Source organism: Streptomyces sp. NPDC088810 (assembly GCF_044750305.1).
In the GTDB taxonomy this organism is placed as follows: Bacteria; Actinomycetota; Actinomycetes; order Streptomycetales; family Streptomycetaceae; genus Streptomyces.
Genome location: NZ_JBIVJQ010000015.1, coordinates 1 through 57671 on the forward strand (window position 1 = coordinate 1; position 57671 = coordinate 57671).

General features: G+C 72.0%; 46 protein-coding genes, 1 tRNA gene, 1 rRNA gene and 2 pseudogenes. 29 read left to right on the top strand and 21 right to left on the bottom strand.

The window, feature by feature from the left end; translation table 11 throughout:
* The 3 genes from rrf to ACIP4Y_RS34320 all read left to right on the top strand — a co-directional run.
* Window positions 1–86 (top strand): 5S ribosomal RNA (gene rrf, locus ACIP4Y_RS34310); the annotation flags it as partial.
* 114 nt (window positions 87–200) lie between these two features.
* Complete coding sequence (locus tag ACIP4Y_RS34315; RefSeq protein ID WP_401400188.1) at window positions 201–863, top strand: DegT/DnrJ/EryC1/StrS family aminotransferase; 663 nt, start codon at window positions 201–203, stop codon at window positions 861–863.
* 84 nt (window positions 864–947) lie between these two features.
* Window positions 948–1020: transfer RNA gene (locus ACIP4Y_RS34320), tRNA-Thr, on the top strand.
* A gap of 47 nt (window positions 1021–1067) precedes the next feature.
* On the opposite strand, the gene ACIP4Y_RS34325 is transcribed toward ACIP4Y_RS34320, so the two are convergent.
* A complete protein-coding gene (locus tag ACIP4Y_RS34325; protein ID WP_401399889.1) occupies window positions 1068–3827 on the bottom strand; it encodes a SpoIIE family protein phosphatase in 2760 nt (919 codons plus the stop codon).
* 410 nt (window positions 3828–4237) lie between these two features.
* Here ACIP4Y_RS34325 and ACIP4Y_RS34330 point away from each other — a divergent pair, with 410 nt between their 5' ends.
* The 9 genes from ACIP4Y_RS34330 to ACIP4Y_RS34370 all read left to right on the top strand — a co-directional run bounded on the left by ACIP4Y_RS34330 (window position 4238) and on the right by ACIP4Y_RS34370 (window position 18666).
* Window positions 4238–9700: a HAMP domain-containing protein gene (locus ACIP4Y_RS34330; RefSeq protein ID WP_401399891.1), complete on the top strand. Its 5463-nt coding sequence runs from the start codon at window positions 4238–4240 to the stop codon at window positions 9698–9700.
* Between the two features lie 282 nt (window positions 9701–9982).
* Window positions 9983–10663, top strand: a complete 681-nt coding sequence (locus ACIP4Y_RS34335; RefSeq protein ID WP_358642598.1) for a response regulator — start codon at window positions 9983–9985, stop codon at window positions 10661–10663.
* 123 nt (window positions 10664–10786) lie between these two features.
* Window positions 10787–13531, top strand: a complete 2745-nt coding sequence (locus ACIP4Y_RS34340) for a DNA translocase FtsK (RefSeq protein ID WP_401399894.1) — start codon at window positions 10787–10789, stop codon at window positions 13529–13531.
* Between the two features lie 282 nt (window positions 13532–13813).
* Window positions 13814–14656 (top strand): helix-turn-helix domain-containing protein, encoded by an 843-nt coding sequence (locus ACIP4Y_RS34345; protein WP_401399897.1) that lies wholly within the window; start codon window positions 13814–13816, stop codon window positions 14654–14656.
* A gap of 91 nt (window positions 14657–14747) precedes the next feature.
* Window positions 14748–16220, top strand: coding sequence for a 30S ribosomal protein S12 methylthiotransferase RimO (gene rimO / locus ACIP4Y_RS34350; RefSeq protein WP_401399899.1), 1473 nt, complete (start codon window positions 14748–14750; stop codon window positions 16218–16220).
* Complete coding sequence (pgsA, locus tag ACIP4Y_RS34355; protein ID WP_401399902.1) at window positions 16217–16987, top strand: CDP-diacylglycerol--glycerol-3-phosphate 3-phosphatidyltransferase; 771 nt, start codon at window positions 16217–16219, stop codon at window positions 16985–16987. Before rimO ends, pgsA begins: the two co-directional genes overlap by 4 nt.
* Window positions 16984–17529 carry a CinA family protein gene (locus ACIP4Y_RS34360; protein WP_401399904.1) on the top strand — a complete coding sequence of 182 codons (546 nt, stop codon included), beginning with the start codon at window positions 16984–16986 and terminating at the stop codon, window positions 17527–17529. Before pgsA ends, ACIP4Y_RS34360 begins: the two co-directional genes overlap by 4 nt.
* Before the next feature lie 109 nt (window positions 17530–17638).
* Window positions 17639–18013, top strand: coding sequence for a helix-turn-helix domain-containing protein (locus ACIP4Y_RS34365; RefSeq protein WP_014675397.1), 375 nt, complete (start codon window positions 17639–17641; stop codon window positions 18011–18013).
* Window positions 18014–18195: 182 nt separating this feature from the next.
* Window positions 18196–18666: a DNA starvation/stationary phase protection protein gene (locus ACIP4Y_RS34370; protein ID WP_358642615.1), complete on the top strand. Its 471-nt coding sequence runs from the start codon at window positions 18196–18198 to the stop codon at window positions 18664–18666.
* Window positions 18667–19019: 353 nt separating this feature from the next.
* Here ACIP4Y_RS34370 and ACIP4Y_RS34375 read toward each other — a convergent pair whose 3' ends face one another.
* The 3 genes from ACIP4Y_RS34375 to ACIP4Y_RS34385 form a co-directional block, all read right to left on the bottom strand.
* Window positions 19020–19784 carry an SDR family NAD(P)-dependent oxidoreductase gene (locus tag ACIP4Y_RS34375; RefSeq protein WP_401399907.1) on the bottom strand — a complete coding sequence of 255 codons (765 nt, stop codon included), beginning with the start codon at window positions 19782–19784 and terminating at the stop codon, window positions 19020–19022.
* 65 nt (window positions 19785–19849) lie between these two features.
* A complete protein-coding gene (locus ACIP4Y_RS34380) occupies window positions 19850–20695 on the bottom strand; it encodes an Fpg/Nei family DNA glycosylase (protein WP_401399910.1) in 846 nt (281 codons plus the stop codon).
* A 411-nt stretch (window positions 20696–21106) separates the two neighbouring features.
* Window positions 21107–26092 (bottom strand): ATP-dependent helicase, encoded by a 4986-nt coding sequence (locus ACIP4Y_RS34385; protein ID WP_401399912.1) that lies wholly within the window; start codon window positions 26090–26092, stop codon window positions 21107–21109.
* 169 nt (window positions 26093–26261) lie between these two features.
* Here ACIP4Y_RS34385 and ACIP4Y_RS34390 point away from each other — a divergent pair.
* The 3 genes and pseudogenes from ACIP4Y_RS34390 (at window position 26262) to ACIP4Y_RS34400 (ending at window position 28203) form a co-directional block, all read left to right on the top strand.
* Window positions 26262–27269: pseudogene (locus ACIP4Y_RS34390) on the top strand (AraC family ligand binding domain-containing protein).
* A complete protein-coding gene (locus tag ACIP4Y_RS34395) occupies window positions 27164–27898 on the top strand; it encodes an AzlC family ABC transporter permease (RefSeq protein ID WP_358642582.1) in 735 nt (244 codons plus the stop codon). Before ACIP4Y_RS34390 ends, ACIP4Y_RS34395 begins: the two are co-directional and overlap by 106 nt.
* Window positions 27895–28203 (top strand): AzlD domain-containing protein, encoded by a 309-nt coding sequence (locus tag ACIP4Y_RS34400; RefSeq protein WP_030342831.1) that lies wholly within the window; start codon window positions 27895–27897, stop codon window positions 28201–28203. Before ACIP4Y_RS34395 ends, ACIP4Y_RS34400 begins: the two co-directional genes overlap by 4 nt.
* Before the next feature lie 42 nt (window positions 28204–28245).
* On the opposite strand, the gene ACIP4Y_RS34405 is transcribed toward ACIP4Y_RS34400, so the two are convergent.
* Window positions 28246–29190, bottom strand: coding sequence for a hypothetical protein (locus tag ACIP4Y_RS34405; protein ID WP_401399915.1), 945 nt, complete (start codon window positions 29188–29190; stop codon window positions 28246–28248).
* Between the two features lie 80 nt (window positions 29191–29270).
* Between ACIP4Y_RS34405 and ACIP4Y_RS34410 the strand changes: the two genes are divergently transcribed.
* From ACIP4Y_RS34410 to ACIP4Y_RS34430, 5 genes are all read left to right on the top strand, one after another.
* On the top strand, window positions 29271–29465 hold the full coding sequence (locus ACIP4Y_RS34410) for a DUF3046 domain-containing protein (protein WP_358642578.1): 195 nt from the start codon (window positions 29271–29273) through the stop codon (window positions 29463–29465).
* A 138-nt stretch (window positions 29466–29603) separates the two neighbouring features.
* Window positions 29604–30854 (top strand): AI-2E family transporter, encoded by a 1251-nt coding sequence (locus tag ACIP4Y_RS34415; protein WP_401400191.1) that lies wholly within the window; start codon window positions 29604–29606, stop codon window positions 30852–30854.
* Between the two features lie 228 nt (window positions 30855–31082).
* A complete protein-coding gene (gene recA, locus ACIP4Y_RS34420; RefSeq protein WP_358642576.1) occupies window positions 31083–32207 on the top strand; it encodes a recombinase RecA in 1125 nt (374 codons plus the stop codon).
* 3 nt (window positions 32208–32210) lie between these two features.
* Window positions 32211–33065, top strand: coding sequence for a recombination regulator RecX (recX, locus tag ACIP4Y_RS34425; RefSeq protein ID WP_401399918.1), 855 nt, complete (start codon window positions 32211–32213; stop codon window positions 33063–33065).
* A 218-nt stretch (window positions 33066–33283) separates the two neighbouring features.
* Window positions 33284–35812 carry an ABC transporter permease gene (locus tag ACIP4Y_RS34430; protein ID WP_401399920.1) on the top strand — a complete coding sequence of 843 codons (2529 nt, stop codon included), beginning with the start codon at window positions 33284–33286 and terminating at the stop codon, window positions 35810–35812.
* Window positions 35813–35900: 88 nt separating this feature from the next.
* Here ACIP4Y_RS34430 and ACIP4Y_RS34435 read toward each other — a convergent pair whose 3' ends face one another.
* The 8 genes from ACIP4Y_RS34435 to ACIP4Y_RS34470 all read right to left on the bottom strand — a co-directional run bounded on the left by ACIP4Y_RS34435 (window position 35901) and on the right by ACIP4Y_RS34470 (window position 42524).
* Window positions 35901–36344 carry a rhodanese-like domain-containing protein gene (locus ACIP4Y_RS34435; protein WP_401400194.1) on the bottom strand — a complete coding sequence of 148 codons (444 nt, stop codon included), beginning with the start codon at window positions 36342–36344 and terminating at the stop codon, window positions 35901–35903.
* 23 nt (window positions 36345–36367) lie between these two features.
* Window positions 36368–36919 carry a cysteine dioxygenase gene (locus ACIP4Y_RS34440; protein ID WP_401399923.1) on the bottom strand — a complete coding sequence of 184 codons (552 nt, stop codon included), beginning with the start codon at window positions 36917–36919 and terminating at the stop codon, window positions 36368–36370.
* A gap of 64 nt (window positions 36920–36983) precedes the next feature.
* Window positions 36984–37031 carry a hypothetical protein gene (locus ACIP4Y_RS34445; RefSeq protein WP_309506048.1) on the bottom strand — a complete coding sequence of 16 codons (48 nt, stop codon included), beginning with the start codon at window positions 37029–37031 and terminating at the stop codon, window positions 36984–36986.
* Between the two features lie 281 nt (window positions 37032–37312).
* Window positions 37313–38959 (bottom strand): FAD-dependent monooxygenase, encoded by a 1647-nt coding sequence (locus tag ACIP4Y_RS34450; RefSeq protein ID WP_401399926.1) that lies wholly within the window; start codon window positions 38957–38959, stop codon window positions 37313–37315.
* Window positions 38960–39135: 176 nt separating this feature from the next.
* Window positions 39136–40086, bottom strand: coding sequence for an amino acid ABC transporter permease (locus ACIP4Y_RS34455; RefSeq protein WP_401399929.1), 951 nt, complete (start codon window positions 40084–40086; stop codon window positions 39136–39138).
* Entirely contained in the window at window positions 40083–40748 is a 666-nt protein-coding gene (locus ACIP4Y_RS34460; protein WP_401399932.1) for an amino acid ABC transporter permease, read from the bottom strand. The genes ACIP4Y_RS34455 and ACIP4Y_RS34460 overlap by 4 nt, the downstream gene beginning before the upstream one ends.
* A gap of 74 nt (window positions 40749–40822) precedes the next feature.
* Entirely contained in the window at window positions 40823–41662 is an 840-nt protein-coding gene (locus ACIP4Y_RS34465) for a glutamate ABC transporter substrate-binding protein (protein WP_401399935.1), read from the bottom strand.
* Window positions 41663–41747: 85 nt separating this feature from the next.
* Window positions 41748–42524, bottom strand: coding sequence for an amino acid ABC transporter ATP-binding protein (locus tag ACIP4Y_RS34470; protein ID WP_358642559.1), 777 nt, complete (start codon window positions 42522–42524; stop codon window positions 41748–41750).
* A 296-nt stretch (window positions 42525–42820) separates the two neighbouring features.
* Here ACIP4Y_RS34470 and ACIP4Y_RS34475 point away from each other — a divergent pair, with 296 nt between their 5' ends.
* Both ACIP4Y_RS34475 and ACIP4Y_RS34480 read left to right on the top strand, forming a co-directional pair.
* A complete protein-coding gene (locus ACIP4Y_RS34475; protein ID WP_358642557.1) occupies window positions 42821–43507 on the top strand; it encodes a response regulator transcription factor in 687 nt (228 codons plus the stop codon).
* Window positions 43508–43516: 9 nt separating this feature from the next.
* The gene (locus ACIP4Y_RS34480) at window positions 43517–44947 is read left to right on the top strand and encodes a sensor histidine kinase (RefSeq protein ID WP_401399938.1); all 1431 of its coding nucleotides are present in this window, start codon (window positions 43517–43519) and stop codon (window positions 44945–44947) included.
* A gap of 28 nt (window positions 44948–44975) precedes the next feature.
* Here the strand turns inward: ACIP4Y_RS34480 and ACIP4Y_RS34485 are convergent, their stop codons facing one another.
* Entirely contained in the window at window positions 44976–45974 is a 999-nt protein-coding gene (locus ACIP4Y_RS34485; RefSeq protein ID WP_401399939.1) for a TAXI family TRAP transporter solute-binding subunit, read from the bottom strand.
* Between the two features lie 129 nt (window positions 45975–46103).
* On the opposite strand from ACIP4Y_RS34485, the gene ACIP4Y_RS34490 reads away from it, so the two are divergent.
* Window positions 46104–46511, top strand: coding sequence for a MazG nucleotide pyrophosphohydrolase domain-containing protein (locus ACIP4Y_RS34490; protein WP_401399942.1), 408 nt, complete (start codon window positions 46104–46106; stop codon window positions 46509–46511).
* 15 nt (window positions 46512–46526) lie between these two features.
* On the opposite strand, the gene ACIP4Y_RS34495 is transcribed toward ACIP4Y_RS34490, so the two are convergent.
* From ACIP4Y_RS34495 to ACIP4Y_RS34505, 3 genes are all read right to left on the bottom strand, one after another.
* Complete coding sequence (locus ACIP4Y_RS34495; RefSeq protein WP_401399944.1) at window positions 46527–47942, bottom strand: hypothetical protein; 1416 nt, start codon at window positions 47940–47942, stop codon at window positions 46527–46529.
* Window positions 47943–48149: 207 nt separating this feature from the next.
* Window positions 48150–48593, bottom strand: a complete 444-nt coding sequence (locus tag ACIP4Y_RS34500) for a MarR family winged helix-turn-helix transcriptional regulator (protein WP_401399947.1) — start codon at window positions 48591–48593, stop codon at window positions 48150–48152.
* 72 nt (window positions 48594–48665) lie between these two features.
* The gene (locus tag ACIP4Y_RS34505) at window positions 48666–49025 is read right to left on the bottom strand and encodes a DUF6204 family protein (protein ID WP_401399949.1); all 360 of its coding nucleotides are present in this window, start codon (window positions 49023–49025) and stop codon (window positions 48666–48668) included.
* A gap of 800 nt (window positions 49026–49825) precedes the next feature.
* Here ACIP4Y_RS34505 and ACIP4Y_RS34510 point away from each other — a divergent pair.
* The 4 genes from ACIP4Y_RS34510 (at window position 49826) to ACIP4Y_RS34525 (ending at window position 52462) form a co-directional block, all read left to right on the top strand.
* Window positions 49826–50368 (top strand): hypothetical protein, encoded by a 543-nt coding sequence (locus ACIP4Y_RS34510; protein WP_401399952.1) that lies wholly within the window; start codon window positions 49826–49828, stop codon window positions 50366–50368.
* Window positions 50369–50500: 132 nt separating this feature from the next.
* Complete coding sequence (locus ACIP4Y_RS34515) at window positions 50501–51184, top strand: hypothetical protein (RefSeq protein WP_401399955.1); 684 nt, start codon at window positions 50501–50503, stop codon at window positions 51182–51184.
* Window positions 51184–51855, top strand: coding sequence for an RES family NAD+ phosphorylase (locus tag ACIP4Y_RS34520; RefSeq protein WP_401399957.1), 672 nt, complete (start codon window positions 51184–51186; stop codon window positions 51853–51855). The genes ACIP4Y_RS34515 and ACIP4Y_RS34520 overlap by 1 nt, the downstream gene beginning before the upstream one ends.
* A gap of 25 nt (window positions 51856–51880) precedes the next feature.
* On the top strand, window positions 51881–52462 hold the full coding sequence (locus ACIP4Y_RS34525; protein WP_401399960.1) for a DUF1697 domain-containing protein: 582 nt from the start codon (window positions 51881–51883) through the stop codon (window positions 52460–52462).
* 17 nt (window positions 52463–52479) lie between these two features.
* Here the strand turns inward: ACIP4Y_RS34525 and ACIP4Y_RS34530 are convergent, their stop codons facing one another.
* Complete coding sequence (locus tag ACIP4Y_RS34530) at window positions 52480–53745, bottom strand: cation:proton antiporter (RefSeq protein WP_401399963.1); 1266 nt, start codon at window positions 53743–53745, stop codon at window positions 52480–52482.
* A 457-nt stretch (window positions 53746–54202) separates the two neighbouring features.
* Here ACIP4Y_RS34530 and ACIP4Y_RS34535 point away from each other — a divergent pair, with 457 nt between their 5' ends.
* Window positions 54203–55039 (top strand): SDR family NAD(P)-dependent oxidoreductase, encoded by an 837-nt coding sequence (locus tag ACIP4Y_RS34535; protein ID WP_401399966.1) that lies wholly within the window; start codon window positions 54203–54205, stop codon window positions 55037–55039.
* 7 nt (window positions 55040–55046) lie between these two features.
* On the opposite strand, the gene ACIP4Y_RS34540 is transcribed toward ACIP4Y_RS34535, so the two are convergent.
* From ACIP4Y_RS34540 to ACIP4Y_RS34550, 3 genes are all read right to left on the bottom strand, one after another.
* Window positions 55047–56204 (bottom strand): MAB_1171c family putative transporter, encoded by a 1158-nt coding sequence (locus tag ACIP4Y_RS34540; protein WP_401399968.1) that lies wholly within the window; start codon window positions 56202–56204, stop codon window positions 55047–55049.
* Window positions 56197–56718: a regulator component gene (locus ACIP4Y_RS34545; protein ID WP_401399971.1), complete on the bottom strand. Its 522-nt coding sequence runs from the start codon at window positions 56716–56718 to the stop codon at window positions 56197–56199. The genes ACIP4Y_RS34540 and ACIP4Y_RS34545 overlap by 8 nt, the downstream gene beginning before the upstream one ends.
* Before the next feature lie 177 nt (window positions 56719–56895).
* Window positions 56896–57231, bottom strand: coding sequence for a hypothetical protein (locus tag ACIP4Y_RS34550; protein ID WP_401399973.1), 336 nt, complete (start codon window positions 57229–57231; stop codon window positions 56896–56898).
* Between the two features lie 19 nt (window positions 57232–57250).
* On the opposite strand from ACIP4Y_RS34550, the pseudogene ACIP4Y_RS34555 reads away from it, so the two are divergent.
* Window positions 57251–57481, top strand: a pseudogene (locus tag ACIP4Y_RS34555) (diguanylate cyclase domain-containing protein); the annotation flags it as partial.
* Window positions 57482–57671 lie beyond the last annotated feature (190 nt).

The following is a 57671-nucleotide window of genomic DNA, read 5'->3' on the forward strand; positions in this document are numbered from 1 at the left end:
GTTACATTCCGAACCCGGAAGCTAAGCCTCACAGCGCCGATGGTACTGCAGGGGGGACCCTGTGGGAGAGTAGGACGCCGCCGAACAATTTTTGAAAAGGTCGGATCCTGAACTTCGGTTCGGGGTCCGGCCTTTTTCCGTTGTGCGTAACGTGTCGTTCACGTTGCGAGCCCAGCATCCCAGGCATGGGAACTGCAGCAATGCTCAGGGCCGCCGGCGTCGGAGCCGGTGACGAGGTCGTCGTACCAGCCTTCGGGAACGTCGAGGTCGCCGAGGCCGTGACCCTGGCCGGCGCGCTCCCGGTGTTCGCCGACATAGACCCGGTGACCTACTGCCTGGACCCGGACGCGGTCGAGGCGGCCGTAACTTCCCGTGCTGCCGCGGTCGTTGCCGTACACCGCTTCGGACGGCGGGCCGACATCGGGCGGTTGCACGCGCTCGGGCGGCGGCACGGACTGCTGGTGCTGGAGCAGGGCGAGGCCGAGGCGCCGTACGACGAGACAGCGCAGCGCAGGCAGCGGGCCGCCTATCTCGACGCCAAGTTGAAGGGTGTACGGACGCCGGACGGTGGGTCCGGGCACACCTATCAGCAGTACGTCGTGCGGGTTCCGGGGAACGGCCGGCCGGATCGGGACGCCTTCGCGCGGGCCCTGCGGGCCAGGGGAGTCGAGTGCCGGGTGCCGGTGAAGACGCCCGTGCACCGGCTGCCGGAGTTCCGCCGGTACGTGTCGTTGCCGGAGACCGAGGCGGCCGCCGACGAGACGCTCGCGCTGCCCGTCGACGCCGCGCTCACCAAGCGGGAGATGCACCGCGTCGTGTCCGCCTGCAACGCCCTGGGCGGCCTGCTTCAGCCCGCCTTCTGACCGGGCACCGAACGAATTTGGGAACTGAGGCCTGCTCGGGGTACAGTTTCTTCGTCGCCGCGAGGGAAACCTCGAAAACGACAGGCCCCTATAGCTCAGTCGGCAGAGCGTCTCCATGGTAAGGAGAAGGTCAACGGTTCGATTCCGTTTGGGGGCTCCGACAAAAGGCCCCACCCTTTCGGGTGGGGCCTTTTTCGTGCTTCCTCACACCTCCATGTGGATTCCCGGAACCCGCATCGCCAGAATCGCCATGTCGTCGGAGGGGGCGTCCGAGGCGAAGCGCTCGACCGCGCGCATGATGCGGGCCGCGACGGCGCCCGCCGTCAGGCCCGTGCACGTCGTGAGCACGTCGGCGAGGCCGTCGTCGCCCAGCATGCGCGTGCCCTCCCGGCGTTCGGTGACGCCGTCCGTGACGCAGAGCAGGACGTCACCCGGGTCGAGGGTGACCGTCTCCTCGTACAGCTCCAGGTCCTCGATGACGCCCAGCAGCGGCTGCGGTTCGGCCGCGGCCGTCACCGTGCCGTCCTGGCGCAGGCGCAGCGGGAGCGGATGGCCGGCGCAGACCACCTTCAGCTCGGCGCTGCCGTCCTCCTGGGGGCGCAGCTCGCCGTAGAGCAGGGTCAGGAAGCGGCTGCGGTCGCCCTCGTCGAGGATCGCGGAGTTCAGGCGCTCCAGCACCGCCGGGCCGGACAGGCCCTCGCGGGCCAGCAGGCGCAGGGCGTGCCGGGCCAGGCCGGTGACGGCCGCCGCGTTGGGGCCCGTACCGCAGACGTCGCCGATGGCGAAGCCGTACGCACCGTTGCCGATGGGGAAGAGGTCGTAGAAGTCGCCGCCGACCTCGTTGCCCTCGCCGGCCGCGCGGTAGATGACCTCGACCTCGACGCCGTCGATCTGCGGCAGGCCCGGCGGGAGCAGGCTGCGCTGGAGGGACTGGCTGATGGCCGTGCGCTCCGAGTACAGCCGGGCGTTGTCCAGGGCGAGGGCGGCCCGGCGGCTCAGGTCCTCGGCGAGTTCCAGGATCTCCTGGCGGAAGTGCTCGTCGGTGGGCTTGCCGAGGGTCAGCATGCCGATGACGCGGTTGCGGGCGACGAGCGGCAGCACGACCGTCTCGCCGCCGACCGCGGAGGCCGTGGCGAGCGTCGGGCCGATGCCGGAGGAGACCCGGTGCGTGGGGCCGCCGGCCAGGCCCAGGCTGCGCATCGAGGTGCGCAGGGCCGCCTGGTGGGCGACCTCGCCGGGGGTGGTCCAGACACGGGCGCCGGGCGTCGGTACCGGATCCGGCGGGGGGACCTTCGACAACAACGACTTGATGCCGTCGATGAGTTCCTCGTCCTCGTGCAGGACGTACGACAGGTACGGCTCGGAGGCCTGGTCGGCGATGGTGTACACCGCGCACCAGGTGGCCAGCGTGGGGACCGTCATCTGGGCCATCAGGGCCAGCGTCTGGTCCCGGTCCAGGGTGCCGGCCAGCAGGTCGGAGGCCTCGACCAGGAAGCTCAGGGAGCCGCGGCGCAGCCGTTCCAGTTCGCCGAGGCGGGCCGATTCGACGGCCAGGGCGATGCGGTCGGCGGCGAACTGCAGCCGCAGCGCCTCCTCGTTGGTGTACCGGCCGGGCGCCTCGGCGGCGACGCCGAGGGAGCCGGTGAGGCGGCCCTCGACCTTCAGCGGGACGGTGACGACCGAGCGCATGCCGGTGCCGGAGAGCAGGGGGACGGCCCCGGGGACGGCGGCGAGGTCGTCGTGGACGGCGGGCATGCGGGCGGAGCCGTAGCGGCCGGGGCCCGCCTCGACGGGCACGCGCGCGAAGCGCTGGCGGGCGGAGGGCAGGCCGGTGGAGGCGCGGACCTCCAGTTCCGTCTCGTCGTCGGTGGCGAGCAGCAGGAACGCGGAGTCGCCGTCGAGCATGTCGCGGGCGCGTTCCACCGTGCGCTGGAGCAGGCCGTCGAGGTCGTCCGGGGCGGGAGAGCCGATGAACACCTCGAAGGGGTCGGTGCTCTGCCCGTCGGCGGACTGGTTCTGGTCGGTGGCCGGGACCCGGGGCGGGGACTGCAGGACGGCGCGTTCGTGGTCGCGGACCAGGAGGCAGACGGTGGAGGGTTCGCCGCCGGTGTCGCGGACCCTGAGGTGGGAGGCGTACACCTGGGCCACGCGGCCGTCGGCGCCGCGGATGCCGTAGGTGCCCTCCCAGCGGGAGAGCTGGAAGGCCTCGGCGATGCCGGTGCCGGTGCCCGGGGTGTGCGGCCAGGCGGCCAGCTCGGTGAGGGGTTTGCCGACGACGTCCGCAGCCGGGTAGCCGAACAGCTCCTCCGCGTCCTCGTTCCAGGCGCTGATGCTGCCCTTCCGGTCGACCTGGAGGACGGCGACACGGACCCGGCCGTCGGCCAGCGGGAGGAGGTCGGCGGGCAGGGCGGGGCCGGCGGTGCGGGTGCCGACCGGGCGTTCGGGCAGGTTGAGCTGGAACCAGACGTTCTTGTGGGTGGGGGTGTAGTCCACGCCCCAGCGGGTGGCCAGGGCCGCGCAGAGCTGGAGGCCGCGGCCGCCCTCGCGGTCGGGGCTGCCCATGGTGACGGCGGAGTTCTGGAGCGGTACCTCGCGCTCCGGGTAGCGGTCGGAGACCTCGATGCGCACGCCGTCCTCGGTGCGCAGGCACAGCATCTCCGCGTGGGTGCCCGCGTGGACGACGGCGTTGGTCACCAGTTCGCTGGTGAGGACGACCGCGTCGTCGACGATGTCGGCGAAGCCCCAGCCCTGGAGGGTGTCGCGGACGAAGGACCGGGCCGTCGCGACCGATCGTCCGACGGGCTCGAAACTGGCAGCCGCGCGCGCGGTGATCACAGAACTCCTCGGCCGGTCGTCTACGTGCAGGGCTGCGGGGCCGGCCGGCTCGCGCCGCTGCTGCGGCATCAGCTCGCCCGTCGGCTGTGGTTCCGGGGGCTGTCCCCCGGGGATCAGTCCGGTGGTCATGGTGTCCGGCCGCCCCTCCGATGCCCGCTCGTACTCGTGCCACCGCCCAGGCCGGTCGGACCGGTGCGGCTGGACAGCCGCATGCAAGGTTACTTACCTTCGCCGTCCGGGCGGATGCCGGTCGCAGGTGTTTACGCCCCCAGGGTGTGCGGACGATGTGCGAAGCTGCCGAACTGTTATGGCCTGGTTCGGCCGGGGTGAAACACTGGGCAGGCTTCTGACGAAGGTCGGGTCGGGCTGCGTGTGTTCCGTGTACGGCGGGCAGCAGCCCCTGGTGTGGCCGGATCTCGTCTGGCAGATAACGCAGCAGTAACCGGTACGCGGAAGCAACCGGTATGCCGATGACCGGCACGCCGGGGCCGAAGCGGCCGAGCACAGCAGTAACGGTCTACCCCTCCGGGAGGGACACAGTGGAGTCTGGCGCGGCGACGCGAGGCACGAAGACGCGCGCGAAAGGCGGACCGTCCCTGGGCAGGAGCGGCGGTACCACCGCGGTGGACACGGCTGCCCTGAACCGGCTGCTGGCGGCTCTCGTGTCGATGCGGGACGGGAACTTCCGCAAGCGGCTCACGGTGTCCGGCGACGGTGTGATGTCGGAGATCGCGGCCGTCTTCAACGAGGTGGCCGACCGGAATCTGCACCTGACCGGTGAGCTGGCGCGGGTGCGGCGCATGGTGGGGCGTGAGGGAAAGCTCACGGAACGGCTGGAGACGGGGGCCTGCGAGGGCTCCTGGGCGGCGGCCATCGACCACTCCAACGCGCTGGTGGACGATCTGGTCTGGCCGGTCTCCGAGGTCAGCCGGGTGCTCACGGCGGTCGCCGAGGGCGATCTGTCGCCCCGGATGGAGCTGCGGACGCAGGCGGCGGACGACGGTACGGGCCATCCGCTGCGCGGTGAGTTCCTGAAGGTCGGCCGCACGGTCAACAACCTGGTCGACCAGTTGTCGACGTTCACGGACGAGGTCACGCGTGTGGCCAGCGAGGTCGGCACCGAGGGCAAGCTCGGCGGTCAGGCCCGGGTGCGCGGTATGTCCGGTTCGTGGAAGGACCTGACCGAGTCCGTCAACACGATGGCGGACCGGCTGACCGCCCAGGTGCGGGACATCGCGCTGGTGACCACGGCGGTCGCCAAGGGAGATCTGTCCCGCAAGGTGACCGTCCATGTCGCCGGCGAGATGCTGGAGCTGAAGAACACCGTCAACACGATGGTGGACCAGCTGTCGGCCTTCTCCTCCGAGGTCACGCGGGTGGCCCGGGAGGTGGGCACCGAGGGCATCCTGGGTGGCCGCGCGCAGGTGCCCGAGGTGGCCGGCGTGTGGAAGGAGCTGACCGACTCCGTCAACACGATGGCGGGCAACCTGACCGCGCAGGTGCGCGGGATCTCGCAGGTCACGACGGCGGTGGCCAACGGTGATCTGTCGCAGAAGGTGACCGTCCCCGCGCGCGGGGAGGTTGCGCAGCTCGCCGAGACCATCAACCAGATGACCGAGACGCTGCGGATCTTCGCGGACGAGGTCACGCGGGTGGCGAACGAGGTCGGTGCGGAGGGCAGGCTCGGCGGGCAGGCGAACGTGCCGGGCGCGGCGGGTACGTGGAAGGACCTGACGGACTCCGTCAACACGGTGTTCCGGAACCTGACCACACAGGTGCGGGACATCGCGGCCGTGACGACCGCGGTGGCCAGCGGTGACCTGTCGCAGAAGGTCACCGTCGACGTGGCCGGCGAGATGCTGGAGCTGAAGAACACCGTCAACGGGATGGTGGATCAGCTGTCGGCGTTCGGTGCCGAGGTGACGCGGGTCGCGCGGGAGATCGGTGTCGAGGGTGAGCTGGGCGGCCAGGCGCAGGTGCCGGGGGCGGCCGGTACCTGGAAGGACTTGACGGACTCCGTCAACACTGCATTCCGCAACCTCACCGGGCAGGTGCGCAACATCGCCCAGGTGACCACGGCGGTGGCCAACGGTGACCTGTCGCAGAAGGTCACCGTGGACGTGTCCGGTGAGATGCTCCAGCTGAAGAACACCGTGAACACGATGGTGGACCAGCTGTCGAGCTTCGCCGACCAGGTCACGCGGATGGCCCGGGACGTGGGTACGGAGGGCCGGCTGGGCGGTCAGGCCCGGGTGGACGGCGTCTCCGGTACGTGGAAGGAGTTGACGGACTCCGTCAACTTCATGGCCGGCAACCTGACCTCCCAGGTGCGGCAGATCGCCCAGGTGACGACGGCGGTGGCGCGCGGTGACCTGTCGCAGAAGATCGATGTCGACGCGCGCGGCGAGATTCTCGAGCTGAAGAACACGATCAACACCATGGTCGACCAGCTGTCCGCCTTCGCCGACCAGGTGACCCGGGTCGCGCGGGACGTGGGTACGGAGGGCCGCCTCGGCGGGCAGGCGCAGGTGCCCGGTGTCGCGGGTGTCTGGCGGGACCTGACGGACTCCGTGAACGGCATGGCCGGCAACCTGACGGCCCAGGTGCGCAACATCGCGCAGGTCGCCACGGCGGTGGCGCGCGGTGACCTCTCCCAGAAGATCACCGTGGACGCGCGCGGGGAGATCCTGGAGCTGAAGAACACCCTGAACACGATGGTGGACCAGCTGTCGTCGTTCGCCCAGGAGGTCACGAGGGTGGCCCGTGAGGTGGGTACGGAGGGCATCCTCGGCGGTCAGGCCGAGGTGCAGGGTGTCTCCGGCACCTGGAAGGACCTCACGCAGTCCGTGAACTTCATGGCGAACAACCTGACCATCCAGGTGCGCAACATCGCCGAGGTGACCACGGCGGTCGCCAAGGGCGACCTGTCGAAGAAGATCACTGTTGACGCGAAGGGCGAGATCCTCGAGCTCGTCACGACGGTCAACACGATGGTTGATCAGCTGTCGAGCTTCGCCGAGCAGGTGACCCGGGTGGCCCGTGAGGTGGGCACCGAGGGCATCCTGGGCGGCCAGGCGCACGTACCGGGCGTGACGGGCATCTGGAAGGACCTCAGCAACAACGTCAACCTGATGGCCAACAACCTGACCATGCAGGTGCGCAACATCTCCCAGGTCGCCGCGGCGGTCGCCAACGGTGACCTCACGCGGCAGGTGACGATCGAGGCGCGCGGCGAGGTCGCGCAGCTCGCCGACACCATCAACACCATGGTGAAGACGCTGAGTTCGTTCGCCGACCAGGTCACCAAGGTGGCCCGCGAGGTGGGCACGGACGGCATCCTGGGCGGTCAGGCGCATGTGCCCGGTGTGGCCGGAACCTGGAAGGACCTCACCGAGTCGGTGAACCAGATGGCGTCCAACCTGACCGGTCAGGTGCGGAACATCGCCATGGTCACCACGGCCATCGCCAAGGGTGACTTGACCAAGAAGATCGACATTGACGCCCGCGGTGAGATCCTCGAGCTGAAGACGACGATCAACACGATGGTCGATCAGCTGTCGAGCTTCGCCGAAGAGGTCACGCGAGTGGCCCGCGAGGTGGGTACGGAAGGCCAGCTGGGCGGTCAGGCCCGCGTGCGGGACGTCGACGGCACCTGGCGCGACCTGACCGAGTCCGTGAACGAGATGGCCGGGAACCTGACCCGGCAGGTGCGTGCCATCGCGCGCGTGGCGACCGCGGTGACCCGCGGCGACCTGAACCTGAAGATCGACGTGGACGCGTCCGGCGAGATCCAGGAACTGCAGGACTACATCAACAAGATGATCGCCAACCTGCGCGACACCACGATCGCCAACAAGGAGCAGGACTGGCTCAAGGGCAACCTGGCCCGTATCTCCGCCCTCATGCAGGGCCGCCGGGACCTGGAGGACGTGGCCTCGCTGATCATGAGCGAGCTGACGCCGGTGGTGTCCGCGCAGCACGGCGCGTTCTTCCTGGCGATGCCGCTGATGGAAGGCAAGGGCGTCGGCAACGGCGAGGACGACTACGAGCTGCGGATGCTGGGCTCGTACGGCTACTCGATGGGCTCCATGCCGACGTCGTTCCGGCCCGGTGAGGCGCTGATCGGCACGGCCGCCCAGGAGAAGCGCACGATCCTGGTGGACCGGGCGCCCAGCGGCTACCTGAAGATCTCCTCCGGGCTCGGCGAGGCGCCGCCCGCGCAGGTGATCGTGCTGCCGGTGCTGTTCGAGGGCAAGGTGCTCGGCGTGATCGAGCTGGCGTCCTTCACGCCGTTCACGCACATCCAGAAGGACTTCCTCAACCAGATCGCCGAGATGATCGCGACCAGCGTCAACACCATCTCGGTCAACACCAAGACCGAACAGCTGCTCAAGCAGTCGCAGGAGCTGACCGAGCAGCTCCGGGAGCGGTCGGCCGAGCTGGAGAACCGGCAGAAGGCGCTGCAGGCCTCCAACGCGGAACTGGAGGAGAAGGCGGAGCTGCTGGCCCGGCAGAACCGGGACATCGAGGTGAAGAACACCGAGATCGAGGAGGCCCGGCAGGTCCTGGAGGAGCGCGCCGAGCAGCTCGCGGTCTCCATGCGCTACAAGAGCGAGTTCCTCGCCAACATGTCGCACGAGCTGCGCACCCCGCTCAACTCGCTGCTCATCCTGGCGAAGCTGCTCGCGGACAACGCCGAGGGCAACCTCTCGCCGAAGCAGGTGGAGTTCGCCGAGACCATCCACGGCGCCGGCTCCGACCTGCTCCAGCTGATCAACGACATCCTGGACCTGTCGAAGGTCGAGGCGGGCAAGATGGACGTCTCGCCGACGCGCATCGCGCTCGTCCAGCTCGTGGACTACGTCGAGGCCACCTTCCGGCCGCTGACCGCGGAGAAGGGCCTGGACCTGTCCGTACGGGTCTCCCCGGAGCTGCCGGCCACCCTGCACACCGACGAGCAGCGGCTGTTGCAGGTGCTGCGCAACCTGCTGTCCAACGCGGTGAAGTTCACCGACTCCGGGTCGGTGGAGCTGGTGATCCGGCCGGCCGGCGCGGATGTGCCGGCGGGCATCCGCGAGCAGCTGCTGGAGGCCGGTTCGCTGACGGATCCGGACGGGCTGCTGATCGCGTTCTCGGTGACGGACACCGGCATCGGCATCGCGGCCAGCAAGATGCGGGTGATCTTCGAGGCGTTCAAGCAGGCGGACGGCACCACGAGCCGCAAGTACGGCGGCACCGGCCTCGGCCTGTCGATCTCGCGGGAGATCGCGCAGCTGCTCGGCGGCGAGATCCACGCGCAGAGCGAACCGGGCCGCGGCTCGACGTTCACGCTGTACCTGCCGCTGCACCCGAGCGAGCTGCCGCCGCAGGGCTACCAGCAGTCCGTGCCCGCGCTGGAGGCCGGCGATCTGGTCGCGGCCTCCGAGGCGCGCCTGTCCTCGGAGCTGTCCGCGGCGGAGATCGAGACGCCGGCCGAGGTGAAGTCGTACCAGGAGACGCAGAACGGTCCCGCCGCGCTCTTCCGGCGCCGGCGGCGGAGCCTGCCGCAGGAGGTGCAGAGGCCCGAGCAGTGGACGGCCGTCCCGGAGCAGGAGCGCGCGCCGCAGCAGGGCGGCGCGGTGCGGTTCGGCGGCGAGAAGGTGCTCATCGTCGACGACGACATCCGCAACGTGTTCGCGCTCACCAGCGTCCTGGAACAGCACGGCCTGTCGGTGCTGTACGCCGAGAACGGCCGCGAGGGCATCGAGGTGCTGGAGCAGCACGACGACGTGGCGGTCGTCCTGATGGACATCATGATGCCCGAGATGGACGGGTACGCGACGACCACCGCGATCCGCAGGATGCCGCAGTTCGCGGGGCTGCCGATCATCGCGCTCACGGCGAAGGCGATGAAGGGCGACCGGGAGAAGGCGATCGAGTCGGGGGCCTCCGACTACGTCACCAAGCCGGTCGACCCCGACCACCTGCTGTCGGTGATGCGCCAGTGGATGAGGGCGGAGTGAGCGCGGCGGGCGGTGGGGCCGGGCCCGGGGCACATGCCGGGGGAACCTTCGGCGGGTGCCGGGAGTTGCTGCATGATGAAGACCGGGCATGCACGGAAGCCCGGATTCCGGGAACTATCCGGGGACCGGCCGCGTTTCCGGTACGTGCACAGTGACATCACGGTGACAGGGTGTGGCGACGGGCGGGGTGCGGCTACGATGACCGGCACAAGGACGGGCGGCGAAAGGGAGTCGTCCCCTGGGGCGGCGCCCGGTGTACCGCCGGGGCGAGGAGGGCGGGCCATGGTGCAGAAGGCCAAGATCCTCCTGGTCGATGACCGGCCGGAGAATCTGCTGGCGCTGGAGGCCATCCTCTCTGCGCTCGATCAGACGCTGGTGCGGGCATCGAGCGGGGAGGAAGCGCTCAAAGCACTGCTCACGGACGATTTCGCGGTCATTCTGCTGGATGTCCAGATGCCGGGCATGGACGGGTTCGAGACCGCCGCGCACATCAAGCGGCGCGAGCGGACCCGGGACATCCCCATCATCTTCCTCACGGCGATCAACCATGGCCCGCACCACACCTTCCGGGGCTATGCGGCGGGCGCGGTGGACTACATCTCCAAGCCGTTCGACCCGTGGGTGCTGCGCGCGAAGGTCTCGGTCTTCGTCGAGCTGTACATGAAGAACTGCCAGCTCCGTGAGCAGGCGGCGCTGCTGCGGCTGCAGTTGGAGGGCGGTGGCAAGGGCGGGGCCGCCGGCAAGGAGTCGGCCGGGCTGCTGGCCGAGCTGTCCGCGCGGCTCGCGGCCGTCGAGGAGCAGGCCGAGGCGCTGTCCAAGCAGCTGGACGACGACTCCGCGGACGCGGCGGCGGTGGCCACGGCGGCCCATCTGGAGCGCAAGCTCACCGGATTGCGCCGGGCCCTCGACGCACTGGAGCCGGGCTCGGGCGGCGCGGGCGCCTCGGTTCCCTCGCAGAACTGACCCGCGCCTCGGCCGCAGTTGCGGATGAGCGTGCGTCAGTTCCGGGCCCCGGCAAGCACGACACGAACGGGTGAAGCTGTGGACACACGTGTCCGCCGTCGTCTCCCCCGGTAACCTCACACCATGGCCTCACGTCCCTCCGCAGCCAAGAAGCAGCCCGCCAAGAAGGCGGCCGCTCCCGCGAAGGCTCCGGCGAGGAAGGCCGCCGCGAAGAGGGTTCCGGTCAAGAAGGCGCCCGCCAAGAAGGCCGCGGTGAAGAAGGTCGCGCCCGCGAAGCCGGCACCCAGCCCCACCGGGGGCGTGTACCGGCTGGTGCGCGCCCTCTGGCTCGGCCTCGCGCACGCCGTCGGCGCCGTCTTCCGCGGCATAGGGCAGGGCGCGAAGAACCTCGACCCGGCCCACCGCAAGGACGGCATCGCGCTGCTGCTGTTCGGCATCGCGCTGATCGTCGCCGCAGGCACCTGGGCGGACCTGCGCGGACCCGTCGGCGACCTGGTCGAGATCCTGGTCACCGGCGCCTTCGGCCGGCTCGACCTGCTGGTGCCGATACTGCTCGCGGTGATCGCCGTACGGTTCGTGCGGCACCCGGAGAAGCCGGAGGCCAACGGACGGATCGTGATCGGCCTGTCGGCGCTCGTCGTCGGCGTGCTCGGCCAGGTCCACATCGCCTGCGGCTCGCCCGCGCGCAGCGCCGGCATGCAGGGCATAAGGGATGCCGGCGGCCTCATCGGCTGGGCGGCGGCCACCCCGCTGACGTACACCATGAGCGAGGTGCTCGCCGTACCCCTGCTGGTGCTGCTGACGGTCTTCGGGCTGCTCGTGGTGACCGCCACCCCGGTCAACGCCATCCCGCAGCGGCTGCGGACGCTCGGTGTCCACCTCGGCGTGCTGCACGATCCCGAGGCGGACCGGTTCGCCGTGGACGACGAGGGCTACGACGAGCAGTGGCGCGAGGCGACGCCCGTCCGCCCGCGCAGGCGTGCAGGCGCCCCTCAGGCGTACGACCCGGAGCGCGCCGAGGACGAGGCCATCACGCAGCGCCGCGGGCGCCCCAGGCGCTCCGCGGTGCCCCAGCCGGATCTGCAGCGGCAGCTGGACGCCGTGGACGTCGCGGCGGCTGCGGCCGCCGCGCTCGACGGCGCCGTGCAGCACGGCATGCCGCCGTCCCCGCTCGTCGCCGACCTCACTCAGGGGGTGAGCGCGGGCGAGCGTGAGGACACCACCCCGGTGCCCACGCCCACGCCGACGGCCGCGCCCGCAGCGGCGCCGGTGCCGGCCGCCCGTCCCCAGCAGGAGAAGCTCAAGACCGCGACCGTCCCCGACCTGACCAAGAAGGCCCCGGAGGCGCCCCGCGACCTGCCCGCGCGCGCGGAGCAGCTCCAGCTGTCCGGCGACATCACCTACGCGCTGCCCTCGCTGGACCTGCTGACCCGCGGCGGCCCCGGCAAGGCGCGCAGCGCCGCCAACGACGCGGTCGTCGCCTCGCTCACCCAGGTCTTCACCGAGTTCAAGGTCGACGCGGCCGTCACCGGCTTCACCCGCGGCCCGACGGTCACCCGCTACGAGGTCGAGCTCGGCCCCGCCGTGAAGGTCGAGCGGATCACGGCGCTGACCAAGAACATCGCCTACGCCGTCGCCAGCCCGGACGTGCGGATCATCAGCCCCATCCCCGGCAAGTCCGCGGTGGGCATCGAGATCCCGAACACCGACCGGGAGATGGTCAACCTCGGCGACGTGCTGCGCCTCGCGGAGTCCGCCGAGGACGACGACCCGATGCTGGTCGCCTTCGGCAAGGACGTCGAGGGCGGGTACGTCATGCACTCGCTGGCGAAGATGCCGCACATGCTGGTCGCCGGCGCCACCGGCTCCGGCAAGTCGTCCTGCATCAACTGCCTGATCACCTCGGTCATGATGCGGGCGACCCCGGAGGACGTCCGGATGATCCTGGTCGACCCCAAGCGGGTCGAGCTGACCGCCTACGAGGGCATCCCGCACCTGATCACGCCGATCATCACCAACCCCAAGCGGGCCGCCGAGGCGCTGCAGTGGGTGGTCCGCGAGATGGACCTCAGGTATGACGACCTGGCCGCCTACGGGTACCGGCACATCGACGACTTCAACCGCGCGGTGCGCGAGGGCAAGGTCAAGCCGCCCGAGGGCAGCGAGCGGGAGCTGCAGCCGTACCCGTACCTGCTGGTGATCGTGGACGAGCTGGCGGACCTGATGATGGTGGCCCCGCGTGACGTCGAGGACGCGATCGTGCGCATCACGCAGCTCGCGCGCGCGGCCGGCATCCACCTGGTCCTCGCCACCCAGCGTCCGTCGGTCGACGTGGTCACCGGTCTGATCAAGGCCAACGTGCCCTCCCGTCTGGCCTTCGCCACCTCCTCGCTCGCCGACTCCAGGGTCATCCTCGACCAGCCCGGCGCCGAGAAGCTGATCGGCAAGGGCGACGGCCTGTTCCTGCCCATGGGCGCGAACAAGCCGACCCGTATGCAGGGCGCCTTCGTGACCGAGGAGGAGGTCGCGGCCGTCGTCCGGCACTGCAAGGAGCAGATGGCGCCCGTCTTCCGGGACGACGTCACCGTGGGCACCAAGCAGAAGAAGGAGATCGACGAGGACATCGGCGACGACCTGGACCTGCTGTGCCAGGCGGCCGAGCTGGTCGTCTCCACCCAGTTCGGGTCGACCTCGATGCTGCAGCGCAAGCTGCGCGTCGGCTTCGCCAAGGCCGGGCGGCTCATGGACCTCATGGAGTCCCGCAACATCGTGGGGCCGAGCGAGGGCTCCAAGGCACGTGACGTTCTCGTGAAACCCGACGAGCTGGACGGTGTGCTCGCCGTGATTCGCGGGGAGTCCGAGGGGTGAGGAGCGAAGGGCCGTTCGGCGGACGCGGGTTACGCCGGCTGGCGGGGATCGCCGTGATGCACCTGTTAGATGTCGGCGAGCAACCGTTTCCCTTTGTCGTACGTCCAGTTGAGCGAGAAGACAGGTAGGGCCCGCATCTTGGGGTACCTGCCTGTCGCGTCCTCGGGATGTCGGGCCATTCCGATGGCGTACAAAGTCCCACCGCCCGGTTGCCCCACCCTTTCGTACCCCCCCTAGACTGAGCTTCCAGCACAGGTGGCTACACGCTCGAAAGGCGCCCCCGTGTCCATCGGCAACTCCCCTGAAGACGAGCGTCCGTTCCGAGACGAGTCCCAGGAAGCCCGACCCTCCGTGGGCCGCGCACTGCACCAGGCGCGGATCGCGGCCGGGCTCACCGTGGACGACGTCAGCAGTGCCACTCGTGTCCGTATCGCCATCGTGCGCGCCATCGAGGCGGACGATTTCGCCCCCTGCGGCGGCGCCGTGTACGCCCGTGGGCACATCCGCACGCTGGCCAGGGCCGTCCACCTCGACCCCGAGCCGCTGATCGCCCAGTACGACGCCGAGCACGGCGGCCGGCCCGCGCCCACCCCCGCCGCACCCCTGTTCGAGGCGGAGCGGATCCGGCCCGAGCGGCGCGGCCCGAACTGGACCGCGGCGATGGTCGCCGCGATCGTCGTCGTGATCGGGTTCGTCGGGTTCACCGCGTTCAAGGGCGGCGACAGCTCCGGCGACTCGAAGTCGCAGGTCGCCGGGGGCACCACGCCCACCACGGTGAAGTCCGCCTCGCCCGCGCCGAAGAAGCACAAGCCCGCCGAGCCGACCGGCGAGCCCTCCGACAGCGCCATCGCCGCCGCACCCCAGGACAAGGTGACCGTCCAGGTCAGCGCCCCCAACGGACGCAGCTGGATCTCCGCCAAGGACCACAACGGCCGGATGCTCTTCGACGGACTGCTGAAGAAGGGCCAGTCCAAGACCTTCCAGGACAGCTCCAAGATCAACCTGATCCTCGGCGACGCCGGCGCGATCGAGCTGTACGTCAACGGCAAGAAGATCGAGGACACCTTCCGGCCCGGCGCGGTGCAGCGGCTCACCTACACCAAGGGCGACCCGGTGGCGGGCTGACGGGCCGGGCGCGGCGAATGTGACGGAGTCGGCCACCATCGGCCAACCCCGTCGACGTGGGCTGTCAGTGAGACAAAGTAGTCTTGAGCCCATGCCTGAACGCCGTACCGTCGCACTCGTCACTCTCGGCTGCGCTCGTAACGAGGTGGATTCCGAGGAGCTCGCAGGCCGTTTGGAGGCGGACGGCTGGCAGCTCGTCGAGGACGCCGCGGACGCCGACGTCGCCGTGGTCAACACCTGTGGCTTCGTGGAGGCCGCGAAGAAGGACTCCGTCGACGCCCTCCTGGAGGCCAACGACCTCAAGAACCATGGGAGAACCCAGGCCGTCGTGGCGGTGGGCTGCATGGCCGAGCGGTACGGCAAGGAGCTGGCCGAGGCGCTGCCCGAGGCCGACGGCGTGCTCGGCTTCGACGACTACACGGACATCTCCGACCGCCTGCAGACCATCCTGTCCGGCGGCATCCACGCCTCCCACACCCCGCGCGACCGGCGCAAGCTGCTGCCGATCAGCCCGGCCGAGCGCCAGGAGTCGGCCGCCGCGGTGGCCCTGCCCGGGCACGGCCCCGCCGACCTCCCGGAGGGCGTCGCGCCCGCCTCCGGCCCCCGCGCGCCACTGCGCCGCCGCCTGGACGGCTCTCCGGTCGCCTCGGTCAAGCTGGCCTCCGGCTGCGACCGGCGCTGCTCCTTCTGCGCCATCCCGTCCTTCCGCGGCTCCTTCATCTCCCGCCGCCCCAGCGACGTCCTGAACGAGACCCGCTGGCTCGCCGAGCAGGGCGTCAAGGAGATCATGCTGGTCTCCGAGAACAACACCTCCTACGGCAAGGACCTCGGCGACATCCGCCTGCTGGAGTCCCTGCTGCCGGAGCTGGCCGAGGTCGACGGCATCGAGCGGATGCGGGTGAGCTACCTCCAGCCGGCCGAGATGCGCCCGGGCCTCATCGACGTGCTGACCTCCACCCCCAAGGTCGCCCCGTACTTCGACCTGTCCTTCCAGCACTCCGCGCCCGACGTGCTGCGCGCCATGCGCCGCTTCGGCGACACCGACCGCTTCCTGGAACTGCTCGACACCATCCGGAGCAAGGCCCCCGAGGCCGGCGTGCGCTCCAACTTCATCGTCGGCTTCCCCGGCGAGACCGAGTCCGACCTGGCCGAACTGGAGCGCTTCCTGAACGGCGCCCGGCTCGACGCCATCGGCGTCTTCGGCTACTCCGACGAGGAGGGCACGGAAGCGGCGACCTACGACAACAAGCTGGACGCGGACGTCGTCGCCGAGCGCCTGGCCCACATCTCCCGGCTCGCCGAGGAACTCGTCTCACAGCGCGCCGAGGAGCGCGTCGGCGAGACCCTGCGGGTCCTGGTGGAGTCCGTGGACGAGGAGGAGGGCGTCTACGGGCGTGCCGCGCACCAGGCCCCGGAGACCGACGGCCAGGTCCTGCTCACGAGCGGCGCGGGCCTGAGCGTCGGACGTATGGTCGAGGCAAAGGTGGTCGGCACGGAAGGTGTCGACCTGGTGGCCGAGCCGCTGACCGGCTCGCTCGCGTGTAGTGAGGAGGCGGGCAGATGACCGGAGTCCCGGCATCCGCCGCGGGCGGCTCCCCCGGCGCGCAGGGCGCCCGGGGCGCCGCCGCCGCTGCCGACGGCGCCCGGTCCGAGGTCTCCGGTCCTGCTGCGGGTCCGGCCACGGCTCCCGACGGCGGCGGCAGGCCCCCGCGCGGCGGGAAGATCGCGGCCGCGGCCGTCAACCAGGCGAGCGTCTGGAACGTCGCCAATCTGCTGACCATGCTGCGCCTGCTGCTGGTGCCGGGCTTCGTGGCGCTGATGCTGACCGGCGGCGGCTACGACCCGGCCTGGCGCTCCGTGGCCTGGGCCGCCTTCGCCATCGCCATGATCACCGACCTGTTCGACGGTCACCTGGCGCGTACCTACAACCTCGTCACCGACTTCGGGAAGATCGCCGACCCCATCGCCGACAAGGCGATCATGGGTGCGGCGCTCGTCTGTCTGTCCGCCCTCGGCGATCTGCCGTGGTGGGTGACGGCCGTGATCCTCGGCCGGGAACTCGGCATCACGCTGCTGCGTTTTCTGGTCATTCGCTACGGCGTGATCCCCGCCAGCCGGGGCGGCAAGCTGAAGACGCTCACCCAGGGCGTGGCCGTCGGGATGTACGTCCTGGCACTGACGGGATGGCTGGCCACCCTGAGGTTCTGGGTGATGGCCGTGGCGGTCGTCCTCACGGTCGCGACCGGCCTCGACTACGTAAGACAAGCCATTGTGCTGCGCCGGCGGGGAATCGCCGAGCGCGCCGCGGCGTTGGAGGAGAAGGAAGCGTGAGTTCCGCGGCCACCGAACTGGTGCGACTACTGACCGTGAGGGGCGAGACCCTTGCCGTCGCCGAGTCGCTGACCGGTGGCCTGGTAGCGGCGGAGATCACCGGGGTACCCGGGGCCTCCCGGGTGTTCCGGGGGTCGATCACCGCCTACGCCACCGAGCTGAAGCACGAGCTGCTGGGCGTCGACGCCACCCTGCTGGGCCAGCGCGGAGCGGTGGATCCCCAGGTCGCGGGCCAGATGGCGGCCGGTGTCCGCAAGGCGCTGCGGGCCGACTGGGGCATCGCGACCACCGGGGTCGCCGGCCCTGATCCGCAGGACGGACAGCCCGTCGGGACGGTCTTCGTGGCCGTCGACGGACCCCTCACCGACCGAGCCGGTTCTGCCGGTGGCGGAAAAGTCCAGGCTCTGCGGTTGAACGGCGGCCGTGCGGAAATTCGTATGGAGAGTGTACGGAGCGTACTCGCAGTGCTCCTGGAGCAGCTTGCGGGCGAACAGACTGGGAATGAGCGGGCACAGGATACGGAACGGAACGGGGGGTTTTGATGTTTGCAGCCCTGAGTGAACACGACATCGCTCCCCGCACGGCCGCGGCGCAAGGCGGTACGGTGGGGCGAGAAGGATGCGGCTACGCGGTCCGAGGAGGGAGCCACCGATGATTCTGCTCCGTCGCCTGCTGGGTGACGTGCTGCGTCGGCAGCGCCAACGCCAGGGCCGTACTCTGCGCGAAGTCTCCTCGTCCGCCCGAGTCTCACTCGGCTATCTCTCCGAGGTGGAGCGGGGGCAGAAGGAGGCTTCCTCCGAGCTGCTCGCCGCCATCTGCGACGCGCTGGACGTACGGATGTCGGAACTCATGCGGGAAGTGAGCGACGAGCTGGCGCTCGCCGAACTGGCCCAGTCCGCCCGGGCCACCGAGCCCGTGCCCACGCCGGTGCGTCCGATGCTGGGTTCGGTGTCGGTGACCGGTGTGCCACCGGAACGGGTGACCATCAAGGCGCCCGCGGAGGCGGTGGACGTGGTCGCCGCGTGAGCTTCGTGCGCGCGGTCTAGCGATCCGAGACATGTGAAGCCCCGGCCGGCTGCTCCAGGGAGACCTGGGGAGCCGGCCGGGGCTTTTCGTCGCTCTTCACCCGTTGGGCGTCCGTTTGCCGGGGTTGGGCGGTGCGGTCATGGTGGAGGGACGTGACGGCGCCCGAGCACCGGAGGAAGCGGATGTACGTCGTGAAGAGCCCCTTGGCCGACGCGGATCTGAAGACCGTGTCCGAGGCGCTGCAGGGCGCCCTGGTCGACCTGGTGGACCTCGCCCTGGTCGCCAAGCAGATCCACTGGAACGTCGTCGGCCCCCGCTTCCGCTCCGTCCACCTCCAGCTGGACGAGGTGGTCGACTCCGCCCGCACCCACATGGACACGGTGGCCGAGCGGGCCTCGGCGCTGGGCATCCCGCCCGACGGGCGCGCGGCCACGGTGGCCTCCGGCAGCGGCATCAAGACCACTCCCGCGGGCTGGATCAAGGACACGGACGCGGTCGGGGCGATGGTGGACGCGCTGGGCGCGGTGATCACCGGGATGCGGGAGCGGGTGGAGGCGACGGGGGCGCCGGACCCGGTGACCCAGGACATCTTCATCGGGATCACCGCAGACCTGGAGAAGCACCACTGGATGTTCCAGGCGGAGAACGCGTAAGCGGCCGGCCTCGCCCTCCCGCGCCGGACGGGCTGTTCTCCTCCCGGGGCTGCATCAGTGAGCCCTCGGTGCGCCTCCCGGGCGGTCGGGGTGGCGGTCTAGCGTCCGGCTGGAGGTGGTGGCGGGCATGGTGGGGCGGATAGTGCGCTGGGTGGTGGCGCCCGGGCTCGGGGCGGTGTGGTGGTGGGCCGTGCTGCGGCTCGCCGCGGGCGGTGGCTCGGGTGTGCTGGAAGGGGCCGTCGTGGCCGGCGGGTGGGGGCTGAGCCTGCTGCCCGTGCACTGTGCGCCCAAGGGGCGCGCGACCGGGGCCGTGCCGACCGGGCGCTGGGTGACCGCCTGGCGGGCCGGGGACGTCACCAGGGCATCGCCACACCCCCGTTCGGGCGAAGTATCTGACCCGTCGTGAAGGCCGACGCGTCCGACGCCAGGTACAGCACCGCGTGCGCGACGTCGTCCGGCTCGCCGACCCGGCCGAGCGGGGTCAGCCGGGTCATCACGGCCTCCGTGTGCGCCTGTGCCTCCCGGTCGTGGCGGTCGGTCATGGGGGTACGGATCCAGCCCGGCGCGATCGCGTTGACCCGGATGCCGTGCGGGCCGACCTCGGTGGCCAGCGTCCTGGTCAGCTGCACCACGGCCGCCTTGGCCGCGCCGTAGCAGAGCAGGCCGGCGCCGCCGGTGTCGACCGCGCCCGAGGCCATGGTCACGATGCTGCCGCGGGTCCCGTGCGCGAGCATCAGACGGGCCGCCTCCTGGCAGGCGTACAGCACGCCCTTGAAGTTGACGGCCAGTACCCGGTCGAGGTCCTCGTCCCGGGTCTCCAGCACCGGGCTGCTGTGCATGATCCCGGCGACCGCCGCCAGCACGTCCAGCCGCTCGCAGGACCGGACCGCCTCGGCGAGCCGGGCCCGGTCGGTGACGTCGAGGACGTGGACGTGTGCCGTGCCGCCGCACTTCTTGATCAGCGCGGCCGTGCCTTCCAGTCCGTCCGGGTCCCGGTCCGCACAGTGCACCGTCGCGCCCGCCTCGGCGAGCAGTACGGCGGAGGCCCGCCCGATCCCGCCGGCGGCTCCGGTGACGAAGGCGGTGCGTCCGCTGAGGTCGTACGCGCTGAGGGCCATGCAGGCGACGGTACGAGCATTTCTGACGGGTCGTCAATTAGTGGGCGGTGCGGGGCGCAGGGCGGTCAGCCGGTGCGGCGGGGGTACTTGTCCCGCCAGCGCTGTGGTGAGCCCGGCGCCGGAGCGGGGCCCGCCTGGCAGGTGGGGCACCAGTAGGTCGGGCGTTCCTGGGAGCCGTCGCCCTGGTCGGCGACCCGGACGGGGGTGTGGCAGCGCAGGCACGGGCGGGGTGCGCGGCCGTAGACGAACAGGTCGTACCGGTGCAGGCCGGTGGTCTGCCGGACCGGACGGTCACGGTTCGCCTCCAGGAGCCGCTTGGCCAGAACGGGCAGCTTCTCGGCGCGGTCCGCGGGGAGCGCGCCGGCCGGCAGCCACGGGGTCACGCCGAGCAGGAAGCACAGTTCGCTCTTGTAGACGTTGCCGATGCCCGCCAGATTGCGCTGGTCCAGCAGGGCCTCGCCGAGCTGGCGGACGGGGTCGGCGAGGATGTTGGCCAGGGCACGCTCGGGGTCCCAGTCCGGGCCGAGCAGGTCGGGGCCCAGGTGGCCGACGACCCGTTCCTCATCGGTCGTGCGCAGCAGTTCCAGGACCTGCAGGCGGTAGCCGACGGCCGTCCGGTCGGCCGTGCCGAGGACCGCCCGGATCTGGTGCGCCGGCCCGCCCCGCCAGCGTTCGCCGGCGTCGTACACCTTCCACGTGCCCTCCATGCGCAGATGGGTGTGGAGGCTCAGGCCGCCGTCGAACCGGGTGAGCAGGTGCTTGCCGCGCGGGATCGTGTTCAGCACCCTGCGGCCGGTGAGGTCGACCGTCGCGTACTTCGGCACGCGGAAGTCGCTGCGGGTCAGCGGCTTGCCCGCGAGAGCCTCGTGCAGCCGCCGCGCGGCCTGCCAGACGGTGTCACCTTCGGGCATGCGTCAAGGGTGCCACGAAGGGGTGAGAGGGGTGGGTTGGGTGGTTGGGGTGCCGGTGGGGTGGTGGGGGGGAGGGGCGGTGGTCTCGGTGGCTGGGCCGGGGTGGGGGTGCGGTCCGTCATGCCGGTCATGGTGGTGGGTGGGGTGGCCTTGTGGGCGGGGACGGTGGCCGCGATGCCGGTCATGGTGCCGGGCAGGGTGGGTCGGTGGCTCACGCGGTAGGCACAGGGCTGGGTGGCAGGGTCGGTGGAGAAGGGTGGTCGCCGTGCCGGGCGGGGTCGGGGACTGGGTGGGCGGGGCCGGTGGTGGTCCCGGCGGTCGTGCCGGGCGGGAGAGGGGGTGGCCGCGATGCCGGTCGCGCTTGCCGGCGGAGAGAAGCCGGTGGCCCGCACGGCGCGTTGCGGTGTCGGGTCAGGCTCTCAGTCGCAGGCCGCGTGGTGTTGCCACGAATCCCGCTGCCTCCAGGAGGGTGCCAATGGGGGAGGTCAGGGCTTGGGCGCCGTTGATGCGCTCGACCGTGACCGTGCCGAGTGAGCCCGCGCGGGCCGACGCGGCCAGCGCCTCGGCTGCCGTACGCAGGCGTGGGTCGTCCGGTGCGGCGGTGTCCGGGGCGGTGGGCCAGGCCAGCAGGGTCTTGCCGCCGCGTTCCATGTACAGCATCAGCTCGCCCTCCACCAGGACGACCAGGGAACCGGCCTTGCGGCCCGGCTTGTGCCCGGCTCCGGTCGGCGGCTCCGGCCAGGGCAGCGCGGAGCCGTAGGCGTTCGCGGGGTCGGCCGCGGCGAGGACCACGGCGCGGGCGTCGGATGCCGGGGCGCCCGTGCGGCCGTTGCCGTAGCCGCGATGCGGGGCCGTGCCGTAGGCGGCCGGGCCGTAGGGCGCGGTGCCGCCGCCGCGGGGGCCGCCGTAGCCGGGGGAGGCGAAGGGGTCGGCGAGGTCCCGGGGGGAGGCGTGGTCGCCGTCGGCGGCCGGGTGGTCCTCAGGCGGCCAGGTGAAGTCGCCGTCCAGGCCGGGGTGGGTGAAGCCGGCGTCGGCCGCGTCGAAGGCGCCGGGGGAGGCGTGGCCGTGCGGGGTGCCGTCAGTGGTGTCGAACGGGTTCGGGAAGGCCGGCTCGGCGAAACCGCTACGGCCGGTCGGGGCGGGCAGGCCCTCGGTCCGCTCGCGGGCGTTCGCCACCGCGCGGAGGCGGTCCACCGCGCCGTCCATCGCGAACTGGGCCGCGCCCAGCCCCTCGACCACGTAACCCCGCCGGGCCTGACCGCTCTCCTCGAACGCCGACAGCACCCGGTACACCGCAGAGAAGCCGCCCTCGACGCCCTCCGCGGCGACCGCGCCCCGGGTGACCACGCCGTGCCGGTCCAGGAGCGTGCGGGCCAGGGCGTGCGCGCGCACGGTGGCGTCCGGCTCGGCCGTCGGCAGCAGGGACCAGCGGCCGGCCACGGTCGGCGGGCCGGTGCGGGAGGCGGTGCGTGCCGCGGCCGTCAGGGAGCCGTAGCGCCCGCGCGGGACGGCACGCTTGGCGCGGTGCGCGGTCGAGCCCGCCGTACGACCCGAGCCCAGTAGGGCGCGCATCGGCGCCAGCGTGTCGTTGGTGAGCCGGCCCGACCAGGCCAGGTCCCACAGTGCGTCGGCCAGTTGGGGATCGGTGACCTCGGGGTGCGTGGTCGCGCGGACCTGGTCGGCGATCTGCCGGAAGAACAGGCCGTAGCCGCCGGAAAGGGCGTCGAGCACGGACTGGTGGAGCGCGGTCAGCTCCAGCGGGTGCGGTGCCGGGAGCAGCAGCGGGGCCGCGTCCGCCAGATAGAGGGAGACCCAGCCGTCCTTGCCGGGCAGGGCGCCCGCGCCGGCCCACACCACCTCGCCGGCGGCGGTCAGTTCGTCGAGCATCGAGGGCGTGTAGCCGGCCACGCGGGAGGGCAGGACCAGCTTCTCCAGCGCGGAGGCCGGCACGGACGCGCCCTGCAACTGCTCGACCGCGCGCACCAGCCCGTCGACGCCCCGCAGCCCATGCCCCCTGCCGATGTGCTGCCACTGCGGCAGGAACTGGGCGAGCGCGGCGGGCGGCACCGGCTCCAGCTCGTGCCGCAGGGCCGCCAGGGAACGGCGGCGCAGCCGACGCAGCACGGCCGCGTCGCACCACTCCTGGCCGATGCCCGCCGGGTGGAACTCGCCCTGTACGACCCGCCCGGCCGCGGCCAGCCGCTGCAGGGCGCCCTCGGTGACCGCCACGCCGAGGCCGAACCGGGCCGCCGCGGTGGCCGAGGTGAACGGACCATGCGTACGGGAGTACCGCGCGAGGAGGTCGCCCAGCGGATCCTTGACGGGCTCGGTGAACGCCTCGGGAACACCGACGGGCAGCGCTGTGCCGAGCGCGTCGCGCAGCCGGCCCGCGTCCTCGACGGCCGCCCAGTGATCGGTCCCCGCGATCCGCACCCTGATCGCCCGGCGGGCCCCGGCCAGCTCCCGCGGCCACTGCGGGTCCGCGCCCCGCGCCACCAGCTCCGCGTCGGTCAGCGGGCCGAGCAGCCTGAGCACGTCGGCGACGCCCTCCACGTCCTTGACCCGGCGGTCCTCGGTGAGCCACTGCAGCTCGCGCTCCAGCTCGGTCAGCACCTCCGCGTCGAGCAGTTCGCGCAGCTCCGCCTGGCCCAGCAGCTCGGCCAGCAGCCGCGAGTCCAGCGACAGCGCGGCGGCGCGCCGCTCGGCCAGCGGGGAGTCGCCCTCGTACAGGAACTGGGCGACGTACCCGAACAGCAGGGAGCGGGCGAACGGGGACGGCTCCGGGGTGGTGACCTCGACCAGGCGCACCTTGCGGGACTCGATGTCACCCATCAGCTCCACGAGCCCGGGGACGTCGAAGACGTCCTGGAGGCATTCGCGGACCGCCTCCAGGACGATCGGGAACGAGCCGAACTCGCTCGCCACCTGGAGCAGCTGGGCCGCCCGCTGGCGCTGCTGCCACAACGGGGTGCGCTTGCCGGGGTTGCGGCGCGGCAGCAGCAGCGCGCGGGCGGCACACTCGCGGAACCGGGAGGCGAACAGCGCCGAGCCGCCGACCTGGTCGGTGACGATCTGGTCGACCTCGCCCTTGTCGAAGGCGACGTCGGCCGCGCCGACCGGGGCCTGGTCGCTGTCGTACTCGGTGCCGGCCTTCATCGGCTCCTGGTCGAGCAGGTCCAGACCCATCAGGTCGGCGTCGGGCAGGCGCAGCACGATGCCGTCGTCGGCGTGCATGACCTGCGCGTCCATGCCGTACCGCTCGGACAGGCGGGCGCCGAGGGCGAGGGCCCAGGGGGCGTGGACCTGCGCGCCGAAGGGGGAGTGGACGACGACCCGCCAGTCGCCCAGCTCGTCACGGAACCGCTCCACGACGATCGTACGGTCGTCCGGGACATGGCCGCAGGCCTCGCGCTGCTCGTCCAGGTACGACAGCACGTTGTCCGCCGCCCACGCGTCCAGGCCCGCCGCCAGCAGCCGCAGTCGCGCGTCCTCCCGGGACAGCGAGCCGACCTCGCGCAGGAACGCGCCCACCGCGCGGCCCAGTTCCAGCGGGCGGCCCAGCTGGTCGCCCTTCCAGAAGGGCAGCCGGCCCGGCACGCCCGGCGCGGGCGAGACCAGGACGCGGTCGCGCGTGATGTCCTCGATCCGCCAGGAACTCGTGCCCAGCGTGAAGACGTCGCCCACGCGGGACTCGTAGACCATCTCCTCGTCCAGCTCGCCGACCCGGCCGCCGCCCTTCTTGGGGTCGGAACCGGCGAGGAAGACGCCGAACAGGCCGCGGTCCGGGATGGTGCCGCCGGAGGTGACGGCGAGGCGCTGGGCGCCCGGGCGGCCGGTGATCTCGCCGGTCACGCGGTCCCACACCACGCGCGGGCGCAGCTCCGCGAACGCGTCGGACGGGTAGCGGCCCGCGAGCATGTCCAGGACCGCCGTGAACGCCGACTCGGGCAGCGAGGCGAACGGGGCCGCGCGGCGGACCACGGCGAGCAGATCGTCGAACTGCCAGGTGTCCAGCGCCGTCATGGCGACCACCTGCTGCGCGAGGACGTCCAGCGGGTTCGCGGGCACCTTCAGGGACTCGATCGAACCCGAGCGCATCCGCTCGGTGACCACGGCCGCCTGGACGAGATCACCGCGGTACTTGGGGAAGACGACACCGGTGGAGACGGCGCCGACCTGGTGCCCCGCGCGGCCCACCCGCTGGAGGCCCGAGGCCACCGAGGGCGGGGACTCGACCTGGACGACGAGGTCCACGGCGCCCATGTCGATGCCGAGTTCGAGGCTGGAGGTGGCGACCACCGCGGGCAGCCGGCCCGCCTTCAGGTCCTCCTCCACCAGGGCGCGCTGCTCCTTGGAGACCGAGCCGTGGTGCGCGCGGGCGATCACCGGCGGCGCGCCCTGGGCGGCGCCCGAGCCGCCCATCAGCTCGGCGGGGGAGTGGTGCTCGTCCAGGGTCTCCCCGGTCGCCCGCTCGTATGCGATCTCGTTGAGCCGGTTGCACAGCCGCTCCGCCAGGCGGCGGGAGTTGGCGAAGACGATCGTGGACCGGTGGGCCTGGACCAGGTCGGCGATCCGCTCCTCCACGTGCGGCCAGATCGACGGCCGCTCCCCGCCCTCGGCGGCGTCGGCCGCCGGGGCACCGCCCAGCTCGCCCATGTCCTCGACGGGGACGACGACGGAGAGGTCGAACTCCTTGCCGGACTCCGGCTGGACGATCTCCGCCTTGCGGCGCGGGGACAGGTACCGGGCCACCTCGTCCACCGGGCGCACGGTCGCCGACAGGCCGATCCGGCGGGCAGGCTTCGGCAGCAGCTCGTCCAGCCGCTCCAGGGAGAGCGCGAGATGCGCGCCGCGCTTGGTGCCCGCGACCGCGTGGACCTCGTCCAGGATCACCGTCTCCACGCCCGTGAGCGCGTCACGCGTGGCCGACGTCAGCATCAGGAACAGCGACTCGGGGGTGGTGATCAGGATGTCCGGCGGGCGCGTGGACAGGGCACGGCGCTCGGCGGCCGGGGTGTCGCCGGACCGGATCCCGACCCTGACCTCGGGCTCGGGCAGGCCCAGCCGCACGGACTCCTGGCGGATACCGGTCAGCGGACTGCGCAGGTTGCGCTCGACGTCGACCGCGAGAGCCTTCAGCGGGGACACGTACAGCACCCGGCAGCGCTTCTTCGGGTCGGCCGGGGGCGGGGCCGAGGCCAGCTGGTCCAGGGCGGCGAGGAACGCGGCCAGCGTCTTGCCGGAGCCCGTCGGGGCGACCACCAGCACGTCCGAGCCCGCCCGGATGGCATTCCACGCGCCCGCCTGGGCCGCGGTGGGCGCGGAGAACGCCCCCGTGAACCAGCCGCGGGTCGCGGGGGAGAAGCCGTCGAGGGCTCGGTGTGCGGAGCTGACCATGCGTCCATCCTGCACCCGCCCACTGACAATCGCCGTGACCTGCGCAGATGCGGAGCCGGGGGGGGAATGCCGGGCCGGCGAGCGCCGGGCCGGGACGTGCGGGGCCTACGCGGTGCCGGGCGCGGAAATGCGGTGTCGGTGTGGTTCGGGCAGGGCGGACAATGGGCGTATGGCGGGTTCAGGGGAGCGGGCGCGGCACTGGCAGTACGCGGAGTTGCCCGGTGTCGACCTGCTGCGGGCCCGGTACATCCGCAAGACGTTCGTCCGGCACACCCACGAGAACTTCGTGATCGCGGCCATCGCCGACGGCGTCGAGGTCTTCCACCACCGCGGCTCCGACGTCTCCGCCGGCGCGGGAGCGCTGGCCCTCGTCAACCCGGACACCCCGCACACCGGCCGGGCCGGGGTCCCCGAGGGCTGGCGGTACGGAGCCCTGTACCCGTCGCCCGACGTGGTCGCCGCGATCGCCGCCGAGACCACCACCCTCCGGGGCACGCCGGGCTTCGTCAGCCCCGTCCTCGACGACCCCTACACCGTCCGCCTGGTGCACCAGGTGCTGCGCGCCGCCGACGAGGGCAACGCGCTGGCCGCCGACACGCTCCTGCGGGTCGCCGTGACCAGGCTGCTGCGGCTGAACGGCGGCCCGCTGCCCCAGCGGCGGACCCGGACGGCCGGCGCGAGCATCGCCGCACGCGCGCGTGCGGTGCTGGAGGAACGGATGGCCGAGCCGCCGACCCTGCAACGGCTGGCCTCGGACCTCGGCTCCAGCCCGTTCGCCCTGCTGCGGGCGTTCCGCGACGCCTACGGCATGCCGCCGCACACCTGGCTGACGGACGCCCGCGTGCGCCGCGCCCGGCTGCTGCTCGACGCGGGGACGGCCCCGGCCGAGGCGGCCGTCGCCGTCGGCTTCACCGACCAGCCCCACCTCAACCGGCACTTCGCCCGGATCGTCGGCGTGCCCCCGGGCGCGTACCAGCGCGAGCGCACCGGCCCGGACGAGCGCAAGAACGTACAAGACGCGGGCTGAGAACCGCCCGTACCGTCCTGGGCGTGGCACAGCACATAGCTCTCATGGACCAGACCGCCGAAGGAGCGGACAAGCCGGACTCGGCCGTCGTACGGGACGCCCTGGGCGTCGGCGTCGCCGTGGGCCTGTCCGGATTCGCCTTCGGGGTGACCTCGGCCGGCAGCGGACTCGGGCTGCTCCAGACCTGCGCGCTCAGCCTCCTGGTGTTCACCGGCGCCTCCCAGTTCGCACTGGTCGGGGCGCTCGCCGCCGGGGGCAACCCGTTCACGGCCGCCGCCGGCGCGTTCTTCCTGGGCGTGCGCAACGCCTTCTACGGGCTGCGGCTGTCGCAGCTGCTCGCCCTCCCCCGCGCGCTACGGCCGTTCGCCGCCCAATGGGTGATCGACGAGACCACCGCGGTGACCCTGGCGCAGCCGACCCGGCGGGCCGCGCGGCTCGGCTTCACCGTCACCGGCCTCAGCCTGTACCTGTTGTGGAACCTCACCACGCTGCTCGGCGCGCTGGGCGCCCGGGCGATCGGCGACACGCGCGCGTGGGGCCTGGACGCGGCGGGACCCGCCGTGTTCCTGGCGCTGCTCGCGCCGATGCTGAAGACGCCCACCGAGCGCGCGGTGGCGGCCCTCGCCGTCCTGCTGGGCCTCGGTCTGCTGCCCGTCCTGCCGGCCGGTCTGCCGGTCCTGGTGGCGGCACTGGCGGCCCCGCTCGCCCTCTTCGTGGAGGGCCGGCGCCGGGGCCGTACCCGGCAGGAGGAGCAGGCAGGCTCGGAGGAGGACCGGTGAACACCTGGATCGCGATCGGCGTGACCGCCCTCGGCTGTTACGCCGTCAAGCTCGCCGGACTGCTGGTGCCGGCGCACACCGTCGAGCGGCCGTACGTGCGCCGGCTGGCCGCCCTGCTGCCGGTGGCTCTCCTGGCCGCGCTCACCGCCCAGCAGACGTTCGCCGACGGGCACGCGCTCGTCCTGGACGCGCGGGCCGCGGGGCTCGGCGCGGCGGCCGTGGCACTGGTGCTGCGCGCACCGTTCCTGCTGGTCGTGGCGGCGGCCGTGGTGGTGACGGCGGGGGTGCGGGCCGTCGGCGGGTGAGGTCCGCCGACGGGAAAGGCCGATCCCGCGCGCGAGGGTGGCTCAGCCCACGAAGCGGCCGTAGGCCCTCAGGGTGCGCAGGGCCTCGATCGTCACCAGTGGGCGGGCCTCCAGCGCCGGGGCCGGGGCCCACCGGCGCCACCGGATCGGCCAGCCGCCGTCGTCCTGCTGCCCGGCGGCCAGGTGGTCCAGCGAGCGCGTCATCTCGTCGTCCGTGAACCACGCGCGCGCGAGCGAGCCGGGGCTGCGGGCGAAGTCGTGCGGGAAGTGGTGCTCGCCCGGGGCGTAGCCGGGGGCCACCGGGAACGCGTCGAGGCGGTCCGGGTCCAGCGCGGCGAGCCGCTGCTCGCGCACCAGGCGGCCCAGCCGGTCGGCGGCGGCCTCCGCGCGCAGGCGGTCGGGAGCGGAGTCCAGGAAGGTGACGGCGGCCTGCACCTCGTAGGGGTGGGACTTCTCCAGGGACTCCACCGCCTGCCAGCAGAAGTCGGTGGCCCGGAACAGCCAGGCATGCCACACCTCGTTGCGGTGCAGCAGCCCGACCACCGGCCCGGTGGCCAGCAGCTCGCTGGGAGGGTCGTCGACGACCGGGACGAACGGCGCCGTCGGATACCCGCGCTGGCTCGGGTGGATCGCCGGCAGGGCGCCGTCCGGGGTCGAGACGGAGGTCAGATAGCGGCACAGCTGCTCCACGCGCTGCCCGCCACAGCGCCCGACGGCGTCCAGCACGCGCAGGGCGTGCGCGGTGTGCAGGGGCTGGCTGACCGGTCCGCGCAGGTCGGGCTCGAGGGCGTGCCCGTACCCGCCGTCGTCGTTGCGGTAGGCGTCCAGTGCCGCTTCCACCGCCTCCGGGCTGCCGTGCAGGAAGTGGTACGCGAAGAGATGCTGCTCCAGCACGCGCGCGGTGAGCCACACGAACTGTTCGGCGCGGAAGAGCGGGGAACGCGCCGGGGGCGTGGAGGGGAGTGGGGGAGCTCCGGTTTCGGCCATGCGTCAGACCGTAGGACGGAAAGCGGTCTCGGCAGGTGCTCCCGGGCAGGGCCCACCCCCAGGGGCGGGATACTGGAGGCATGCGGTTGACGGTCTTCTGGCAGCGGATGGCGGAACACTTCGGTCCGGGGTACGCCGACACCTTCGCGCGCGATCACGTCATGTCGGAACTGGGCGGACGCACGGTGAACGAGGCGCTGGACGCCGGCTGGGCGGCCAAGGACGTGTGGCGTGTGGTCTGCGCGGTCATGAACGTGCCGGGCGAGAAGCGCTGACCGGGTGGCCGAAATGCCGCGCTTGCCGGAGAAGAACGCGACGGTACGGAACTGATCTGTCACGAAGATCGCCCACTGGGTCCGGTTGTCGGTGGCGTGAGCGAGACTGGGCGCGTGGCACCGACTGACGAGGACCCCCTGGCACCCACCGCCGAGGACGGCGAGCCGTTCCCCCGGCAGGCAGCGCCGGCTGCCGCGCCCCCGCCCGGCCGGCCCCCGGCCTCCGGCGCCATCGCTCCGGACGGCCGGATGCCGCGGTGGCTGCCGCGCGCCATGGTGCTCGCGCTCGCGCTGATCGCCGCGTTCCAGCTGGGCAGCTGGGCCTTCCACCAGCTGACCGGACTCCTGATCAACATTGTGATCGCGTTCTTCCTGGCCCTGGCGGTCGAGCCCGCGGTGAGCCGGATGTCGGCCCGTGGCATGCGCAGGGGGCTCGCCACCTTCCTGGTCTTCCTCGGCCTGACCGTCGCCGCCGCCGGGTTCGTCACGCTGCTCGGGTCGATGCTGGCCGGCCAGATCATCAAGATGATCGAGGGTTTCCCGGACTACCTCGACTCGCTCATCAACTGGATCAACCACACCTTCCACACGGAGCTCAGACGGGTCGACATCCAGGAGGGCCTGCTCCACTCCGACTGGCTGCGCAAGTACGTGCAGAACAGTGCGACCGGTGTCCTCGACGTGTCCGCCCAGGTGCTCGGCGGCCTCTTCCAGCTGCTCACGGTCGCGCTGTTCTCGTTCTACTTCGCCGCCGACGGTCCCCGGCTGCGCCGCGCCCTGTGCTCCGTGCTGCCGCCCGCGCGCCAGGCCGAGGTGCTGCGCGCCTGGGAGATAGCCGTCGACAAGACGGGCGGCTATCTGTACTCGCGCGGCCTCATGGCGCTCATCTCCGGGGTCGCGCACTACATCCTGCTCCAGGCCCTCGGTGTGCCGTACGCGCCGGTGCTCGGAGTCTGGGTGGGCCTGGTCTCGCAGTTCATCCCGACCATCGGCACGTACCTCGCGGGCGCGCTGCCGATGCTGATCGCGTTCACCGTGAACCCCTGGTACGCGGTGTGGGTGCTGGTCTTCGTCGTGATCTACCAGCAGTTCGAGAACTACATGCTCCAGCCCAAGCTGACCGCCAAGACGGTGGACATCCACCCGGCGGTCGCCTTCGGCTCGGTCGTCGCGGGTACCGCGCTGCTGGGCGCGGTCGGCGCGCTGATCGCCATCCCGGCGGTGGCGACCCTGCAGGCGTTCCTCGGGGCGTACGTGAAGCGGTACGCCGTCACGGACGACCCCCGGGTGCACGGACACCGCGGCCGGGGCCGGGGCGGCCCCGGGATGTTCACGCGCGCGCGACGCCTCTGGACCGGCGGCCGCCCCGGCGGACAGCAGCGACCGTAGGCCCATCGAAGCCCCGCCCGTGTGCCGCGTGGTGCGCTTGACACAAAAATCGAACATCCATTCTTATGGAAGCTCAGGCGAGGCTTTGGGTTGGGGATTTCGTCCCGATTCGAGGGGGGATGTCCCTCGGTTATCCACAGGCTGGGCCTGCGTCGGGGCGCATTGTCAGTGGCAGGCGTTAGCGTCTTTGACGTGAAGCGATCGACTCAAGCAAACCGGGTGGAACCCATGGCAGGAACCGACCGCGAGAAGGCGCTCGACGCCGCGCTCGCGCAGATTGAACGGCAATTCGGCAAGGGCGCGGTCATGCGCATGGGCGAGCGGTCGAAGGAGCCCATCGAGGTCATCCCGACCGGGTCGACCGCGCTCGACGTCGCCCTCGGCGTCGGTGGCCTGCCGCGCGGCCGTGTCGTGGAGATCTACGGACCGGAGTCCTCCGGTAAGACCACGCTGACCTTGCACGCCGTGGCCAACGCGCAGAAGGCCGGCGGCCAGGTCGCCTTCGTGGACGCCGAGCACGCCCTCGACCCCGAGTACGCGCGCAAGCTCGGTGTCGACATCGACAACCTGATCCTCTCCCAGCCCGACAACGGCGAGCAGGCCCTGGAGATCGTGGACATGCTGGTCCGCTCCGGTGCCCTCGACCTGATCGTCATCGACTCCGTCGCCGCGCTCGTCCCGCGCGCGGAGATCGAGGGTGAGATGGGCGACAGCCACGTCGGTCTGCAGGCCCGCCTGATGAGCCAGGCACTGCGGAAGATCACCAGCGCGCTCAACCAGTCCAAGACCACCGCGATCTTCATCAACCAGCTCCGCGAGAAGATCGGCGTGATGTTCGGCTCCCCGGAGACCACGACCGGTGGCCGTGCGCTGAAGTTCTACGCTTCGGTGCGCATCGACATCCGCCGCATCGAGACCCTGAAGGACGGCACGGAGGCGGTCGGTAACCGCACCCGCTGCAAGGTCGTCAAGAACAAGGTCGCCCCGCCCTTCAAGCAGGCCGAGTTCGACATCCTCTACGGCCAGGGCATCAGCCGCGAGGGCGGCCTGATCGACATGGGCGTGGAGCACGGCTTCGTCCGCAAGGCCGGCGCCTGGTACACGTACGAGGGCGACCAGCTCGGCCAGGGCAAGGAGAACGCGCGCAACTTCCTCAAGGACAACCCCGACCTGGCCAACGAGATCGAGAAGAAGATCAAGGAGAAGCTGGGCGTGGGAGTCCGGCCGGAGGAGCCCGCCGCCGAGCCGGGCACCGACGCCGCGGTCACCGCCGCGGCCGACGACGCCAAGACGGTGCCCGCCCCGGCAGCCGCCAAGGCCACCAAGCCCAAGGCCGCCGCTGCCAAGAGCTGACCCGTGACACGACGAACCGACTGGGCCGAGTACGAGTACGCCACCCCCGGTGTCCCACGGGGGAGGGGCACCGGGGGCTACCCGGACTCCGCCCCGGACGGGGGCGACGAACACCGGGACGACGGACGCGGCACGTCCCGCGGAACCGACGGCTACGGGGGTGACGGAGACGCGGGCGGTGAGCCGTACGGGGGCGGTTCGCTCGGCCACCGTGGCTCCGGTGGCGGCCGTGGCTCCGGGGGACCCGGCGGCGCGCGGGGCGGCCGGAGTCGTGGCCGGCGGCGCGGGTTCGGGGACGCGCCCGGTGAGGACGAAGGCCCCCCTTCCTCGGCGAGGGACGAGCAGGGGGAGTCTTCAGGGGACCCGGCTGAGCGGGCCCGGGCGATCTGCCTGCGCCTGCTCACCGGGACCCCGCGCACCCGCAAGCAGCTCGCGGACGCCCTGCGCAAGCGGGAGATTCCCGAGGACGTCGCCGACGAGGTGCTGGACCGTTTCGAAGAGGTCGGGCTCGTCGACGACGGTGCTTTCGCGGACGCCTGGGTGGAGTCCCGGCACCACGGCCGGGGACTCGCCCGCCGCGCCCTCGCCCGGGAACTGCGCACCAAGGGGGTCGACTCGGCGCTGATCGAGGACGCCGTCGCCCAGCTCGACCCCGAGCAGGAGGAGGCGACCGCCCGTGAGCTCGTCGCCCGCAAGCTGCGCGCCACCCGCGGCCTCGACCGCGACAAGCGGCTCCGCCGGCTCGCCGGCATGCTCGCCCGCAAGGGCTACTCCGAGGGCATGGCCCTCCGCATCGTCCGCCAGGCCCTGGAGGAGGAGGGCGAGGACACGGAGTTCCTGGGGGACGGGGACTTCTGACGGGGTTCTCCCACGCGTCCTTCCGGCACGGTCTGCTCGGGGCGGCCGGTGTGAACCGGCGCCCGGGTGGGGTTAACCCCCGCAGCGGGCGGGCGGGTTGACCCCCTTCGCAAGACACCGGGCCACCGCAGTGCTCTCCACCCCCGCACCGGCGAGTCTGTACGCGCGCCCAGCGCACGACACAGCCGACGCGTACACCAGAAGAGAGCCCCGTCCCCATGATGCTGCGTTACGCCCTGCAGACGGTCCGCACCCGCAAAGCGGGGTTTCTCGGCGCCTTCCTCGCCCTGATGTGCGCGGCGGCTCTGATCACCGCGTGCGGCACCCTCCTCGACACCGGCCTGCGCGGCACCATCCGTACCGAGCGCTACGCCGCCGCTCCCGTCGTGGTCTCCGCCGACCAGTACGTGCACCGGACCACCGTCAAGCACAAGAAGGGCAAGACCAAGGTCAAGCACAAGGCGAAACCCATCGCTGAACGCGCCTGGCTCGCCGGGAACCTGCGCAGCACGCTCGCCCGCACCCCCGGCGTGGCCCGGGTGATCCCCGAACTCACCTTCGTCGCCCAGCCGTTGGCTCCGGCCGGCACCGGCGACCGTACCGCCTACGGCCATGCCTGGGACTCCGCCGCGCTCACCCCGTACCGGCTGACCGCCGGCCGGGCCCCCGCCGCCGCGGACGACCTGGTGATCGACGGTGACCTCGCCGCGCGGGCCCGGCTGCGGCCCGGCGACCGGCTCACCGTTCAGTCCACGCAGGCCCCGCGTGGCTACCGGATCACCGGTATCGCCACCCCGGCCACCGCCGTACGCCACCAGACGTCCCTGTTCTTCTCCGTCGCCGAGGCCCGTCGGCTGGCCGGACACCCCGGCAAGGTCACCGCGTTCGGTGTGCTGCCGGCCAAGGGGGCGGACCCCGAGCGGGTGCGCCGGGCGGTGGAGCGGGCGCTGCACGGGACGACGGCGCAGGTCAGCGCCGGCGACGCCCGCGGGCCCGTCGAGTTCCTGGACGCGGCCGCCGCCCGCACCCGGCTGGTCAGCATGGGCGGCGCCATGGGCGGCACCTCGCTGCTGGTGGCGGTGCTCGTGGTCGTCGGCACCTTCGCGCTCACCGTCCAGCAGCGCCATCGCGAACTCGCCCTGCTCAGGGCCATCGCCGCCACCTCCGGGCAGATCCGCAGGCTGCTCGGCCGGGAGGCGCTGATCGTCGGCGCGGCAGCGGGCACCGTCGGCGCACTGCTCGGGCTGCCGCTGGGCGGCTGGCTGCACTCCCGGTTCGTCGCCCTGGGCGCCGTACCCGACACGCTCGAACACACCGTCAGTGTCTTCCCGCCGCTGGCCGCTCTCGCCGCCACCCTGCTCGGCGCCTGGGCGGCGGCTCGGATCGCCTCGCGCAGAGTCGCCACGATCCGCCCGGCCGAGGCTCTGGCCGAAGCGAGGGCCGAGCGCACCCGGCCCGCGTGGGGCCGGATCGGCGCCGGGCTGCTGCTCCTCGCCGGCGGAGTCGTCCTCGTCGTCCTGCTCACCGTTCTGCGCACCGAGCCCGCCTCGACTCCCGTGACCTTCCTCGCCGTCGTCGTCCTGTCCACCTCCGTCGCCCTGCTCGGTCCCCTCCTGGTCAGGGCCGCCGCGCTGCTGCTCGCCGGCCCGCTCCGGCTCACCGGCCACGGCGGCCGGCTCGCCACCGCCAACCTGCGTGGGAACGCCGCCCGCATGGCCTCCGTCGTCACCCCCCTCACTCTGCTCGTCGGCATGACCTGCACCGTCCTGTTCGTCCAGGACACCCTCGGGAACGCCGCCCGCACCCAGGTCCGCGAAGGTGTCAGGGCCGACTGGGTCGTCGCCGCCCAGGGGCCGGGCGTCCCCGGCGAGGCCGCCGAACGGCTGCGCGCACGGCACGACACCGTCACCGAGGTGGTCCGCACGACCGTCCGCGTCGGCCTCGACAAATACCCCGCACAGGGCGTGACCCCCGCCGGTCTCACCCGCACCTGGGACCCGGAGGTCACGGCCGGCTCCCTCGACCGGCTCGGCCCCGGCACCGTCGCCGTGAGCGAAGTGGCCGCCGACCAGCAGCATCTGAAGCCGGGAAGCACCCTGAAACTCACGCTCGGCGACGGCACGCCCGCCACGCTCACCGTCGCAGCCGTCTACGCGCGGGGTCTCGGCTTCGGCGACCTCACCTTCGCCCACGACCTCGTGGCCCACCACGTCGACAACCCGCTCGCCTCCTCCGTCCTCGTCGGCACGACCCGTACACAGACACAACTCGCGACTACGCTCCGTGAGTTTCCCGGGCTGCGGATTCTTTCCCCGGCCGCCGCCGACGCCCTCCGGGCCGACCGGCAGCAGGAGAACGCCGAGGTCAACTACCTCGCCATGGGACTCGTCCTCGCCTTCACCGCCATCGCGGTCGTCAACACGCTGGCCATGTCGGTCGCCGAGCGTGTCCGGGAGTTCGCGCTGCTCCGGCTGGCCGGTGCGACCCGCCGTCAGGTGCTGCGCATGCTGCGCACCGAGGCGCTGTCCGTCCTGTTGCTCGCCACCTCGGTCGGCACCGGTATCGCGCTGGCCGTGCTCACCGCGTTCAGCGTCGGCATGACGGGCCGGGCCGCACCGGCGGTCACCCCGCTGCTCTACGTCGGCGTGGTCGCGGTCGCCGGCCTCCTGGCGCTGGTGGCCAGTGCCGTGCCCGGGCGTGCGGCGCTCCGGGTGCGGGCGGTGACGGTCGCCACGGCGAAGGAGTAGCACCGGTGCCCTCCTCGGGGGGGCCGCCGGCGGCGCCAGGAATCCCCGGGCAGGCCCCGGGGGTTCACTGCTCTTCGCAGCCCACGGCTCAGGCCGTCGCCGGCTCCACCGGCAGTCCCTGAGCGCGCCATGCCTGGAAGCCGCCCACCAGGTCCGTAGCCCGGTGCAGGCCCAGCTGGTGGAGGGAGGCGGCGGCGAGGCTGGAGGCGTAGCCCTCGTTGCAGATCACCACGACACGCAGGTCGTGCCCGGTGGCCTCGGGAAGGCGGTGACTGCCCTGCGGGTCGAGGCGCCACTCCAGTTCGTTGCGCTCGACCACGACGGCACCGGGGATGAGCCCGTCCCGCTCCCGCAGGGCGGCGTACCGGATGTCGACCAGCAACGCCTCACCGGACTGCGCCGCCTCGTGCGCCTGGCGGGCCTCGATGCGCTGGTAGCCCGCGCGCACCCGCTCCAGCAGCTCGTCGATGCCGGGCGGCTGCTCACCCGGCACGCCGGACGGCACACCGGCCCCGCGGGTCGCCTCGGCCACCGCCGACCGCTCGCTCGTGCCGCTCACTGCCAGTCCTCCGGGCGTTCGACCTGCTCCAGGCGCAGCACCTGGCCCGTGCGACTGTAACGGCGGATCTGCGGCAGCGGCGGGTAGTAGGCGTGCACCGAGATCGCGTGTCGCTCGCGGGACTCGTTGAGCACCTCGTGCACATGGTGGCGGCCGAAGGCGCGGCCCTGCCCGGCGGGCAGCCGGCGCACCCGGTCCACGCCGTCGGTGAGTTCCAGGGTCCTCCAGCCGTCGGTGGGCAGCCGGGCAGCGAGGGAGTACTCGGTGAGGTCGCCGGAGGCGGTGAGGAAAGCGCCGACCGAGTCGGCGTGGTCGTGCCAGCCGGTACCGGTACCGGGCGGCCAGCCGATCAGCCAGGCCTCGCTGCCGCCGGGACCCTTCAGCCGCACCCAGGTGCGGCCCTCGGGGTCGAGCGGGAGGGAGGCGATCAGCTCGGCGTCGGCCGCCGTACGCCGGACGAAGTCGAGGAGGTCCGCCTGGGTGGGCGCCGAACCGGCGGCCGGGGACGCGGACGAGGAAAGGGAAGGAGAGGGGACAGACACGTGCACCGTCCTGGAAAGCGTTCGCGGAAACGGGCGCACGACGGCGCCCGGAAAGGGAAAGGATGCGAATTCAGCAGGACGGGCGACACACGCAGCCCGCGTAGCGGACGAGGTCCATGTGGACCCTCCGCCACAGGCGCACACAGGTGTCGGTCACGATCCGGAGTACAGCATGCAGCCGCAATCGGGTCAACCGGGTGTCACCCTGTGGACGGAGGGTGAGGGAGCGCACGCCGGGGCGCGCGGAAGCCCCCCCGAGGCGAGCTGTCGGCAGGCGCGGAAGCCGGGGTGCACGGCCGACAGGGGCTGGGGTCGCCTCCCGGCAGACGGCCGACGCGCGCCGAACGTGCTCCCCGGCGTGGGGTCGGCATGCGCCGGAGCCGCGTCCCCGGCACACAGTCAGCGCGCGCCGGAGCCGGCTTGGGCCGCCGCCGTCTCCTCCTCCCCCTTCTTCTCTTCCTCCTCCTGCTGTTCCCCGCGCACAGCGCCGCCCAGCGTGGCCTCGGCCGCCGCGTACAGGTCGGCCGGGCGCACCCCGCTCAGCGCGGTGACCAGGTGGCCGTCGGGGCGCACGAGCAGCACACTGTGCGCCGGCGCACCGGGGTAGCTCTCGGCGACCAGCAGCTCGGCGGGGTGCGGCAGCGCGGTCACGGCCGCCGCCAGCCGTGGCATCACCCCGGCCGACACCCAGTGCTTGCGGTCCCAGACACCCGTACCGGGCGCGATCAGCACGACGAGCAGCGCGCCGCGGTCGAGCCGGTCGCGCAGCTGGACGAAGGAACCGTCCTCCGCCGTGACCCGGACGTCGGCGACCGGTGCGCCCGGCGCGGTCTCTACCGGGATCCGAGCCTCCAGCTGCCGGGGCGCGAGCGGCGAGTCGGCGTACGTGCCGGGCGCGCCCAGCGGACCGCGTCCCAGGTGGCCGTCGGTGAGCAGCGCGTCGTGGTTCCGGGCCGTGCCCGGGACGATGTGGCGCAGCCCACCACCGCCGCGCAGCACCGGCAGCACCTGGTCGGCGGCGCGCAGCCGGGCGGCGACCACCGCGCGCCGCTCGGTCTGGTAACTGTCCAGCAGGGCCTCGTGCGGGCCGTGGTGCCAGGCCGCGGCCAGCTTCCAGGCCAGGTTCTCAGCGTCCCTGAGCCCCTCGTCGAGCCCCTGGGTGCCGAGCGCGCCGAGCAGATGGGCCGCGTCCCCCGCGAGGAAGACCCGCCCGGCGCGCCACCGGCGGGCGAGGCGGTGGTGCACCGTGTGGACGCCGGTGTCGAGCAGGTCGTACGCCGGTGCGGGGCCGTCCGACCAGCCCGCGAGGGTCTCGCGGATCCCGGTCAGCAGGACCTCGGGCGTGACCAGGTCCTTGCCCGGCGGCAGCAGCCAGTCCAGGCGCCACGCGCCGTCCGGGAGGGGGCGGGCGGTCACCTCCCCGGCCGAGGGCCCGGACGACCGCCACGGCGGCATCCGATGGAGCAACGCCTGACCCTCCCACGGAAGTTCCACGCGCAGCGCCGCGACCGCGTGCCGTTCCACCGCCGTACGGCCCGGGAAGCGGATGTCCTGGAGTTTGCGCACGGTCGAGCGGGGGCCGTCGCAGCCGACCAGGTAACTTCCGCGCCACCAAGTGCCCTTCGGGCCACGGGTGTGCGCGGTGATGCCGGAACGCTCCTGCTCGATCGCGTCCAGGCGGCTGTCCACCGCCATCTTCACGAGCGGCTCCCCGGCGACGGCCCCGCGCAGGAAACCCGTGAGCAAGTGCTGCGCGATGTGCAGCGGGGCGGGCGCGGACGCGTCGAAGACGACCTCGCTCACCACCTGCCGGCGCCGCCGGGACCGCCATCCGGCCCAGCGCACCCCGTGTTCACCGAGTGCGACGCCGGTCAGCCGCTCCAGCAGGGCGGCCGTGTCCTCGCGCAGGACGACGGTGCGCGCCGGGCGGGGTTCGTCCTTGCCGGGTCCCTCGTCCAGGACGACGGTCGGCACCTCCTGCCGCGCCAGCGCCAGGGCGAGCGTGAGCCCGACGGGCCCCGCTCCGACGATGATCACCGGGTCCACGGTGTGGCGCCCCCTGCTCGCGGCGAGGCCTTGACGGAGACAAGTGAACGGGAAGGTGAAGCGGGGTGCACGATCACAGAACGTATGCAACCCATTGGGAGAGTTTGCGTCAAGTGACCAGGGGCAGTGGCGATCATGCCACTGCCCCTGGGTGCCTCATGTCACTTGAATGCCCGTCAGTTGTCGTGCTTGCCGCCGTGTCCGCCGCCGACGAACGGACCGCTGAGGTCGAGCCCGCCGCCTTCGGCTCCGGTCGCCGCCGTGCCCGCGATGTCCGCGACGTCCTGGGCACCGAGCACCGCGCCCGTCGACTTCTTCCCCCGCCGCAGCCGGCCCTCCAGCCAGCTCGCGAAGGAGGTCAGCGAGAAGTTGATGACCACGAAGATCACGGCCACGACGGTCAGGGAGGCGATGATGTTGCCGTAGTAACCGCTCATCGTGTTGGCCGAGGCCAGCAGTTCCGGGAAGGTGAGGACCGCACCGCCGAGCGCGGTGTCCTTCACGATGACCACCAGCTGGCTGACGATCGCCGGGAGCATCGTGGTGACCGCCTGCGGCAGCAGGATGACCCGCATCACCTGACTCTTGCGCAGACCGATGGCCATGGCTGCCTCGGACTGGCCCTTCGGCAGAGCGAGGATGCCCGCTCGGACGATCTCGGCGAGCACCGACGCGTTGTACAGCACCAGACCGGTGACGACCGCGTAGAACGGACGGTCTTCCGAACTGACGTCGGTGTACTGGGCGAAGAGCGCCAGCCCGAAGATCATCAGGACCAGGACGGGGATCGCGCGGAAGAACTCGACCACGACCGCGGCCGGGACGCGCACCCACACGTGGTCCGAGAGCCGGGCGATGCCGAGGACGGCACCCAGGGGAAGCGCGATGACCATCGCCAGCGCTGCCGCCTCCAGGGTGTTCTGCAGACCGGGCCATATGTACGTCGAGTACGCCTCGGTGCTGCTGAAGAAAGGCTTCCACAAGCCCCAGGCCAGCTGGCCCTTGTCGTCGAGAGTCTTGTACACCCACCACACGACGGCCGCGAGGGCCACCACGAAGACGGCCGTGTAAAGGACGTTGCGCCGCTTGGCACGGGGCCCCTGGGCGTCGTACAGAACAGAAGTCATCGCTTCACCGCCATCTTCTTGCCCACCCAGCCGAGGATCAGCCCGGTCGGCAGGGTCAGGCACACGAACCCGAAGGCGATGACTGCCGAGATCAGCAGCAGTTGCGCCTCGTTCTCGATCATTTCCTTCATCAGGAGCGCCGCCTCCGCCACGCCGATCGCGGCGGCCACCGTCGTGTTCTTCGTCAACGCGATCAGCACGTTGGTCAGTGGACCGATGGCCGCACGGAACGCCTGCGGCAGCACGATCAGGCGCAGCACCTGAGTGAAGCTGAGGCCGATGGCACGCGCGGCCTCCGCCTGGCCGACCGGCACGGTGTTGATGCCGGAGCGGATCGCCTCGCAGACGAAGGCCGAGGTGTAGAGGATCAGACCGAGCACGGCCAGCCGGAAGCCCCGGACCTGGAAGTCGGCCGCACCGAGCGTGACACCCAGCGTGTTGCTGAGGCCGAGCGAGGAGAACAGGATGATCACCGTCAGCGGGATGTTCCGCACGATGTTCACGTAGGCGGTACCGAAACCGCGCATCAGCGGTACCGGACCCACCCGCATACCGGCCAGCAGGGTGCCCCAGACGAGGGAGCCGACGGCCGACAGCAAGGTGAGCTGCACGGTCGTCCAGAAGGCGCCCAGTACGTCGTAACGTCCAAGAAAGTCGAACACGATCTCCCGCGCTTCCGCGTGTAGGGATGCCCCGGTGCGCCGCCGTCAGGGGCGGCGCACCGGCGGGCATTGCCTCAGCTCTTGATGTCGCCGATCTTCGGGGCGGGCTCGTTCTTGTAGTTCGCCGGACCGAAGTTCTTCTTCACGGCAGCCTCCCAGGAACCGTCGGAGACCATCTCCTCGAGGGCCTTGTTGATCTTGGCCTTGAGGTCGCTGCCCTTCTTGACGCCGATGCCGTAGTTCTCGTTGGTCATCTTGAAGCCGCCCAGCTTGAACTTGCCCTTGAACTGGGACTGGGAGGCGTAACCGGCGAGGATCGAGTCGTCGGTGGTGAGGGCGTCGATGGCGCCGCTCTGCAGACCGGACAGGCACGCCGAGTAGGTCGGGTAGGTCTGCAGGTTCGCCTTCGGCGCCAGCGTCTTCTTGACGTTCTGTGCCGAGGTCGAGCCGGCCACCGAACACAGGTTCTTGTTGTTCAGGTCCGCCGGCGACTTGATCTTCGTCTCGTCCGCGCGCAGCAGCACGTCCTGGTGGGCCAGCAGGTACGGGCCGGCGAAGTCGACCTTCTGCTGACGCTCCGGGGTGATCGAGTAGGAGGCGGCGATGAACTGGACGTCACCACGCTGCAGCATGGTCTCGCGGTCCGCGCTCTTCGACTCCTTCCACTCGATCTGGTCGGCGTTGTAGCCCAGCTTCTTGGCGACGTAGGTGGCCACATCGACGTCGAAGCCCGCATAGCCCTGCGGCGTCTTCTGGCCGATGCCCGGCTGGTCGAACTTGATACCGATGGTGATCTTCTTGCCGCCACCGGAGGAGCCGTTGTCGTCCTTCTTGTCGTCGCCGCCGCACGCGGTGGCGGTCACGGAGAGGGCGAGGAGGACGGCCGAGGCGGCGGTGACCTTGCGGAGCTTCATGGTGAACATCCTTCTGAGTGGTGAGGAACGAGTCCCTGAGGCGCGGGTGACGCGGCCCGGCGGCGCGTGCGGCCGGGGCGTTCCGTCAGTGGTGCAGGATCTTGGACAGGAAGTCCTTGGCCCGGTCGCTGCGGGGGTTGCTGAAGAACTGCTCGGGCGTGGCCTGTTCGACGATCCGGCCGTCCGCCATGAAGACGACCCGGTTCGCCGCCGATCGCGCGAAGCCCATCTCGTGGGTGACCACGATCATCGTCATGCCCTCGCGCGCGAGCTGCTGCATGACCTCCAGGACCTCGTTGATCATCTCGGGGTCGAGGGCGGAGGTCGGCTCGTCGAACAGCATGACCTTCGGACCCATCGCGAGCGCCCGCGCGATCGCGACGCGCTGCTGCTGGCCGCCGGACAGCTGGGCGGGGTACTTGTCGGCCTGGGTGCCCACGCCGACCCGGTCCAGCAGCGCCCGGGCCTTCTCCTCGGCCTGCTTCTTGTCCGCCTTGCGGACCTTGACCTGGCCCAGCATCACGTTCTCGAGCACGGTCTTGTGCGCGAAGAGGTTGAACGACTGGAACACCATCCCGACGTCCGCCCGCAGCCGGGCCAGTTCGCGGCCCTCGTGCGGCAGGGGCTTGCCGTCGATCGTGATCGTGCCCGAGTCGATCGTCTCCAGGCGGTTGATGGTGCGGCACAGCGTCGACTTTCCGGACCCGGAGGGCCCGATGACCACGACGACCTCGCCGCGGGCGATCGTCAGGTCGATGTCCTGGAGCACGTGCAACGCGCCGAAGTGCTTGTTGACGCTCTTCAGGACGACCAGTTCGTCGGACGTGGCCGCGTCCTCCTTGGCCACCGTTACTTTGGTCATCGCTCTCAGGCTCCGTCCTCCTCGGGTTTCCGAGGACAGTAGTGAGGGGCTGTGACCTGCGTCATCACATCTGAGGGAGATCTGAGCATCACGATCCGATAGCGATCGGACACGTGTCGTAGCACATGCGGCCGCCGAGCATATCGGCCGGGTAACGGAAGCGGCAGGCAACCGGAACCCTCTTGACGCCGTCCTTAACCATCAGCGTCACTGCCATGGTGCACGCGCGCGTGGGCGCGATCTGCAAGCCTGACGGAAACCGAGACCGTACGACCGCTGAACCGGAGGGGGCCGGGATGAGACTGCTGCTCGTCGAGGACGACAACCATGTCGCCGCGGCCCTGTCCGCCGTCCTCGCGCGGCACGGCTTCCAGGTCACCCACGCGCGCAGCGGCGAGGAGGCCCTCCAGGCGCTCGTCCCCGAGGGCAACGGCTTCGGTGTCGTCCTGCTCGACCTCGGCCTGCCCGACCAGGACGGCTACGAGGTGTGCGGCAAGATCCGCAAACGCACCAGCACCCCGGTGATCATGGTGACCGCGCGCGCCGACGTCCGCTCCCGCATCCACGGGCTCAACATGGGCGCGGACGACTACGTCGTCAAGCCGTACGACACCGGGGAACTGCTCGCCCGGATCCACGCCGTCAGCCGGCGCACCGCCCACGAGGACCCCACGACCGGCGGCGAGGACGCGCTGCTGCTCGGTTCGGTCCGGATCGAACTCCCCACCCGCCAGGTCAGCGTGGACGGCGCGGTCATCCAGCTGACCCGCAAGGAGTTCGATCTGCTCGCGCTGCTCGCCCAGCGGCCCGGGGTGGTCTTCCGGCGCGAACAGATCATCAGCGAGGTCTGGCGCACCAGCTGGGAGGGGACGGGCCGCACCCTGGAGGTGCACGTCGCCTCCCTGCGCGCCAAACTGCGCATGCCCGCGCTGATCGAGACCGTACGCGGCGTCGGCTACCGGCTCGTCGCCCCGGCCGCCTAGCGGGGACGGGTGCGCACACGCCTCCTCCCGCTGCTCATCGTCCTGCTGGCGGCCGTCCTGCTCGCGCTCGGCATCCCGCTGGCCGGCAGCGTGGCCGCCGCCCAGCAGCAGCGGGTCGTCGTCGACCGGATCGACGACACGGCACGCTTCGCGGCGCTCGCCCAGTTCGTCACCGACGCGCCCGGCGGCTCCCGCCGCACCACCACGGACGAGCGCCGGGCGAGCCTGCGCAGCGAGTTGGAGAGCTACCACGGCGTCTACGGCATCCGCGCGGGCGTCTTCTACCGCAACGGCTCCGCGATGGCCAACGCGCCCGACGACTGGTTCGTACCGCAGACGGGGGAGGTCCGCCGGGCGTTCGACGAGGCGCTGCTCAGCCGGCGCAGCCATGACCCGCGGCAGGTGTGGCCCTGGCAGCGCGGACGGCTCGTCGTCGCCTCGCCAGTGATCCGGGACGGGGACGTCGTCGCGGTCGTGGTCACCGACTCGCCCACCGGACAGCTGCGGTCCCGGATCCTGCGCGGCTGGCTGTTCATCGGGGCCGGGGAGATCGCGGCCATGCTGCTGGCCGTCGGCGCCGCGCTCAGGCTGACCGGCTGGGTGCTCAGGCCGGTCCGGGTCCTGGACGCCACCACGCACGACATCGCCACCGGGCGGCTGAAGTCCCGGGTCGCGGCCGCCGGCGGGCCGCCGGAACTCAGACGGCTGGCCCGTTCGTTCAACGAGATGGCGGACAACGTCGAGGCCGTGCTGGAGCAGCAGCGCGCCTTCGTCGCCGACGCCTCGCACCAGCTGCGCAACCCGCTCGCGGCGCTGCTGCTGCGCATCGAACTGCTCGCCCTCGAACTCCCGGAGGACAACGCGGAGATCGCCTCGGTCCGCACCGAGGGCAAGCGCCTCGCGCAGGTCCTGGACGACCTGCTCGACCTGGCGCTGGCCGAGCACGCCGAGGCCGACCTCCGGCTGACCGACATCGGCGCGCTGGCCGAGGAGCGGGTGGCCGCGTGGGCACCGGCCGCCCGGGCCAGGGGCGTCCGGCTGACCGGTGAATGTCCGCCCACGACCGCCTGGGCCGACCCGATCGCCCTGTCCAGCGCCCTGGACGCGGTGATCGACAACGCCGTGAAGTTCACCCCCGAGGGCGGCACGGTCGAGGTCGCCGTCTGCGTCGACGGCGACACCACCACGGTCGTCGTCACGGACACCGGGCCCGGCCTCACCGACGAGGAACTCGCGCGCGTGGGCGACCGTTTCTGGCGCAGCGGCCGGCACCAGAACGTGAACGGTTCGGGCCTGGGCCTGTCGATCACCCGCGCCCTGCTCGCGGCGGGCGGCGGCGCGATCGAGTACGCCCACCACGAACCGCAGGGGCTCCGGGTGACGGTGCGGGTGCCGCGGCACGCGGAGGCCGCCGGGGACACCAAGGGCGCCGCGTCCTAGGCCCTGGCCGGGCTTCCGCCCGCGTGGTCTAGGGCTTCACCGACCGGTAGTAGCGCCGGGCGCCCTCCTGGAGGGGGAGGGGGTCGGTGTAGATGGCGGTGCGCAGGTCGACCAGCTGCGCGGAGTGGACGTGGGCACCGATGTCGTCGCGGCTCTTGATCACCGTGCGGGTCACCCACTCGGTCAGCCGGGGATCGACGTCCGTTCGGGTCATCAGCACGTTGGACACGGCGATCGTCGGCACCTGGACCCCCTGCTGGACGTTCGGGTAGGCCGACTCGGGGATGTTGGTGGCCCGGTAGTAGCGCGCGCCCTCGCCCTGGTCGTGCAGCCGGGTGACGAGGTCGTCGTCGATCGGTACGAACCGGAAGTCACGCTTCTGCGCCAGCGCGACCAGCCCCTTCGTGGGCAGGCCGCCGGACCAGAAGAAGGCGTCGATCTTCCCCTCCCGCAGCCGCGCCGGCCCGGTGTCGATGCCGTCGGCCACCGGCGTGATGTCCTTGTGCGGGTCGATGCCGGCCGCCCGCAGCACCCGGTCGGCGATCAGCCGTACCCCGGAATCGGGCAGCCCGGTCGCCACCCGCTTGTGCCGCAGATCGGCGACGGTCCTGATGTCCGAACCGCTGGGTACGACGAGGTGCACGTAGTCGTCGTAGAGGCGGGCCACACCGCGCAGCCGCCCGGCGCCGCTGCCGTGTCGCAGCTCGTACGTCGCCACGGCGTCGGCCGCCGCGATGGTGAAGTCGGCCTGCCCGGTCGCCACCCGCTGGACGTTCTCCTGGGAACCGGCGCTGTCGAGCAGCTTGACCTTCAGGCCCGGCATGTCCTTGCCCAGCTCGGTACGGAGCCGCTCGCCGTACTCCTGGTAGACGCCGCGGGGGCTGCCGGTGCTGAACACGATCGTTCCGCTCGGCGGCTTCTCGCCCAGGGGCAGCAGCCACCACAGCAGCAGCCCGAGGGCGACGACACCGACGGCCGCGCCCTGCAGCGCTCGGCGCCTGCCGAGCCGGGGGAACACCTTGGACATGCGGGCGATCCTGCCAGGCGACGCGCGCCGCTGGCCAGGGCCGGGGTCCCTCCGGGGCCCGGCGAGGCGGACGCCGGGGGTCCACTCGGGGCGGCGGGCGTTGTCAGTGGCGGTCGTTAGAGTCGCCGTATGAGTTCTTCGCCCGCCCGTCTCGTCCGTGAGTTCCACCGCGCCTTCGGCCTCGACGCCCGCAGCACGCCGACCGAGGTGGACCCGGAACTGGCCGCCCACCGGGGCGAACTACTCGCCGAGGAGGCCGCGGAGGTCGCCGAGGTCGCGGTGGAGGGGCCGTTGGACCGGCTCGCGCACGAGCTGGCCGATGTGGTGTACGTCGCCTACGGCACGGCCCTGGTGCACGGCATCGACCTCGACGAGGTGATCGCGGAGATCCACCGCGCCAACATGAGCAAGCGCGGCCCGGACGGGAAGGTTGCCCGCCGGGCCGACGGCAAGGTGCTCAAGGGGGAGCACTACCGGGCGCCGGACGTCTCGGCCGTACTGCGCCGCCAGGGCTGGATACCGGGCGGCGCGGCCTGACGCCTCCGCCCGGGGCTACGAGGACAGGGAGCCGCCCGCCAGCTTCCACTCGCGGTGCAGCGCGCCCAGCGGGATGCTCCGCTGGACGACGGGGGTGCCGAAGACGGACAGCTGGAGCCGCAGGGTTCCGGACAGGTCCACGCCGCCGTAGACACCCCAGGTGCCCGTCGCCCTGGGTGTGCTGCCGTCGGAGGCGGCGGTGAGCGTGCCGGCGGCCTCGCCGCGCAGATACGGGGCCAGGTCGGCGGTGACGCCGACGGTGCCGTAGAGGCCGACCGTGGCCTCGGCGCCGAGTGCCGTCTTCACACTGCCGGCGGTGGTGACGGAGGCGCGTACGGGAGTGCCGGTCATGTGCGAGGAGCTGACCGGCGTCCACCCCTGGGCCAAGCCGAAGGTGCCACCGGCCTTGAAGTCTCCCTTCAGGCTCTGCTCGATATCCACGGTGGCCCGGCCGTCGGCGCTGATCTGGAGGTAGCAGGTCAGATCGAGGTTGACGACGACGGGCACCGGGCCGACCTGCAGGACGGGGTCGGCGTGCAGCTTGGCGAACGGGATGCGCAGCGGGGTGCCGGTGGCCGCCGCGGCCCGGCCCTTGACCGCCCAGCCGGAGGTCCAGTCGCCGGACACGCCGAGGTACGCGGAGCCGGGCGGGGCGTCGCTGCCGGTGCCGCCGTAGGCGAAGTCGACCTGCGGGGCGACCTGGACGAAGCCGTGCACGGAAGCGGTGGCCGACGCGGCGGAGTCCCCGGCGGTGGGCACCTCGGCGCCGACGTCCAGCCGGAGGCTGCCGAGCGGCACCGTCGCGCCCTTGGGGCCGGCGTGCACGTCACCGGTCTTCGACCACGACACCTGCACATCGGGCAGCAGTTTGTCGACGGTGAAGGACGACGGGTCGACCGGCACGTCGCCCTTCGCTGTCGCGTCGCCGAGCAGCGCGTTGAGGGTGGCCGGTTCGGTCTGCACCTCGGTGCCGCCGTCCGTCTCGCCGATCACCTTGGTGACCTTGGCGAGCAGTCCGCGCGGTGCCCCCGGCGCGGGCGCACTGGCGATCACGTCGCCCACGGCGGTCCGGTGCGGTGCGGCGGAGGAACCGGTGGACGGTGCGGGCGAGGGCGGTGAACTCCCCTTCGGATGCTCGGAGATGACGGCCCGCCGGGTGTGGTCGTCGTACGAGCTGACGGTGAGCGCCGTCCTGTGGGCTCGCTGCCCGGAGCCGCGCGGGGCCGCCGTGGCGGTCGCGGGGGCGGTGGGAGCGGCGGCGACGGTGAGCGAGTGCTCCGTGCCCTCGGCGGCGGGCTCGGTGGCCCGGATCTGCTGTTCCTGTCCGGCGGCCGGCTGCTGCGCGGCCTGCGGTGCGGGCGAGGAGCAGGCCGCGGCGAGGAACAGCGAGGTCACGGCGAAGGCGGGCAGCAGGGCACGCCTGTGCCTCATGCGTCTGCGCAAGGTGGGTCCTGTGTGGAGTGGGGGGTGGCAGAGAGGTACCGGCGCCGTTGCTACTCACGAGTAGAACCAGCCGGTAACCCGGTGACGAACATGAGCATGCCACCCCCTGGGCACGGGTCGCGCACAATCCGGCCACAGCTCAACGTGACCTGCGCCACGGGCAGTTGTGCCGGCGACGGTCGCGGCAGGGCGGGCTCAGCGCCCGGAAAGCCCCGTGCCGCCGAGGCGGGTCAGCAGCGCGGCGAGGCCGGCGATGTCCGCCGCGGGCCACGCAGCACGGGCGAAGATCTCGGCGGCGGTCTCCTCCGCCGTGGCCAGCATCTCCGTCAGCCGCCGCCGGCCCGTCGCGGTCAGCGCCGCGTACGCCACGCGCGCGTCCCGGGCGTCCGGCTCCCGGGTCACCAGTCCGATCCGCTCCAGCGGAGCCAACCCGCGCGTGACCCCGGAGGCGGTCAGTCCCAGCGCCTCGGCGAGGTCGACCCGGCGCATCCGGCCGCCGGGCGCCTGCCCCAGCCGGAGCAGCAGGGTGAAGTCGGCGAGGCTGACGCCGTGCAGCCCGCTCAGCCGGGCGTCGAAGCGTCGTACGAGCGCCGTCTGGGCGCGTACCAGCCGCAGCGCCGTGTCCAGGGCGTCACTCACTCGCCTCGCCTCCCCATCCTTGCGATGTCGTTGATTGCGATGTCCTTGACTACTCAAGTTTATGGGCGGGTTTCATGCGCCGGTGCTGCGGGCGGCGCGGCGCTGTCGCTTGCCCAGCGGCGCCTGGGAGAGGTCCTCAGCGGTGGTCCGCAGGTGCTTGAAGCCGTAGCCGCGCTCGGTCAGCCAGGCCTTCGCCGTCTCCTCGGCCCGCTCCGTCGCCTCCAGGATGTCCTCCTCCTTCTCTCCCGTCGCGGAGAAGCGGAAGACGAAGGCGGGCCGGGCGGCGATGTCGTAGGTGAGGCTCCCCTCGGGGGTGAAGGCGGCGCGCAGGACGTCGTGTTCGGCGGCGTCGGCCAGCAGGGCGGCGCGCTGGGCGTCGGTGAGGGCGTCGAAGGCGCCGCGGACGGTGATGCGGAAGGTTCGCGTACTCATTCCGCGACCTTAGGCAGAGCGGGGGTGCGTCTTCCACCGGGTTTCGGGGGCCGCCGGGAACGGGCGCGCACCTCACGCGGCAGCCACCGGGCCGGCGGACCCTTGCGCGGCGGGCGCGGGTGACCCGGGGGCAGCTTCGGAGGGCTTGGGCCGCCAACGTGGCTACCGTGATCAGGTTCGGCTGGGTGTCGTGCGCCGGGTCTGGGCGTTGGCGACCTGGTACCCCAGCCTGGGAGGGCTTGGGCCGCCGGCGCGATTGCCGTGGCGGGGGTCGGCTGGGTGTCGTGTGCCGGGTCTGGGTGTCGGTGACCTGGGATCTCAGCCTCGGGCCGCTTCGGCCGCCGGCGCGATTGCAGTGGCGGGGTTCGGCTGGGTGTCGCGCGTGGGCCTGGGTGTCGGTGGCCAGGGACCTCAGCCCGGGAGGGCTTGGGCCGCCGGCGCGATTGCCGTGGCGGGGTTTCGGTTGGGTGTGGTGTGCCGGGTCTGGGTGTCGGTGACCGGGGACCTCAGCCCGGGAGGGCTTGGGCCGCCGGCGCGCCTACCGGGGCCGGGTTCAGCCCGGTGCCGTGCGCCGGGCCCGGGCGTCGGTCACCCGGAACCCCAGCCCCGGGCCGGGCCCCCTTCGCCGCAGGCGCGGTCACCAGCCACCGGCATGCGAGCAGGTGCCGTCCGCCCAGCCGGTTCCGCCCCTCGATCCGGGCGTCCGCGGGGCGAACGTCGGGCGAGGTTCGGGACGGGGATTCACCTGGGTCGGGGCCGCTGCTTCCCTGGCATCGTGAGGAATTAAGGGGGGAGGCGGGGTGGATGTCGGGGAAGCGACCGCGCCCGTGGTCGCGGTCGTCGGAGTCGTCGGGACGCTGCTGTCCGCGCTGCTGACCCAGCGCGCGGCCGACCGCAGCCGCCGGCGCGAGCAGGAGCGCGTCGAGGAGGTGCGGGAACGGCGCCGGCACGTCCAGGAACTGCGCGCGTGCTACGTCGCCCTGAACACCTCCGCCCGCCAGTACCTGGCCGCCCTCACCGACCAGGTGCACGCGCTGGGCCGGAACGAGGAGCTGCGGACCGTGCGGCAGCGGCTCACGGAGGCGCGCGACCAGTACCGGGACGTGTACGCCGAGGCCCAGCTGCGGATGCCCGACCGGGTGCTCGACCTCGCGGGCGGCCTCAGCCACGACCTCGGGGCGGTCTACGGCATGGTCCGGCGCCTGGACGACGGAGTCCCGCGCGCGGGGGACTCACCGGCCGCCGTGCGGGACGGCATCGACGAACTGTGGGGCCGGCTGCGGCGGATGCGCCGCGAGATGCGCGCCGAACTGGCCGCGTTCCGGGCGGATTCCGGGCGGTGAGCAGGCCGGGAACGGCAACTCGCCGCCGCGCGCGCCGGGGGTCGGCATAGTGGCGGTGATCCCGGGCCGGAGCCCGGCGACACCGCCGTACGGCGACGGAGGCGGACTCGGCTGGGCACAGGGGAGGACGGCGTGAACGAACCGCGTACGGGGTCGGCCGAGCGGCTGCTCGCCCTCATCGGCGAGCACCGGGACACCATCCGCGAGGGGCTGGACGGCGAGCAGCATGCGCTGCTGCTGGTCAGGCTGAGGGCGCTTGCCACGGCGCCGCCGGACGACGACCGGGCGGTCCGCAGGGCACTCCAGGGCGTCAGGCTGGTGCTGCTGAAGCTGCCGTCGGGCCATCCGGTGCGCCGGGAACTGGACTCCCCGCGCGGGACGGTGACGCTGCCCGGACCGGTAACCGTGGCCGGTGCGCAGGAGCTGATGGCCTGGTTCGACCTGCCGTCGCCGGCGCGTGGACCGGCGTACGACCCGGACCCCGAGCAGGACCTGCTGCTCAGGCAACCGGCGCTGTCGGCCGCCGAGGCGTGGGTCCGCTGCGGCGGCGCGCCGCCTCCCGAACTGATCAGACTGCGCGCTCCGGACGACCACGACCGCTACCCGGAGTTCCAGTTCGACCCGGCCGGAGGCACCCCGCACGGCGTCGTCCTGGAGGTCAACCGGCTGCTGCTCGCGGACATCGACCCCTGGGGCGCCGCGGCCTGGTGGCTGAGCGGCAACACCTGGCTCGGCGGCACTCCCGCGGACCTGCTCGGCCGGCTCCCCGACCACCGGCTGGTCGGCGCGGCCCTGGAACTGGCGGAGGGGGAGTGATGGGCGGCTTCTTCCCCATGATCGACCTGAAGCTGCGCCCCAACCGCCGGGTGATCCCCGCGGGTACGGAGCTGTGGCGGGTGCACCTGTCCCGGTACGCGCCGGACGAGTTCAATCCGCGGCTCGCGGACATCCACTTCCACGGGGGCCGTTTCGACGGCACGGTGCTGGACCAGTACCACAGCCTGTACCTGGCGGAGAGCGCGCTGACCGCGCTGGCGGAGAGCGTGCTGCGCTCCCGGCCCTTCGACTCGCCGGCCGGCGGGCGTACGATCCCCTGCCGCGCGGTCTGGCAGCGCTCGCTCAGCTGTCTGCGCACCCGGTCCGACCTGCTCCTGGTCTCCCTGGTCAGCGGCGCCGACCTGGCCGCGGTGTGCCAGGACGCCACGCTCCTGGAGGACGAGAGCAACTACGCGCGGGCCCGGCGCTGGTCGAGCGAGATCCGGGCGCAGGCGTCCGATGCCATGGGGCTGATCTGGGAGTCCCGGCGCAACCGCTCCGAGCACGTGATGGTGCTCTACCACGACCGCTGCCCGGGCCCGGACGGCCCGCCGCTGGAGGTGCTGCCCGACCGCGGCATCCCGGACCTCGGCTCGCAGGAGGGCCGGGCACGCGCCAACGAACTGCTCGCACCGCTGTGGGCGCGGATCACCGGGCCCGAGGGGCCGTGAAGGGCGGGTGTGAGAGCTTGATGCCATGACGACGTACATCGCGCTGCTGCGCGGGATCAATGTCGGCGGTAGCGCGCGGATCGCCATGAAGGACCTGCGCGCCCTGTTCGCCGGCATGGGGTTCGAGGACGTCCGGACGTATCTGCAGAGTGGGAACGTCGTATTCCGCGCCCCCATCGCCACCGCGAGCGCCCCCGCTCCCGCTGCCCCGGGTACGCAGCGCCCCGCCGACCTCGCCGCGAGCATCGAGAAGCGGATCGCCGACGACCTCGGGGTGCCCTGCACGGTCCTGCTGCGCACCGGCGACTCGCTGGCCCGTACTCTCGCCGCGAACCCCTACCTGGGCCGGGAGGACGACCCGGCCAAGCTGCACGTCACCTTCCTCGCCCAGGAGCCGACCGCCGAGCAGGCCGCCCGCCTGGCGGTGCCGGCCGGGGAGACGGCCGTGTTCACGCTCGTCGGCGACGAGATCCACCTGCGCGTCCCCGACGGGTACGGCAGGACCAAACTGAACAACACCTTCATCGAGCGCCACCTCGGCATGCGGGCCACCACCCGCAACTGGAGGACGGTCACCGCGCTGCACGAACTGGCCACCGGGGACTGAGCCGGGGGCCGGCCGGATCAGCGTTTGGCGGCGGGCGGCTGGGCGTCGCTGGCCGGCCGGACGAGGTGGTGATCGGCGAGGGGCCGCGGCTGGAGGACCGACAGGAGCGGCCCGGCCATCGCCGTGGTCACGACGGCCATGGCGACCATCAGTGAGTACAACCGCTCGTTGAGGACGCCGAGTTGCAGACCGGCGGTCAGGATGATCAGCTCGGTCAGGCCCCTGGTGTTCATGAGGGTGGCCAGAACCGCCGACTGGCGCGCCGTGACACCGTGCGCCCGGGCGCTCAGGAACGCGCCGAGGAACTTGCCGCTGACCGCGACCAGCAGAATGAGGGCGAAGTCCAGCCACCCGGACCGCCCCAGATCCGACAGGTCGACTTTCAGGCCCACGCTGATGAAGAACACCGGCAGCAGCAGATGAGTGCTGACATGGCCCACCCGGTCGGTGATGTCCGCGCGCAGCCGCTCGGTGGATTCCTTCGGCATCACCACCCCGAAGAAGAACGCGCCGAAGATGAAATGCAGGCCTATCTTCTCGGTGACCGCGCCCGACACGAGCAGACCGGCGAGCACGGCCGTCAGCGCCGCGGGGCTCAGCCGGGAGGTGCCGTCACCGGCGGCGAGCAGCTTGCGCAGCAGCGGCCGTACGACCCACAGCATCACGCCGGTGTACGGCACGAGCAGCAGCAGATACCACTGGTGGGCGCCGCCCCCGCCGGCCAGCGCGACCACGGCCGCGAGCATGCACCAGGCGAGCACGTCCCCGATCGCGGCGCAGGCCAGCGCCAGCCCGCCGACCGGGGTGTGCTGCATCTTCCGGTCCGTGAGGATGCGGGCCAGCACCGGAAAGGCGGTCACCGACATGGCCGTACCCATGAAGAGCACGAAACCCAGCCGGTGATGCGGGGCGTTGTCCTCGACCAGCAGCAGGGCGAGCAGGGCGCCGAGTCCGAACGGCAGAAGAATGGAGGACAGCGACACGGTGGCCGCCAGTCGTCCGGTGCCGCGCAGAATTTTCCGGTCCAGCTCCAGACCCACGATGAACATGAATACGGCCATACCCACATCGGCGAGTGCGGTGAGCATCGGCCGGATATCGGTCGGGAAGAGGAAATCGGACGCCTTGTGGCCCAGTAAAGTGGGGCCGAGCATGATGCCCGCGAGGACCTCTCCGATGACCGCGGGTTGGGAGAATCGTCGTGCCACGGCGCCCAGGAGCTGCGCCAGGACGAGTATGAGGGCCAGGTCGGAAAAGAGCGCGAACAGTTGGTTCGTGGTCACCGGTCCCTGCCTTGTCGTCGTTTTGCGGGCGCTGCCCGGAATTCGATGAGGTGCCGCCGACGTGCCCCGCCATGCTTCGTTGTATAGACCCTCTTTGTCAACGGTGATCTCGCGATCCGTATGGCTTTCGATAAGAGACCGGAAATATTCTTGACGCGGAATGTGTGGGCGGGGTCGGGAAAAAGGGCGAATGCGGTGATCGCGGAAGAATGCCGGTGGGCGTCCCGGCGTGCGTCACCGCCCTGACCGCCACCGCCCGTGCCTTTCAGGCCGCCGAGTCCGCGTGGGAACCGGAGCAGTTCGAGCACGGCCGCGCCGACCGGCTCCCGGGGCGACCGGGGCGACCGGGGCGGACGCTGGCTGGAAGTCGTCTCCAGTGGATCAAGGGGCTCTAAGCTCGGAGACGTCTGGTGAGTCAGGCGATGTCGGTGATCTCGGTGAAGGGGCCTGAACTGCGGTGGAGGACAAGCGCGTTGTCGTCGTGACCGGCGGGGGCTCGGGCATCGGGCAGGCCACGGCCCGGCTGCTGGGCGAGGCGGGACACCACGTGGTCGTCTCCGGCCGGCGGGCCGAACCCCTGGAGCGCCTCGCGCAGGAGACGGGCGCGCTGGCGCATCCGTCCGACGTCGGGGACCCCGACGCGGCCGAGGGACTCGTCCAGGCCGCCCTGGCCGCCTACGGACGGCTCGACGGACTGGTGCTGAACGCCGGCATCGGACGCGGCGGAGCCGTCGGCGACATGTCGCTGCGGGACTGGGACGAGGTGATGCGCACCAACCTGACCGGTCCGCTGCTCCTGCTCCGCGCCGCCATCCCGCACCTGCTGGAGTCCAAGGGCTCGGTGGTCGCCGTCGCATCGGTGTCCGCGCTGCGCAACGGCACGAGCAACGCCCCGTACGCCACCTCCAAGGCGGCCCTGCTCCAGCTGTGCCGGTCCGTCGCCGTCGACTACGGGCGGCAGGGCGTGCGCGCCAACGTCGTGTGCCCCGGCTGGGTGCGCACCGAGATGGCCGACCGGCGCATGGCCCGCTTCGCCGAGGAGGCGCAGCTGCCCGGCGGCGGGATGGAGGCCGCCTACGAGGAGGCGACCCGCCTGCTGCCCCAGGGACGCCCGGGCGAGCCGCGCGAGATCGCCGAGGCGATCAGCTGGTTGCTGTCCCCGGCGGCGTCGTACGTCAACGGAGCCGTGCTCACCGTCGACGGCGGCGCCACCGCCCTCGACCCCGGGACCCTCGCCTTCGACTACCACATCGCGCCGCGCGGCGGCGAAAACGGCTCCGGCGCTCCCCGCTGACCAGGCCTCAGCGCGGCCGGGCCGGCGACGTCCGGTCGGGCCGGGGGAGTACGCCGGTCATGGCGGGCCACATCCGGGCGATCCCCAGCAGTGTCTCCGGGCTGCCGTGCGTCACCCCGGGCAGCGGGTGCGGGTCGGACGGCGGCACGCCGGCGAGGACGGCCCGCCGGGCCTCGTCCACGGCAGCGGCGAGCGCGGCGGACGCCAGCCGGTCCTCGCGCACCCCCGCCCGCCGGGCGTACCGGTGTGCCCTCTCGTAGGCGTCCGGGCGCACGTACTGCTGGAGCGTCAGCAGGGCGTCGTACGTCTCGATGGTCTGCCGGTGCGCCTGCATCGCCAGCGGATGGCGCGGCCGGAGCACCTCCAGGAGCCGGGTCCGCCGGGGCCTGGCGAGGGCCACATGGGGTACCGCCGTCACCAGGTCGCGCCACAGCGGCCACAGCCGCCAGATGGTCCGCAGCGCGCCGGCCGACCGGGCGAGGGCGCCGGCGGTGGGGACCAGCAGGGACGCCGCCCGCAGGAAGCCGTGCACGCCCATGATCACGGACAGGTAGGGCAGCAGCGGCGGGGCGGGGTCGTAGAGATGGAACAGATAACCGGACCAGAAGACGAGCGCGAGCACGCTGCCCGCCGCGAACAGCCGCAGTGACCAGACGAGGTCCCGCTCGGTCGTGCGCAGGCTGTACGCCCAGCAGACCACGACGGCGACGGCGTCACCGGCGAGGTGGGAGCCGATGAGGATCAGCCAGTAGGCGGACGACGCGGACGCGGGCCGCTGCGCGGACGCCGTCCCTGCGCTCGCCTGGTCCACCTGGAGCAGATCCAGGACGAGCAGCGAGACCAGGGCCGCCGTCATCCCGACCGCCACGTACCGGCGCAGCCGCGGAGTACGGCTGGGGTCGATCACGAAGAGGAGGACCAGTCCCGCGCTCAGGACGCCGATCAGGTTGCGGACCAGTGACACGGAGTGGACGTCGATCCCGGCGGACGCGAGCCGGCCGACGATCCGGGGCTGGAAGAGGGTGATGGCGGTGGTCGCGGCCAGCACGGTGAGCCAGAGCCCTCGCAGGCGGGGCTGGCGCAGCGCGGACCGGGCCCGCCAGACCAGGGCGAACCACAGGGCGAGGACGCTGGCGAGTCCGACGTGTGCCGCCAGCTCACTCACCGGCGTCCGCCGTCACCCCGAGGAACGCGCCGAGCCGTCCCAGAGGTCCGGCCACCCGGCCGGTCGTCCCGGCGCTCTGGATCAGGGTGGCGATCATCTCGGCTTCTTGTTCCTCGGTGTTCGTGTAACTCGTCCTGGCCATCAGCCGTGCGACGAGATGGGGCTGGAGGCCGGCCAGGAGGTCACCGGCCGGCTGCTCGCCGTCCTCCGTGAGGCTGCGGTGGTGATCGCACAGCACATGACCGATCTCGTGGAGGATGATGTGCTCGCGGTGCAGCGGAGCGGTCCGGGCCTCGTAGAAGACGTAGTCGGCGTTGACCGTGCCCAGCCACAGGCCGCAGGCCCCGGTGGCTGCGGCCTCCTCGGGCAGCTCCCTCAGCACGAGCGGACGGCCTCTGAGTTCCTCCACCCGCTCCCGGACGGCGTCGAGGGACAGCGACCGCTGCACCCCGAGATCGCGCAGAATCGCGGTGCATCGGCGCCGTAGCGCGGCGTACTCGCCCGTTCTCCTCACCTGCCGTGTCACCCCGTTCGGGCGAGAAAGCACTTCCCGCTCCAGCGGACAAGCCGTGGGTCACACCTAAGCAGGTCGCCCGCCCCCTTGCACACGCCTGCCCGGTCTTTCGGTCGCCCTTTGGCGAAAAACCTCCGCCCGTGGGCGGCCCGGTGAACCGGCGGCGGACGCCCGGGATCACTCGTCGAAGCCGACGTCCCGGCTGACCGGCTCCCAGGCCAGCAGTTCGGCACGGACGCTGTCCAGGTGGCCCTTGAGCGCGTCCACGGAATCGCCGCCCGGGGGCAGGCGCAGCGGTGTCCTGTCGCTGTCGAGGGCGCCGAGGATGGCCGCGGCGGCCTTGGCGGGATCGCCGGGCTGCGGGCCGTGGGCATCGCCGATGCCGGCGCGGGTGCGGCCGGCGGCCGCCTGGTACGCCGGGAGGGGCGCCGACTCGTGCAGGGCGTCGCCGAAGAAACGGGTGCGGAAGGCGCCGGGTTCGACGATCAGTACCTTGATGCTCAGCGGGGCCACCTCCTGGGCGAGCGCTTCGGTTCGCGAACGGCACATCCTGGAGCTTGCCCACAGGCTGAGAATCAGCCTGTCCCAGCCCTGCACCATCGACGGCACCGACATCGAGGTCACCGCCTCCATCGGAGTCGCGTTCGCCGAGCCGGAGCTCGCCGACGGTGAGTTGCTGCGCAACGCCGACCTGGCCATGTACCGCGCCAAGTCCTGGGGCAAGGACCGGGTCGAGCTGTACGCACCCCATATGCAGGACGAGCCTCCAGCGCCCGGCTCCTTGTACGTCTCGGGCCGCCTCCCGAGCCGATCGAACTCGAATACGCTCCAGCAGGCGGACCGCATGGTGCGACTGGCGCGGGAAAAGCGCCAGCACGCGCTCTGGATGACCGGCTTGTACCTGGGCTCCGTGATCAGCGTCACCATGCTCGTCGCCGGCACCTACGTGGCCA

Coding starts and splice junctions, on each gene's coding strand:
- ACIP4Y_RS34315 (WP_401400188.1), top strand. CDS start 201: ATGCTCAGGGCCGCCGGCGTCGGAGCCGGTGACGAGGTCGTCGTACCA.
- ACIP4Y_RS34325 (WP_401399889.1), bottom strand. CDS start 3,827: ATGACCACCGGACTGATCCCCGGGGGACAGCCCCCGGAACCACAGCCG.
- ACIP4Y_RS34335 (WP_358642598.1), top strand. CDS start 9,983: ATGGTGCAGAAGGCCAAGATCCTCCTGGTCGATGACCGGCCGGAGAAT.
- ACIP4Y_RS34340 (WP_401399894.1), top strand. CDS start 10,787: ATGGCCTCACGTCCCTCCGCAGCCAAGAAGCAGCCCGCCAAGAAGGCG.
- rimO (WP_401399899.1), top strand. CDS start 14,748: ATGCCTGAACGCCGTACCGTCGCACTCGTCACTCTCGGCTGCGCTCGT.
- pgsA (WP_401399902.1), top strand. CDS start 16,217: ATGACCGGAGTCCCGGCATCCGCCGCGGGCGGCTCCCCCGGCGCGCAG.
- ACIP4Y_RS34365 (WP_014675397.1), top strand. CDS start 17,639: ATGATTCTGCTCCGTCGCCTGCTGGGTGACGTGCTGCGTCGGCAGCGC.
- ACIP4Y_RS34370 (WP_358642615.1), top strand. CDS start 18,196: ATGTACGTCGTGAAGAGCCCCTTGGCCGACGCGGATCTGAAGACCGTG.
- ACIP4Y_RS34375 (WP_401399907.1), bottom strand. CDS start 19,784: ATGGCCCTCAGCGCGTACGACCTCAGCGGACGCACCGCCTTCGTCACC.
- ACIP4Y_RS34380 (WP_401399910.1), bottom strand. CDS start 20,695: ATGCCCGAAGGTGACACCGTCTGGCAGGCCGCGCGGCGGCTGCACGAG.
- ACIP4Y_RS34385 (WP_401399912.1), bottom strand. CDS start 26,092: ATGGTCAGCTCCGCACACCGAGCCCTCGACGGCTTCTCCCCCGCGACC.
- ACIP4Y_RS34395 (WP_358642582.1), top strand. CDS start 27,164: ATGGACCAGACCGCCGAAGGAGCGGACAAGCCGGACTCGGCCGTCGTA.
- ACIP4Y_RS34405 (WP_401399915.1), bottom strand. CDS start 29,190: ATGGCCGAAACCGGAGCTCCCCCACTCCCCTCCACGCCCCCGGCGCGT.
- ACIP4Y_RS34410 (WP_358642578.1), top strand. CDS start 29,271: ATGCGGTTGACGGTCTTCTGGCAGCGGATGGCGGAACACTTCGGTCCG.
- recA (WP_358642576.1), top strand. CDS start 31,083: ATGGCAGGAACCGACCGCGAGAAGGCGCTCGACGCCGCGCTCGCGCAG.
- ACIP4Y_RS34430 (WP_401399920.1), top strand. CDS start 33,284: ATGATGCTGCGTTACGCCCTGCAGACGGTCCGCACCCGCAAAGCGGGG.
- ACIP4Y_RS34455 (WP_401399929.1), bottom strand. CDS start 40,086: ATGACTTCTGTTCTGTACGACGCCCAGGGGCCCCGTGCCAAGCGGCGC.
- ACIP4Y_RS34465 (WP_401399935.1), bottom strand. CDS start 41,662: ATGAAGCTCCGCAAGGTCACCGCCGCCTCGGCCGTCCTCCTCGCCCTC.
- ACIP4Y_RS34470 (WP_358642559.1), bottom strand. CDS start 42,524: ATGACCAAAGTAACGGTGGCCAAGGAGGACGCGGCCACGTCCGACGAA.
- ACIP4Y_RS34475 (WP_358642557.1), top strand. CDS start 42,821: ATGAGACTGCTGCTCGTCGAGGACGACAACCATGTCGCCGCGGCCCTG.
- ACIP4Y_RS34485 (WP_401399939.1), bottom strand. CDS start 45,974: ATGTCCAAGGTGTTCCCCCGGCTCGGCAGGCGCCGAGCGCTGCAGGGC.
- ACIP4Y_RS34490 (WP_401399942.1), top strand. CDS start 46,104: ATGAGTTCTTCGCCCGCCCGTCTCGTCCGTGAGTTCCACCGCGCCTTC.
- ACIP4Y_RS34495 (WP_401399944.1), bottom strand. CDS start 47,942: ATGAGGCACAGGCGTGCCCTGCTGCCCGCCTTCGCCGTGACCTCGCTG.
- ACIP4Y_RS34505 (WP_401399949.1), bottom strand. CDS start 49,025: ATGAGTACGCGAACCTTCCGCATCACCGTCCGCGGCGCCTTCGACGCC.
- ACIP4Y_RS34520 (WP_401399957.1), top strand. CDS start 51,184: ATGGGCGGCTTCTTCCCCATGATCGACCTGAAGCTGCGCCCCAACCGC.
- ACIP4Y_RS34525 (WP_401399960.1), top strand. CDS start 51,881: ATGACGACGTACATCGCGCTGCTGCGCGGGATCAATGTCGGCGGTAGC.